The organism is Vibrio sp. PID17_43 (assembly GCF_002608565.1).
In the GTDB taxonomy this organism is placed as follows: Bacteria; Pseudomonadota; Gammaproteobacteria; order Enterobacterales; family Vibrionaceae; genus Vibrio.
Map to the genome: position 1 here is coordinate 1 of NZ_LIXM01000022.1, position 57,671 is coordinate 57,671.

General features: G+C 46.9%; 60 protein-coding genes, 1 rRNA gene and 1 pseudogene (1 of these 62 running past the window's edge). 25 read left to right on the plus strand and 37 right to left on the minus strand.

Going from position 1 to position 57,671, the window contains the following annotated elements; all coding sequences use genetic code 11:
- Window positions 1-199: ribosomal RNA gene (locus tag AK965_RS15440) — 16S ribosomal RNA — on the minus strand; the annotation flags it as partial.
- 527 nt (window positions 200-726) lie between these two features.
- Here AK965_RS15440 and AK965_RS15450 point away from each other — a divergent pair.
- Window positions 727-1,293, plus strand: coding sequence for a gamma carbonic anhydrase family protein (locus AK965_RS15450; RefSeq protein WP_099080449.1), 567 nt, complete (start codon window positions 727-729; stop codon window positions 1,291-1,293).
- Here AK965_RS15450 and AK965_RS15455 read toward each other — a convergent pair.
- The 4 genes from AK965_RS15455 to AK965_RS15470 form a co-directional block, all read right to left on the minus strand.
- A complete protein-coding gene (locus AK965_RS15455; RefSeq protein ID WP_099080450.1) occupies window positions 1,283-1,546 on the minus strand; it encodes a DUF1488 domain-containing protein in 264 nt (87 codons plus the stop codon). The two genes, AK965_RS15450 and AK965_RS15455, sit on opposite strands and share 11 nt — an antisense overlap.
- Before the next feature lie 6 nt (window positions 1,547-1,552).
- A complete protein-coding gene (aroE, locus tag AK965_RS15460) occupies window positions 1,553-2,383 on the minus strand; it encodes a shikimate dehydrogenase (protein ID WP_099080451.1) in 831 nt (276 codons plus the stop codon).
- Window positions 2,384-2,483: 100 nt separating this feature from the next.
- Window positions 2,484-3,401: an oxygen-dependent coproporphyrinogen oxidase gene (hemF, locus tag AK965_RS15465; protein WP_099080452.1), complete on the minus strand. Its 918-nt coding sequence runs from the start codon at window positions 3,399-3,401 to the stop codon at window positions 2,484-2,486.
- A gap of 34 nt (window positions 3,402-3,435) precedes the next feature.
- Window positions 3,436-3,993: an L-threonylcarbamoyladenylate synthase gene (locus AK965_RS15470; RefSeq protein WP_099080453.1), complete on the minus strand. Its 558-nt coding sequence runs from the start codon at window positions 3,991-3,993 to the stop codon at window positions 3,436-3,438.
- Window positions 3,994-4,193: 200 nt separating this feature from the next.
- On the opposite strand from AK965_RS15470, the gene purE reads away from it, so the two are divergent.
- Window positions 4,194-4,679 carry a 5-(carboxyamino)imidazole ribonucleotide mutase gene (purE, locus tag AK965_RS15475; RefSeq protein ID WP_099080454.1) on the plus strand — a complete coding sequence of 162 codons (486 nt, stop codon included), beginning with the start codon at window positions 4,194-4,196 and terminating at the stop codon, window positions 4,677-4,679.
- Between the two features lie 4 nt (window positions 4,680-4,683).
- Complete coding sequence (locus AK965_RS15480; RefSeq protein ID WP_099080455.1) at window positions 4,684-5,817, plus strand: 5-(carboxyamino)imidazole ribonucleotide synthase; 1,134 nt, start codon at window positions 4,684-4,686, stop codon at window positions 5,815-5,817.
- A 63-nt stretch (window positions 5,818-5,880) separates the two neighbouring features.
- Here AK965_RS15480 and AK965_RS15485 read toward each other — a convergent pair whose 3' ends face one another.
- From AK965_RS15485 to AK965_RS15500, 4 genes are read right to left on the minus strand one after another with little or no spacing between them, the layout of a single operon-like run.
- Window positions 5,881-6,450 (minus strand): type I DNA topoisomerase, encoded by a 570-nt coding sequence (locus AK965_RS15485; RefSeq protein ID WP_099080456.1) that lies wholly within the window; start codon window positions 6,448-6,450, stop codon window positions 5,881-5,883.
- Between the two features lie 16 nt (window positions 6,451-6,466).
- Window positions 6,467-6,946 carry a DUF494 family protein gene (locus AK965_RS15490; RefSeq protein ID WP_099080457.1) on the minus strand — a complete coding sequence of 160 codons (480 nt, stop codon included), beginning with the start codon at window positions 6,944-6,946 and terminating at the stop codon, window positions 6,467-6,469.
- Between the two features lie 2 nt (window positions 6,947-6,948).
- A complete protein-coding gene (gene dprA / locus AK965_RS15495; RefSeq protein ID WP_099080458.1) occupies window positions 6,949-8,058 on the minus strand; it encodes a DNA-processing protein DprA in 1,110 nt (369 codons plus the stop codon).
- Window positions 8,042-9,136, minus strand: a complete 1,095-nt coding sequence (locus AK965_RS15500; protein ID WP_099080459.1) for a LysM peptidoglycan-binding domain-containing protein — start codon at window positions 9,134-9,136, stop codon at window positions 8,042-8,044. The genes dprA and AK965_RS15500 overlap by 17 nt, the downstream gene beginning before the upstream one ends.
- Window positions 9,137-9,274: 138 nt before the next feature.
- On the opposite strand from AK965_RS15500, the gene def reads away from it, so the two are divergent.
- The 6 genes from def to AK965_RS15530 all read left to right on the plus strand — a co-directional run bounded on the left by def (window position 9,275) and on the right by AK965_RS15530 (window position 15,639).
- Window positions 9,275-9,793 carry a peptide deformylase gene (gene def, locus AK965_RS15505; RefSeq protein ID WP_216360618.1) on the plus strand — a complete coding sequence of 173 codons (519 nt, stop codon included), beginning with the start codon at window positions 9,275-9,277 and terminating at the stop codon, window positions 9,791-9,793.
- 33 nt (window positions 9,794-9,826) lie between these two features.
- Entirely contained in the window at window positions 9,827-10,774 is a 948-nt protein-coding gene (gene fmt / locus AK965_RS15510; RefSeq protein ID WP_099080461.1) for a methionyl-tRNA formyltransferase, read from the plus strand.
- Window positions 10,775-10,854: 80 nt separating this feature from the next.
- Window positions 10,855-12,138 (plus strand): 16S rRNA (cytosine(967)-C(5))-methyltransferase RsmB, encoded by a 1,284-nt coding sequence (gene rsmB, locus AK965_RS15515; protein ID WP_099080462.1) that lies wholly within the window; start codon window positions 10,855-10,857, stop codon window positions 12,136-12,138.
- A gap of 64 nt (window positions 12,139-12,202) precedes the next feature.
- Entirely contained in the window at window positions 12,203-13,579 is a 1,377-nt protein-coding gene (gene trkA, locus AK965_RS15520) for a Trk system potassium transporter TrkA (RefSeq protein WP_099080463.1), read from the plus strand.
- Window positions 13,580-13,588: 9 nt separating this feature from the next.
- Complete coding sequence (locus AK965_RS15525) at window positions 13,589-15,034, plus strand: TrkH family potassium uptake protein (protein WP_099080464.1); 1,446 nt, start codon at window positions 13,589-13,591, stop codon at window positions 15,032-15,034.
- 26 nt (window positions 15,035-15,060) lie between these two features.
- A complete protein-coding gene (locus AK965_RS15530) occupies window positions 15,061-15,639 on the plus strand; it encodes a DUF3157 family protein (protein ID WP_099080465.1) in 579 nt (192 codons plus the stop codon).
- A 38-nt stretch (window positions 15,640-15,677) separates the two neighbouring features.
- On the opposite strand, the gene AK965_RS15535 is transcribed toward AK965_RS15530, so the two are convergent.
- Together AK965_RS15535 and AK965_RS15540 are read right to left on the minus strand one after the other, a co-directional pair.
- Window positions 15,678-16,331: a hemolysin III family protein gene (locus AK965_RS15535; protein ID WP_172438170.1), complete on the minus strand. Its 654-nt coding sequence runs from the start codon at window positions 16,329-16,331 to the stop codon at window positions 15,678-15,680.
- Window positions 16,332-16,404: 73 nt separating this feature from the next.
- On the minus strand, window positions 16,405-17,211 hold the full coding sequence (locus tag AK965_RS15540; protein WP_172438171.1) for a sporulation protein: 807 nt from the start codon (window positions 17,209-17,211) through the stop codon (window positions 16,405-16,407).
- A gap of 160 nt (window positions 17,212-17,371) precedes the next feature.
- On the opposite strand from AK965_RS15540, the gene AK965_RS20855 reads away from it, so the two are divergent.
- From AK965_RS20855 to AK965_RS15565, 6 genes are all read left to right on the plus strand, one after another.
- On the plus strand, window positions 17,372-17,500 hold the full coding sequence (locus tag AK965_RS20855) for a hypothetical protein (protein WP_259343781.1): 129 nt from the start codon (window positions 17,372-17,374) through the stop codon (window positions 17,498-17,500).
- 8 nt (window positions 17,501-17,508) lie between these two features.
- Complete coding sequence (locus tag AK965_RS15545) at window positions 17,509-17,676, plus strand: hypothetical protein (RefSeq protein ID WP_099080468.1); 168 nt, start codon at window positions 17,509-17,511, stop codon at window positions 17,674-17,676.
- A gap of 123 nt (window positions 17,677-17,799) precedes the next feature.
- On the plus strand, window positions 17,800-18,066 hold the full coding sequence (locus AK965_RS15550; RefSeq protein ID WP_099080469.1) for a YihD family protein: 267 nt from the start codon (window positions 17,800-17,802) through the stop codon (window positions 18,064-18,066).
- 308 nt (window positions 18,067-18,374) lie between these two features.
- Entirely contained in the window at window positions 18,375-19,796 is a 1,422-nt protein-coding gene (gene ccoG, locus AK965_RS15555) for a cytochrome c oxidase accessory protein CcoG (protein ID WP_099080470.1), read from the plus strand.
- A gap of 48 nt (window positions 19,797-19,844) precedes the next feature.
- Window positions 19,845-20,831, plus strand: a complete 987-nt coding sequence (locus AK965_RS15560; protein WP_099080519.1) for a serine/threonine protein kinase — start codon at window positions 19,845-19,847, stop codon at window positions 20,829-20,831.
- Between the two features lie 35 nt (window positions 20,832-20,866).
- Window positions 20,867-21,469 carry a thiol:disulfide interchange protein DsbA/DsbL gene (locus AK965_RS15565; RefSeq protein ID WP_099080471.1) on the plus strand — a complete coding sequence of 201 codons (603 nt, stop codon included), beginning with the start codon at window positions 20,867-20,869 and terminating at the stop codon, window positions 21,467-21,469.
- Window positions 21,470-21,510: 41 nt separating this feature from the next.
- Here AK965_RS15565 and AK965_RS15570 read toward each other — a convergent pair whose 3' ends face one another.
- The gene (locus tag AK965_RS15570) at window positions 21,511-22,389 is read right to left on the minus strand and encodes an acyltransferase (protein ID WP_099080520.1); all 879 of its coding nucleotides are present in this window, start codon (window positions 22,387-22,389) and stop codon (window positions 21,511-21,513) included.
- A 167-nt stretch (window positions 22,390-22,556) separates the two neighbouring features.
- Between AK965_RS15570 and AK965_RS15575 the strand changes: the two genes are divergently transcribed.
- Entirely contained in the window at window positions 22,557-23,513 is a 957-nt protein-coding gene (locus AK965_RS15575) for a DUF2860 domain-containing protein (protein ID WP_099080472.1), read from the plus strand.
- Window positions 23,514-23,563: 50 nt separating this feature from the next.
- Here AK965_RS15575 and AK965_RS15580 read toward each other — a convergent pair whose 3' ends face one another.
- Window positions 23,564-25,087, minus strand: a complete 1,524-nt coding sequence (locus AK965_RS15580; RefSeq protein ID WP_099080473.1) for a YifB family Mg chelatase-like AAA ATPase — start codon at window positions 25,085-25,087, stop codon at window positions 23,564-23,566.
- A 462-nt stretch (window positions 25,088-25,549) separates the two neighbouring features.
- On the opposite strand from AK965_RS15580, the gene ilvG reads away from it, so the two are divergent.
- The 5 genes from ilvG to ilvA are packed head-to-tail and all read left to right on the plus strand — an operon-like array spanning window position 25,550 to window position 31,849.
- Window positions 25,550-27,196 carry an acetolactate synthase 2 catalytic subunit gene (gene ilvG, locus AK965_RS15585; protein ID WP_099080474.1) on the plus strand — a complete coding sequence of 549 codons (1,647 nt, stop codon included), beginning with the start codon at window positions 25,550-25,552 and terminating at the stop codon, window positions 27,194-27,196.
- Window positions 27,197-27,207: 11 nt separating this feature from the next.
- Window positions 27,208-27,492: an acetolactate synthase 2 small subunit gene (gene ilvM / locus AK965_RS15590; protein ID WP_099080475.1), complete on the plus strand. Its 285-nt coding sequence runs from the start codon at window positions 27,208-27,210 to the stop codon at window positions 27,490-27,492.
- A gap of 12 nt (window positions 27,493-27,504) precedes the next feature.
- Window positions 27,505-28,443, plus strand: coding sequence for a branched-chain-amino-acid transaminase (gene ilvE, locus AK965_RS15595; RefSeq protein WP_099080476.1), 939 nt, complete (start codon window positions 27,505-27,507; stop codon window positions 28,441-28,443).
- 13 nt (window positions 28,444-28,456) lie between these two features.
- Window positions 28,457-30,298 carry a dihydroxy-acid dehydratase gene (ilvD, locus tag AK965_RS15600; RefSeq protein ID WP_099080477.1) on the plus strand — a complete coding sequence of 614 codons (1,842 nt, stop codon included), beginning with the start codon at window positions 28,457-28,459 and terminating at the stop codon, window positions 30,296-30,298.
- Between the two features lie 3 nt (window positions 30,299-30,301).
- Window positions 30,302-31,849, plus strand: coding sequence for a threonine ammonia-lyase, biosynthetic (gene ilvA / locus AK965_RS15605; protein ID WP_099080478.1), 1,548 nt, complete (start codon window positions 30,302-30,304; stop codon window positions 31,847-31,849).
- A gap of 37 nt (window positions 31,850-31,886) precedes the next feature.
- Here ilvA and AK965_RS15610 read toward each other — a convergent pair.
- From AK965_RS15610 to AK965_RS15730, 24 genes and pseudogenes are all read right to left on the minus strand, one after another.
- Window positions 31,887-32,120: pseudogene (locus tag AK965_RS15610) on the minus strand (LysR substrate-binding domain-containing protein); the annotation flags it as partial.
- A gap of 111 nt (window positions 32,121-32,231) precedes the next feature.
- Window positions 32,232-33,593 carry a bifunctional UDP-N-acetylglucosamine diphosphorylase/glucosamine-1-phosphate N-acetyltransferase GlmU gene (glmU, locus tag AK965_RS15615; RefSeq protein ID WP_099080479.1) on the minus strand — a complete coding sequence of 454 codons (1,362 nt, stop codon included), beginning with the start codon at window positions 33,591-33,593 and terminating at the stop codon, window positions 32,232-32,234.
- Window positions 33,594-33,740: 147 nt separating this feature from the next.
- Window positions 33,741-34,163: a F0F1 ATP synthase subunit epsilon gene (locus tag AK965_RS15620; protein WP_099080480.1), complete on the minus strand. Its 423-nt coding sequence runs from the start codon at window positions 34,161-34,163 to the stop codon at window positions 33,741-33,743.
- 18 nt (window positions 34,164-34,181) lie between these two features.
- Complete coding sequence (gene atpD / locus AK965_RS15625) at window positions 34,182-35,585, minus strand: F0F1 ATP synthase subunit beta (protein ID WP_099080481.1); 1,404 nt, start codon at window positions 35,583-35,585, stop codon at window positions 34,182-34,184.
- A 35-nt stretch (window positions 35,586-35,620) separates the two neighbouring features.
- Window positions 35,621-36,487: a F0F1 ATP synthase subunit gamma gene (gene atpG / locus AK965_RS15630; RefSeq protein WP_099080482.1), complete on the minus strand. Its 867-nt coding sequence runs from the start codon at window positions 36,485-36,487 to the stop codon at window positions 35,621-35,623.
- A 44-nt stretch (window positions 36,488-36,531) separates the two neighbouring features.
- Window positions 36,532-38,073, minus strand: coding sequence for a F0F1 ATP synthase subunit alpha (atpA, locus tag AK965_RS15635; RefSeq protein WP_099080483.1), 1,542 nt, complete (start codon window positions 38,071-38,073; stop codon window positions 36,532-36,534).
- Between the two features lie 13 nt (window positions 38,074-38,086).
- Window positions 38,087-38,620, minus strand: a complete 534-nt coding sequence (gene atpH, locus AK965_RS15640; protein WP_099080484.1) for a F0F1 ATP synthase subunit delta — start codon at window positions 38,618-38,620, stop codon at window positions 38,087-38,089.
- Window positions 38,621-38,634: 14 nt separating this feature from the next.
- Complete coding sequence (atpF, locus tag AK965_RS15645) at window positions 38,635-39,105, minus strand: F0F1 ATP synthase subunit B (protein WP_099080485.1); 471 nt, start codon at window positions 39,103-39,105, stop codon at window positions 38,635-38,637.
- Window positions 39,106-39,161: 56 nt separating this feature from the next.
- Complete coding sequence (gene atpE / locus AK965_RS15650) at window positions 39,162-39,419, minus strand: F0F1 ATP synthase subunit C (RefSeq protein WP_005372317.1); 258 nt, start codon at window positions 39,417-39,419, stop codon at window positions 39,162-39,164.
- A gap of 55 nt (window positions 39,420-39,474) precedes the next feature.
- Window positions 39,475-40,287 (minus strand): F0F1 ATP synthase subunit A, encoded by an 813-nt coding sequence (atpB, locus tag AK965_RS15655; RefSeq protein ID WP_010444751.1) that lies wholly within the window; start codon window positions 40,285-40,287, stop codon window positions 39,475-39,477.
- A gap of 8 nt (window positions 40,288-40,295) precedes the next feature.
- Entirely contained in the window at window positions 40,296-40,685 is a 390-nt protein-coding gene (locus tag AK965_RS15660) for a F0F1 ATP synthase subunit I (protein WP_099080486.1), read from the minus strand.
- A 190-nt stretch (window positions 40,686-40,875) separates the two neighbouring features.
- Entirely contained in the window at window positions 40,876-41,757 is an 882-nt protein-coding gene (locus AK965_RS15665) for a ParB/RepB/Spo0J family partition protein (RefSeq protein WP_099080487.1), read from the minus strand.
- Between the two features lie 23 nt (window positions 41,758-41,780).
- A complete protein-coding gene (locus AK965_RS15670; protein WP_099080488.1) occupies window positions 41,781-42,554 on the minus strand; it encodes a ParA family protein in 774 nt (257 codons plus the stop codon).
- A 10-nt stretch (window positions 42,555-42,564) separates the two neighbouring features.
- The gene (gene rsmG / locus AK965_RS15675; protein WP_099080489.1) at window positions 42,565-43,200 is read right to left on the minus strand and encodes a 16S rRNA (guanine(527)-N(7))-methyltransferase RsmG; all 636 of its coding nucleotides are present in this window, start codon (window positions 43,198-43,200) and stop codon (window positions 42,565-42,567) included.
- Window positions 43,200-45,095, minus strand: coding sequence for a tRNA uridine-5-carboxymethylaminomethyl(34) synthesis enzyme MnmG (gene mnmG, locus AK965_RS15680; RefSeq protein ID WP_099080490.1), 1,896 nt, complete (start codon window positions 45,093-45,095; stop codon window positions 43,200-43,202). The genes rsmG and mnmG overlap by 1 nt, the downstream gene beginning before the upstream one ends.
- A 476-nt stretch (window positions 45,096-45,571) precedes the next feature.
- A complete protein-coding gene (gene mioC / locus AK965_RS15690) occupies window positions 45,572-46,006 on the minus strand; it encodes an FMN-binding protein MioC (RefSeq protein ID WP_099080491.1) in 435 nt (144 codons plus the stop codon).
- 105 nt (window positions 46,007-46,111) lie between these two features.
- Window positions 46,112-47,473, minus strand: coding sequence for a tRNA uridine-5-carboxymethylaminomethyl(34) synthesis GTPase MnmE (mnmE, locus tag AK965_RS15695; RefSeq protein ID WP_099080492.1), 1,362 nt, complete (start codon window positions 47,471-47,473; stop codon window positions 46,112-46,114).
- A gap of 133 nt (window positions 47,474-47,606) precedes the next feature.
- Window positions 47,607-49,229: a membrane protein insertase YidC gene (yidC, locus tag AK965_RS15700; protein WP_099080493.1), complete on the minus strand. Its 1,623-nt coding sequence runs from the start codon at window positions 49,227-49,229 to the stop codon at window positions 47,607-47,609.
- Window positions 49,230-49,231: 2 nt separating this feature from the next.
- Window positions 49,232-49,489 (minus strand): membrane protein insertion efficiency factor YidD, encoded by a 258-nt coding sequence (yidD, locus tag AK965_RS15705; protein ID WP_099080494.1) that lies wholly within the window; start codon window positions 49,487-49,489, stop codon window positions 49,232-49,234.
- Window positions 49,456-49,779 carry a ribonuclease P protein component gene (gene rnpA, locus AK965_RS15710; RefSeq protein WP_241214344.1) on the minus strand — a complete coding sequence of 108 codons (324 nt, stop codon included), beginning with the start codon at window positions 49,777-49,779 and terminating at the stop codon, window positions 49,456-49,458. The genes yidD and rnpA overlap by 34 nt, the downstream gene beginning before the upstream one ends.
- A 46-nt stretch (window positions 49,780-49,825) precedes the next feature.
- Window positions 49,826-49,960 (minus strand): 50S ribosomal protein L34, encoded by a 135-nt coding sequence (rpmH, locus tag AK965_RS15715; protein ID WP_005378825.1) that lies wholly within the window; start codon window positions 49,958-49,960, stop codon window positions 49,826-49,828.
- A 243-nt stretch (window positions 49,961-50,203) separates the two neighbouring features.
- Window positions 50,204-50,941 carry an amino acid ABC transporter ATP-binding protein gene (locus AK965_RS15720; RefSeq protein WP_099080496.1) on the minus strand — a complete coding sequence of 246 codons (738 nt, stop codon included), beginning with the start codon at window positions 50,939-50,941 and terminating at the stop codon, window positions 50,204-50,206.
- A complete protein-coding gene (locus tag AK965_RS15725) occupies window positions 50,938-51,609 on the minus strand; it encodes an amino acid ABC transporter permease (protein ID WP_099080497.1) in 672 nt (223 codons plus the stop codon). The genes AK965_RS15720 and AK965_RS15725 overlap by 4 nt, the downstream gene beginning before the upstream one ends.
- Window positions 51,610-51,712: 103 nt before the next feature.
- Window positions 51,713-52,474: an amino acid ABC transporter substrate-binding protein gene (locus AK965_RS15730; RefSeq protein ID WP_099080498.1), complete on the minus strand. Its 762-nt coding sequence runs from the start codon at window positions 52,472-52,474 to the stop codon at window positions 51,713-51,715.
- A gap of 445 nt (window positions 52,475-52,919) precedes the next feature.
- Here AK965_RS15730 and dnaA point away from each other — a divergent pair, with 445 nt between their 5' ends.
- The 4 genes from dnaA to gyrB all read left to right on the plus strand — a co-directional run.
- Window positions 52,920-54,326 carry a chromosomal replication initiator protein DnaA gene (dnaA, locus tag AK965_RS15740; RefSeq protein WP_099080500.1) on the plus strand — a complete coding sequence of 469 codons (1,407 nt, stop codon included), beginning with the start codon at window positions 52,920-52,922 and terminating at the stop codon, window positions 54,324-54,326.
- 63 nt (window positions 54,327-54,389) lie between these two features.
- Window positions 54,390-55,490, plus strand: coding sequence for a DNA polymerase III subunit beta (gene dnaN / locus AK965_RS15745; RefSeq protein ID WP_099080501.1), 1,101 nt, complete (start codon window positions 54,390-54,392; stop codon window positions 55,488-55,490).
- A 9-nt stretch (window positions 55,491-55,499) separates the two neighbouring features.
- Entirely contained in the window at window positions 55,500-56,579 is a 1,080-nt protein-coding gene (recF, locus tag AK965_RS15750) for a DNA replication/repair protein RecF (RefSeq protein WP_099080502.1), read from the plus strand.
- Window positions 56,580-56,592: 13 nt separating this feature from the next.
- Window positions 56,593-57,671 carry the 5' portion of a DNA topoisomerase (ATP-hydrolyzing) subunit B gene (gene gyrB / locus AK965_RS15755; RefSeq protein WP_099080503.1) on the plus strand. The gene runs 1,339 nt beyond the window's last position, so 1,079 of the gene's 2,418 nt are visible here — the first part of the coding sequence; its start codon is at window positions 56,593-56,595; its stop codon lies beyond the right edge, outside the window.

Sequence of the window (57,671 nt, forward strand, 5' to 3'; positions counted from 1 at the left end):
GTAGGCATCATGCGGTATTAGCCATCGTTTCCAATGGTTATCCCCCACATCAGGGCAATTTCCTAGGCATTACTCACCCGTCCGCCGCTCGCCGCCCAACAAATCCCCCGAAGGTTCAATGTTGTCGCTGCCGCTCGACTTGCATGTGTTAGGCCTGCCGCCAGCGTTCAATCTGAGCCATGATCAAACTCTTCAATTTAAGATTTTGTTCGGCTCAACGAATACTGACTTCAAAACTACTAATGTAATTTTAAAGCTATTATCGTTCCAACAGAACGATAATGAATTGACTGTGCCAAGTCTTGCGACTTGATTGGTCACTCAGTTCATTGAAACCTAATTTGATACCAAGGTATCTAATTGGATTATCATCAACGAGTGCCCACACAGATTGATAGGTCTATATTGTTAAAGAGCTTTCCTATTGAGCTTTGCTCAAATCGGACGGCCATTTTAGCGAGTTAAAGTTTAGTGTCAACCACTTTTTTCAAACTTTTTTCAAGCGTTTCCACTTGGCTAATTGGCTTACCAACTCAACTCCGCCTCTTTCGAAGACGTTGCCGTGTCAGCGAGGTGGCATTATAGAGATTGCGATCACATTGGCAAGCCCTTTTTCACGTTTTTTTTGATTTTTTTATCGTTTGAGTGTTTTTTATTCCAAACGGCTAGTTTTTACTACTCTTCTCACCAGATATCACCATTATTAACACTTTGTAAGGAGTAAACATGAGTTCTATTAGAAGTTATAAAGGTATGAGTCCCAGACTGGGTGAGCGCGTATACGTCGACTCAACCTCTGTTTTAGTTGGTGATATACGAGTTGGTGACGACTCGAGTGTTTGGCCCTTAGTTGTTGCACGAGGGGATGTAAACCATATTCACATTGGCAAACGAACTAATATCCAAGATGGCAGTGTTTTACATGTCACACACAAGAACGCCGAAAACCCTAATGGCTACCCACTTATTATAGGCAATGATGTCACCGTTGGGCACAAAGTGATGCTGCATGGTTGTGAGATTCACGATCGTGTACTAGTCGGTATGGGCGCAATTGTGTTAGATGCCGTTGTAATTGAATCAGATGTAATGATTGGTGCTGGCAGTTTAGTACCACCAGGGAAGAGATTAGAAAGCGGCTATCTATATGTAGGCAGTCCGGCAAAACAAGCTCGTCCGCTATCGGAGAAAGAACGAACTTTCTTACAGAAGTCTGCCAATAACTATGTACAAAACAAAAATGACTACTTAAATGAAGTCGAAGACATCATCAACGAGTTAACTAGTCGATGACGATATGGCCTTCTTCATCGAAGGCTTCATCTTTTATTAGCTCTTCTGCCATTTCTTCTATATCAAATCGATAATCGACAAACGCTTCAATTGCAGCTTGCTCGGTTTTAATAACAGAACCCGTTAACTTTTCTAGTTTTGGCTTTGTTATGTAGCACTCAATCAGCGCACCCGCTTGCTGCGCTGCAAAATTAACTGATTGTGATGCTTCGTCCCACAACTGCATGTCTGGGAATAAGATGGATTGATTCATTGTTTACTAACCTTCAAGGTTCTTTCTTAATTCTCTGAGAATTTGTTTTGCGCCGGGACGTAAACCACGCCATAACATAAAACTTTCAGCCGCCTGTCCAACCAACATTCCAAGACCATCGTAAGCATGGGCCGCACCGTGCTCTTTCGCCCATAGATTAAAACTAGTCAAGCCCCTGCCATACATCATGTCGTAGCTAGTACTGTTACTGGAAAAGATAGCAGAAGAGATAGCGGGCAACTCGCCGCTTAAGGAAGCAGAAGTGGAGTTAATAATCACATCGTATCCCTCTTCTATCGTAGCCATCTCTTTGGCTACAATAGTACCGTGTGAGACAAATAGCTCTGCAAGCTCTTGTGCTTTACTAAAGGTACGGTTGGTTATAGTTAAAGAAGCAGGCTTCTGATCAAGAAGTGGTTTAATCACTCCTCGCGCCGCACCACCAGCACCAATGACTAAGATGCGAACCCCTTCTAATACCACCTGATGCTGGAGTAAGTCTTGCACTAAACCCGCACCATCGGTGTTATCACCTATGATTTCACCGTCATCGAGCTTCTTAAGCGTATTTACCGCACCAGCTAACTCTGCTCGCTCGGTAAGACGGCTAGCAAATTGACAAGCGTCTTCTTTAAAAGGTAATGTCACATTACACCCTTTCCCGCCGTCAGCGAAAAAAGCTTTCGCCGCTTCAACAAAGCCATCAACAGGAGCGGTTTCTGCAGTGTACACCAAAGACTGATTGGTTTGACGAGCAAACAAGGTGTGAATGAATGGCGACTTGCTGTGTCCAATCGGATTACCAAACACAGCATAACGATCAATTTGCGGAGTCATTTCCTTACCTTTATTCCTTAGCTATATAGAGAAAAACAGGGCCACCTGATTACAGATGACCCTATCACTATCTATCTATATAGAAAAGGAGATTCAACGCTTACCACTCTCGTGGCGTTAGGTATCGCTCGTAAAGCTCGGCTTCTGGAGAACCAGCTTGTGGCTCGTAGCTGTATTCCCATCGCGCAAGCGGCGGCATTGACATAAGAATCGACTCTGTACGACCACCACTTTGAAGACCAAATAGCGTACCACGGTCATACACTAGGTTGAACTCAACGTAGCGGCCACGACGGTAAAGTTGAAACTCGCGCTCGCGCTCGCCGTATTCGATATTTTTACGACGAGAGACAATAGGTAGGTAAGCTTGGCAATAACCCTCACCCACCGCTTTGATGTAGTCAAAACACCTGTCGAACTCCCATTGGTTTAGATCATCAAAGAACAAACCGCCAATACCACGAGTTTCATTGCGATGAGGTAGGAAGAAGTATTTGTCACACCACGCTTTATGTTCTGCGTAAACGTCGTCACCAAATGGCGCGCAAAGCTGCTTTGCGGTGTCGTGCCATGATTGGCAATCTTCTTCAAATGGGTAGAAAGGAGTTAGGTCAAAGCCACCACCAAACCACCAGATAGGGTCTTCACCATCTTTCTCGGCAATAAAGAAGCGGACGTTGGCGTGAGACGTTGGCACATAGGGGTTTTTAGGGTGAATAACCAGAGAAACGCCCATCGCCTCAAAACGGCGACCAGCTAACTCTGGACGATGCGCCGTCGCAGATGCAGGCATTTTCTTACCTTCCACATGAGAGAAGTTCACTCCCCCCTGTTCAAAGATGTCACCATCACGTAATACGCGAGTGCGACCACCGCCACCAAGGCGCTCTCCTTTTTCACGTTGCCATGCATCTTCGACAAAGAAGGCCTTTCCATCTTCTTGTTCTAATTGCTGACAAATGGAATCCTGAAGCGACATCAGGAACTGCTTTACCGCGTGCTTATCGATTGCTGACATACGTGTATTACCTATTGATTGCTGACTAGCAGGGTTAGCCCTGTCTTAATATTTGCGAGGTTTTAGCATCACGAATTTCACTTGGTTTATCACGACCGCAGGTCTCACCACGTAAGATAGCCACCAATCGGTCACCCAATTGCTCTTCAACTTCTTGCGTCGTCATGCAGGGAGGAAAACCGGTAAGATTCGCGCTAGTAGAGGTTAACGGCTTTCCAAATGCATTACACATCTTTTGAACTAAAGGATGATCGGTCACACGTACAGCAATCGAATCAAATTGACCCGAGACCCAACTTGAAACTTTATCACTCGCTGGCATGATCCAAGTGTATGGACCCGGCCACGTTGCGTGTACTTTATCTAACTGTTCTTGAGTCAGTTGCGATTCATCAATGTAAGGCAGAAGCTGCTCATAACTCGCCGCAATAAGGATCAAACCTTTTTCTACCGGACGCTGCTTTAGCTCTAACAATTTCTGAATCGCCTCTGGGCTATCTGGATCACAGCCAACACCAAATACGCCTTCTGTTGGATAGGCAATCACTTCACCTTTTTGTAGTGCTTCGAGCACCTGTTCAAAGTTATCCACCGATTACTTCCTGATAGTCTTGTCTGTTGTGTTTGCACTAAGTGTACAAATATTCATTCTCAGAGACTAAAGCAATTTGTTTATAAAATGTATCAGGAGCAGTCACAAATGCACGCAAACGTTTGCTTGGGGTAAAAATCCCCGTATAATGCGCACAAATAAATCAGCTCACCTAATTTTGCAGCTTGAAGGAGTTTGAGATGAAAGTCGGTATCATCATGGGTTCTAAATCAGATTGGCCAACCATGAAACTAGCAGCGGAGATGCTGGATCAATTTGGCGTGTCTTACGAAACGAAGGTGGTATCAGCTCACCGTACTCCTCAACTATTGGCTGAATACGCAAGCTGCGCCAAAGAGCGCGGTATTAAGGTCATCATCGCCGGTGCCGGTGGTGCTGCTCACCTACCAGGCATGACTGCCGCATTTACCAGCGTTCCGGTACTTGGCGTTCCGGTGCAGTCTCGTGCACTGAAAGGCATGGACTCATTGCTTTCTATTGTGCAAATGCCAAAAGGTATTGCAGTCGGCACACTGGCTATCGGTGAAGCAGGCGCAGCAAATGCTGGCATTTTAGCCGCTCAAATCCTTGGTACACATGATGAAGCAATCATGGCAAAAGTCGAGGCGTTCCGTAACGAACAGACGGAAACCGTATTGGCGAATCCAAACCCTGCAGAGGATTAATCAGATGCATGTACTGGTTCTTGGTGCGGGTCAGTTGGCGCGTATGATGTCTCTGGCTGGTGCGCCACTGAATATCCAAATCTCAGCTTACGATGTGGGTAGCGGCAATATTGTTCATCCTCTGACTCAACATGTGCTAGGCCATGGTCTAGAGAACGCGATTAAGCAAGTGGACGTGATCACCGCTGAGTTCGAGCACATTCCACATGATGTGCTCAATATGTGCGAAGCGAGTGGTAAGTTCCTTCCAAGTACACAAGCGATCAAGGCGGGTGGTGATCGTCGTATTGAAAAGGCATTGCTTGATGACGCTGGCGTGCGTAACGCGAAGTACTATGTGATAGAAACTCGCGAAGACTTCGACCGCGCAATTGAACACGTTGGCATGCCTATGGTACTGAAAAGTGCGCTAGGTGGTTACGATGGTAAAGGCCAGTGGCGCTTAAAAGAAGCCTCTCAAGTCGACGCAATTTGGGCAGAAATGGCCGAGTGCATCGCAACAACGCCTACTCAGGCTATTGTCGCTGAAGAGTTTGTCCCTTTTAACCGTGAAGTCTCATTAATCGGTGCACGCAGCAAAGATGGCAGTGTTGAAGTTTACCCACTTGCAGAAAACGTCCACACCAATGGTGTGCTGAGCCTATCGACTGCGATTGATGCGCCTGAACTGCAAGAACAAGCGAAGCAAATGTTCACGGCAGTCGCCAACAGCCTTAACTATGTTGGTGTATTAGCCTTGGAGTTCTTCGATGTTGATGGCACTTTGCTCGTCAATGAGATCGCGCCGCGCGTGCACAACTCTGGTCACTGGACCCAACAAGGCGCTGAAACCTGTCAGTTTGAAAACCACTTACGCGCAGTGTGCGGCATCCCTTTAGGCAGTACTAAGTTGGTTCGTGAAACCTCGATGATTAACATCCTAGGTGAAGATACCTTGCCAGAAGCATTATTTGCGATAGATGGTTGCCATATTCATTGGTACGGCAAAGAGAAGCGTGTCGGTCGTAAGATGGGCCACATCAACGTTTGCGGTGATTACACCGGTGAGCTCAACCGTAAGCTGTGTGCATTGGCAGACGTTCTTGATGAGCAAACCTTCCCTGCCGTGCATAAGTTTGCAAAGCAGTGGCAAGTGTAAAATCCATCTGAATAAATAGTAAAAGGGTCGTCATGTGCGACCCTTTTTAATTTGTACTTAACCTTACTGTGATGGGGTGTGCTGACATTTACGGCTCGCGCATTGCAACTTCACACCGCTGGCGAGCTTCTTTTCTACCAATAAGGTGAAGCCGCAAGCTTCACAGCGCCCTTTTACTGGTGGTAGATTCACCGCAAACTTGCACTTGGGGTAGTTATCGCACGCATAGAAGGTTTTACCAAAACGCGTTTTACGTTCGACCAAGTGCCCTTTTCCACATTCTGGGCAAGCATGTTGCTCTTTCGATTGCTGTTCCGATTCAGGCTGGTTGATCGATTCAATATGATGACAAGCAGGGTAATGACTGCAACCAACGAACATGCCGTAGCGTCCTTGACGCAACACCAATTCATTGCCGCACTCAGGGCAAGGCACACCCAGCTCTTTAACGATGTGACCATCATTGTTGTGCAGCGGCTTAATATAATCGCAACTTGGGTATTGGCTACAACCTAAGAAAGGGCCATGTTTGCCGTGCTTAAGCGTGACTTCCCCGCCGCATTTTGGGCAAAGTTCGCGCTCGAGTGCATGCTCATGGGCCGAGAAAAGGTTGTGATCGATTTTACTACTCATAGTCACCACTAGATACTTAGTGCAAAATACCTTGTTCCTTGGTGTACAGCAGCTCTTCCATCAGCGTGTAGGCATTTTCGTTGCCCGGAACATTAAACAGCACCATCAGAATGATCCATTTAAGGTCCTCAAGCTCAAACTCATTGGTTTCTAGCCCCATCACACGGTCGATAACCATCTCTCGCGTTTCTGTGGTTAGGACGTTAATTTGCTCTAGGAACAACAAGAAACCACGACTTTCAATATCCAAACGCTGCATCTCTGACGATGTATAGATACGTGTCGATGCCGATGCAATGCTGGTTGAAATCGCCGAATGTGCATCGCTTTGTTGCAACGCGGCCAGCTCTTCTAACCAGACAAGGGCTTTGTAGATGTCTTTTTGCTGGAAGCCCGCACGAAGCAGCTCATCTTCCAACTCGTCTTGATCGACCTGTAAATCTGCATCGCTATGGATGTAGGTTTCGAATAGATACATAAGTATATCCATCATCATAGCTAGCCCCTCCCCTTTCGAATATAGCCACCGGATACTGCAACAACATGCCCTGAAAGCTCAAGCTCTAAGAGCTGCATCATGACTTCTTGGACAGGTATATTGGTCATGTTTGCAAGAATGTCAACTGGTGTAGCCTTATTTCCTACGTTAGCGAACAGCTGAGGAAATGGCAATTCTTCTTCATCAATTGCAACAGAAAATAAATCCATACTCTGATTAATAGACCAATCGAGCAATGACTGTATTTCATTTAACACATCTTGAGTATTTTGTACGAGGCAAGCTCCGTTACGAATCAATTGATTGCCGCCACTGGCATTCGGCGTACTAATCGAAGCCGGCAGAGCGAAAACTTCTCGCCCTTGTTCAAGAGCATAACGCGCAGTAATCAGAGAACCACTCTTTTCTGCCGCTTCTACGACTAAAACACCGAGCGACAAACCACTAATAATCCGATTACGACGCGGAAAGTTCTCTGCGCGCGGTTTGGCATCAGGGCGAAACTCCGAGACTAATGCGCCGTTTTCCATCACTCGCTGCGCTAACCCTCGATGCCTTGCTGGATACACTTGATCTAATCCAGATCCCAACACCGCAACAGTTTTACCGCCTGCGTGGAGAGCACCATCATGAGCATGTCCGTCAATACCCAAAGCCAAGCCACTGGTCACAATCAGATCATGCTGTACGAGTTCTGAAGCAAAGCTGCGAGCATGTTGCAAACCATCCACACTAGCATTGCGACTGCCAACCATGGCGATTTGCGGTTGAGACAAAAAACTCGGCTCTCCTTTTACAAATAACAAAGGAGGTGGCGCGACCGTTTGTTTAAGAAGTGGCGGATAAAGCGGATTCGCCAAGGTGAGAATAGAGTGATGGGAAGATAATGCTAACCAAGTTAAACAAGCCTCGACTTCTTTATCGACCTTAGACCATGCTTGTAACTGTTTCGTCGTAAACCCAAGGCAGAGAAGCTGCTCAGTCGAGTACTGGACAATGTTATTCGGCGTGTCTTTGCTCAGCAGCTTATTCATCTTAACCCCACCAATGCCTGGTAAGCAGCTTAGTTTTAACCAGGCAGCGAGGTCGGTATCATTGTGTGATTTCATTGGTGGTCGATTCCTCTGCCAGAGGAGAAACCACAGAGACCTCTTTATTGATAGGTTTAGTGCTATTGGTGATCAAAGCAAGACTGAAATACTCATACGGGCGGATCACTAACAACTCCCCGACCTTGCTTTGTGGCAAGGTTATTTTCGTATCAAGCACACCATTATCTTTGGCAAAGTCATCACCATATTTGAATACTGGGTGTGCGTCTTCTTTCAAATCAAACACACTACCTTGGCGAAGCGCATCCGATGTGCCTTTATCTATCACCACAACTTGGTTGGTCGAGCTATAACGAATGCCTTCAATATTCCCCAATAATTTTGCAGAAGAGCCTTGTGGTGATGGCAACGGAGTGAATGTCGCGGTGAAATCACCGTTATCAAGAACTTGAACTGGCAAAGCAATGTCGTTACGGACAATCTCTTGCAGTTGTGTGGTGATTTTCAAACCAGAAAACTGACTTGATGCTTCAACAAGTTCTCCTTTAGCAATCAAACGCAGCGCCGTGATTTGTTGTGATACATCATCACGTGAAAAGGTCCCCACAGGCCGATAGATTGCCCATCCAGTCGAAGTTTGCTCGCCACTGATGTACAGTGTGTCTTCTGTAGTCAGAAATTTATTGCCTTTGCTACTGCCCATCACTTTCGCGGCATTATCTAGTGTCTCATCATCGACTAAACGATCAGATTTCATATATGGCACCACCAACCCTTCCGCAACGCTCGGTACCGCTTTCTTCTCGGTGATACGCGCTTTTGGACTGAGCTTTTTGACTGGCTTTAAGCTTAAAACTGGCTGACCGTTAATCCACACCAGTGATAACTTATCGCCTGGGTAAATCAGATGTGGGTTATCAATTTCTGGGTTTACCTGCCATAGACGAGGCCACAGCCAAGGGCTATCCAGATACATCGCCGAAATATCCCAAAGCGTGTCACCTTTGACCACAACGTAAGTTTTGGGTGCATCATCTTTAACGGTAAGTGGTTGGGAGTCCGTGTTTGCTACGGCACTGAAAGAGAAAAGTAACGGCAACGTATTACGAGAAACGTTGCGGAAAATTCGATTCATGACCCTCGTCCTTGGCCTGTTAGACAGTTACCAGAATGGAAATTGGTATCAGGATGCTGTCATTTAGGTCATAAAATGTCTAGAATTGAGCCAACAAGGTTTGTGCTGTTACGGCACAGTTCAATATTTCGAGTGAATATGTCTGTATTACAAGTATTAACATTCCCAGATGATCGCCTGCGTACCGTTGCAAAGCCTGTAGAAGCGGTGACACCTGAGATTCAAAAAATTGTCGATGACATGATTGAAACCATGTACGACGAAGAAGGTATTGGTCTGGCTGCAACGCAGGTTGATATCCACCAACGTATCGTAGTGATTGATATTTCAGAAACTCGCGATGAGCCAATGGTGCTTATCAACCCAGAGATTCTGGAAAAGCGTGGCGAAGATGGCATCGAAGAAGGCTGTCTATCGGTACCAGGTGCTCGTGCACTTGTACCTCGCGCTGCTGAAGTGTCGGTTAAAGCCCTAGATCGCGATGGCAAAGAATACACCTTTGAAGCCGACGATCTGCTAGCAATTTGTGTTCAACACGAACTAGACCATCTCATGGGCAAACTGTTCGTTGATTACCTATCGCCACTGAAGCGTAAGCGTATCCAAGACAAGTTAGCAAAAATCAAACGCTTTAACGAGAAACAGCAAAGCGCGTAATCTCGATACAATTTAATTAGAAGGAAGCCTACCTTGAGTCAGTCTTTACGTATTGTCTTTGCAGGTACTCCGGATTTCGCCGCCCGTCACTTGGCGGCGTTGTTGTCTTCGGAGCACGAAGTAATTGCGGTTTACACTCAACCAGACCGCCCGGCAGGTCGTGGTAAGAAGCTTACTGCTAGCCCAGTAAAAACCATCGCGCTTGAGCACGACATTCCGGTTTACCAACCAGAAAACTTCAAATCAGACGAAGCCAAGCAAGAGCTTGCCGATCTGAACGCTGACATCATGGTGGTCGTGGCTTACGGTCTATTACTTCCGCAAGCCGTGCTAGACACACCTAAGCTAGGTTGTATCAACGTTCACGGTTCGATTCTTCCTCGCTGGCGCGGCGCGGCACCTATCCAGCGCTCTATTTGGTCCGGTGACGCTGAAACTGGCGTCACCATTATGCAAATGGACATCGGTCTAGATACTGGCGACATGCTAAAAATCGCAACACTGCCGATTGAAGCAACCGACACCAGCGCGTCAATGTACGAGAAGCTCGCAGGCTTAGGTCCTGATGCTTTGATTGACTGCCTATTAGACATCGCAGCAGGCAAAGCAGAACCAGTGAAGCAAGAGGATGAGCTAGCAAACTACGCGAAGAAGCTAAGCAAAGAAGAAGCGCGCATCGATTGGAATAACGACGCCGCGCACATCGAACGTTGCGTTCGCGCATTCAACCCATGGCCAATGAGCCACTTTGAAACGGCTGAAAACAGCATCAAAGTATGGCAAAGCCGTGTTGCTGAACAAATCAGTAACAAGCCTGCTGGCACCATTGTGCAGGCAGATAAAACTGGTATTTATGTTGCGACTGGCAACGGCGTACTGGTATTAGAACAATTGCAAGTTCCAGGTAAAAAAGCCATGTCAGTTCAAGATATTCTGAACTCACGTGCATCTTGGTTTGAAGTTGGCACTCAATTGGTTTAAAACCAAACAATAGTGTCAAAGACCAATAATACGAACTTTTAGAGGGCAGAGATGCCCTCCTTTACTTTAAGGTACTCATCATGAATGTTCGCGCTGCGGCTGCCAACGTCTTGTATCTTGTCGTCGACAAGGGTCACTCACTTTCAAGCGCTCTTCCAGCGGCTCAACAAAACGTACGACCTCGTGATCACGCTCTGCTGCAAGAGATCTGTTACGGCGCTCTACGTTACCTCCCTCGCCTAGAAATCATTGCTAACCAACTGATGGACAAGCCACTCAAAGGCAAGCAACGCGTATTCCACCACTTGATTCTGGTTGGTATTTACCAACTGAGTTTTATGCGTATTCCTGCGCACGCGGCTGTAGGTGAAACGGTTGAAGGTACGAAAGAGCTGAAAGGCCCTCGTCTACGTGGTCTGATCAACGCGGTATTGCGTAACTACCAACGCAACCAAGAAGAATTAGACCAAATGGCAGTCAGCAATAATGCGGGCAAATATGGCCACCCAAGCTGGCTGCTAAAATTGCTGCAAGACGCTTACCCTGAGCAATGGGAAAGCATTGTTGAAGCCAACAACCAGAAAGCGCCAATGTGGCTACGAGTCAACCACCAGCACCATACCCGTGATGAGTATCAAGCGCTGCTCAATAATGAAAACATTGATAACACGCCACACACACAAGCAATGGACGCCCTAAAATTGGCGGCGCCATGCGATGTGATGAAACTACCAGGCTTTGAAAAAGGTTGGGTATCGGTGCAAGATGCGGCGGCGCAGCTGTCGATTAATTATCTTGAGCCAAAAGATGGCGAGCTAATCCTAGACTGCTGTGCAGCACCTGGTGGTAAGACGGCGCACATTCTTGAACGTACGTCCGGCAGTGAAGTCGTTGCCATTGACTGCGATGACACTCGCCTTAAACGTGTGCACGAAAACCTGAAGCGTCTCAACCTTCAGGCAAAAGTGGTTTGCGGCGATGCGCGTCATCCTCAAGAATGGTGGCAAGGCGAACAATTTGATCGCATATTGTTGGATGCACCGTGTTCTGCGACGGGCGTCATTCGTCGTCACCCAGACATCAAATGGCTACGTCGTGCTGATGATATTACCGCCCTTGCTGAGCTACAAAGCGAAATTTTTGACGCTATGTGGGCACAATTAAAACCTGGCGGCACCATGGTTTACGCGACTTGCTCAATCACACCACAAGAAAACGTGGAACAAGTAAAAGCGTTCTTGGTACGTACTGCGGATGCGCAATTGGTGGACTCCGATCCAAAACAACCTGGTCGTCAGATTCTGCCAGGCGAAGAAGATATGGATGGTTTCTACTACGCAGTGCTAACAAAAAAACACGCATAACAGCATGCTAAATAGGGCGATTGAAATGAATTCAATCGCCTTTTTCAGATAACGAGTAAAGAGTATGAAAATCATTATTCTTGGTGCTGGTCAGGTTGGCGGCACGCTGGCGGAAAACCTAGTTGGTGAAAACAACGACATCACCATCGTCGACAAAAATGGCGACCGACTGCGTGAGTTACAAGACAAATACGACCTACGTGTTGTCAATGGTCACGCAAGCCACCCAGACGTTCTGCATGAAGCGGGTGCGCAAGACGCCGACATGCTCGTCGCAGTAACCAACACCGATGAGACCAACATGGCCGCCTGTCAGGTTGCGTTCACTCTATTCAATACACCAAACCGCGTTGCGCGTATTCGCTCTCCAGAGTATTTGGCAGAAAAAGAAGCCCTGTTTAAATCAGGTGCCATTCCTGTTGATCACCTTATCGCACCAGAAGAGTTGGTAACCAGCTACATCGAGCGTCTTATCCAATACCCAGGCGCCCTGCAAGTAGTGAGCTTTGCCGAACAAAAAGTCAGCTTAGTAGCGGTAAAAGCCTACTATGGCGGCCCATTGGTTGGTAACGCACTGTCTGCTCTGCGTGAGCACATGCCGCACATTGATACCCGTGTTGCGGCGATTTTCCGTCAAGGCCGCCCAATTCGCCCGCAAGGCACCACCATTATTGAAGCCGATGATGAAGTGTTCTTCGTTGCGGCAAGTAACCACATTCGGTCGGTAATGAGTGAGCTTCAGCGCCTTGAAAAGCCTTACCGTCGTATCATGATTGTTGGTGGTGGTAACATTGGTGCCAGCTTAGCGAAGCGCTTAGAGCAAACTTACAGTGTAAAGCTGATTGAGCGTAACTATCAACGTGCAGAGCAACTGTCTGAGCAGCTTGAGAACACCATCGTCTTCTGTGGTGATGCGGCTGACCAAGAGTTGCTGACCGAAGAAAACATCGATCAAGTTGACGTATTCATCGCACTGACTAACGAAGATGAAACCAACATCATGTCTGCAATGTTGGCAAAACGCATGGGCGCGAAAAAGGTCATGGTACTGATCCAACGTGGCGCTTATGTCGACCTCGTACAAGGTGGCGTGATTGATGTGGCAATCTCACCACAGCAAGCGACAATTTCCGCTCTACTGACGCACGTTCGTCGTGCTGACATCGTGAATGTTTCTTCTCTGCGTCGTGGCGCAGCAGAAGCTATCGAAGCCATTGCGCATGGTGACGAAACCACATCCAAAGTGGTTGGCCGCGCGATTGGCGATATCAAACTCCCACCAGGAACCACCATTGGTGCCATTGTTCGTGGCGAAGAAGTGCTTATCGCACACGACCGTACTGTTATAGAACAAGATGACCACGTTGTGATGTTCCTAGTCGACAAAAAGTACGTACCAGACGTCGAAGCGCTGTTCCAGCCGAGTCCATTCTTCCTTTAGGCCTTTCCTATGGTCAATTTACGTCCCGTACTGTTTGTTATCGGGCTAGTTTTATCCAAACTGGCCCTTTTTATGTACGTACCGACGATTGTCGCATTCGTCACTGGCACAGGTGGATTCCTTGATTTCGCTCAAGCGGTGGTGATCACCCACCTTGCCGCATTTATCTGCTTAACAATTGGTCGAACCGCAAATTTCAAACTCAGCGTACGCGATATGTTCCTTATCACGAGTTTGGTATGGACCATCGCCAGTGCCTTCGCCGCGCTGCCGTTTATTTTCATCAACCATATCAGCTTTACCGACGCCTACTTCGAAACCATGTCAGGTCTAACGACCACGGGATCCACCGTACTGAGTGGTTTGGATGACATAGCACCAAGCATCTTGCTATGGCGTTCGATCTTGCAATGGCTGGGGGGCATTGGCTTTATCGTGATGGCGGTAGCAATTCTACCGATGCTAAACGTGGGTGGTATGAAGCTATTCCAAACCGAATCCTCCGATTGGTCAGACAAAAGTAGCCCAAGAGCCAAAACCGTCGCCAAGAACATTGTATTGGTGTACTTAATGCTGACTGGGCTGTGCATCATCGGTTACTTACTAACAGGCATGAATCTGTTTGAAGCGATCAACCATGCTTTCACCACCTTATCAACAGGGGGGTACTCCACCTCGGATAGCTCAATGAACAGCTTCTCCCATGGCGCACATTGGGTAGCGACGGTATTCATGTTCTTGGGCGGTTTGCCTTTCTTACTGTTTGTCGCGGCTTTGCGCAAACGCAGCCTCGATGCTTTGCTAAAAGACGCACAAGTGCGTGGGTTTGGTTATCTATTTTTATTCTCAAGTTTAACCGTAGCCGCTTGGTTGGTCATACATAACGGCTACACTGTTCTTGACGCACTGCGCGTCTCGATGTTCAACGTTGTCTCTGTGGTTACCACTACCGGTTTTGGTCTCGACGACTTTACCGCTTGGGGAGCATTACCTGCGACGCTATTTGCTTTCCTATTAATGGCAGGGGCATGTTCCGGCTCTACCTCTGGCGGCATAAAAATCTTCCGTTTCCAAATCGCGATGACACTGCTCAACAAGCAGATCATGAAGCTGATTCACCCCTCTGGAATATTCGTTCAACGCTATAACCAGCGCTCTGTGAATGACGATATCGTACGCTCTGTGATGGCATTTGGGTTAATGTTCTTTATCATCATCATCGCTATCGCTGGTAGTTTAAGTGCGCTTGGTCTTGATCCTGTAACCAGTATCTCGGGGGCCATCACGGCTGTCGCAAACGTTGGACCAGGTATGGGCACTAGGATTGGCCCGACAGGCAACTTCGCCTCACTGCCAGACACCGCAAAATGGCTGTTGAGCTTTGGTATGTTGATGGGTCGCCTGGAAATTCTGACGATTCTTGTTCTGTTCTTCCCTGCGTTCTGGCGCCGTTAAACAGACTCAGTTAAAAAGGTATCACAATGAAACTATGGATAACTCTAGCCACCCTACTGGCCGCTTCTTCAGTCTACGCGGAAGAAGTAGTGAAACTGGCGGATGGTCGCGAAGTGAAACTAAACGATGATTTCACCTGGGAATACGTTATTAAAAAAGCGACACCAAAAGCTACAGAAACGACATTGGAGAAAGTCGAAGCGGTTGCAGAACCAGCAATTGCGGCCATTCCTGTGATAAACAAAAAAGTAGGTACGACAGTGGTCGTTAATGCTAAGAAACCAACCATGCAGCTATCGGATTCTGGCGTAGATATCTTGATTGGGTCAGCCAGCTATGAAGATGGTGAATTGGCTTTGACAACCTCTATCACCAACCAAAGCTCACAATCGGTGATTCAGGTTGAAGTGGAAGTACAGGTATTCGATATGTCTGGCAAACCGTTAGCAAAAGAGAATGTCACCGTTTGGCAATCTATCAAACGCATGGCAGACACTTACTTACGTCCACAGCAAGCAGAGCAAGGTAAAGCTATCAAACTGGCAGTGCCACAATCTCAGCAATACCAATTCTCTGCAGAAATCTTAGAAGTGAAAACTCGCTAATACGATAGCGCGCACTTTGTCGAGTTTATTTCTATCAATTAGATAGGCTCGACAAAGTAGTAAATCGCGAAGAAGTGACACACACAGCCAGCCAATACAAAACCATGCCAAATCGCATGGTTAAATGGAACCCGTTTAGCAACGTAGAAAATCACCCCTATCGAATACACCAACCCACCCGCAGCCAATAGCGTCAAGCCGCCGATATCTAAATTTATCGCGAGCTGATAAATCACAATCAGCGACAGCCACCCCATCACCAGATACGTCATCAATGACAACTTCTTAAACCGGTACACAAACGCGATTTTCATTATAATGCCAGCCAGTGCAATGGACCAAATCACGATCATTAATCCTATCGCCAATGGTGTGCGCAAACTCACTAGCAAAAATGGCGTGTAGCTACCTGCAATTAAAAGATAGATAGCACAGTGGTCGAAGGTTTTTAGCCAACGCTTGGCTTTTGGATAGGAGATTGCGTGGTAGAGCGTGGATGCCAGAAACAGCACAATCATGCTCGAGCCATAGATCGCCATGCTGGTAATGGTCAGAGTGTCCGCTTGGTGATCAACCGCTTTAATCAAGAGCAGTACTAGACCAACAATGCCAAAGATCATCCCAATTCCATGGGTAATGGCATTAGCGAATTCTTCGCCCTGACTGTATTGTGCTTTCTGTTGTGAGGACATCAATGCGCCTATACTAGAGTGTTTGAATATTCGCTCTAGTATGGCATATTAGGCTTACACGCGTAAGCTTAAATTAAGCTTCACGAGCAGCAGTAGTTTGTTCAAGGTAATTAAGCACCAGTGAACCCACTTCTTCCAGTTTAGTATTCACCGGAATGCTCAGCTCACGCTTGAGTTTACCGCTTCCTAGTAAGCTCGCCAGCATCCCACCAGCACCAGTGCGGGTACGGTCAAGTTCAAACCATAAGTGAAGGTTTTGTTCATCACGATGAGCAACAAACTCTAGCTCACGCCATACACCATGGTATGGGCCGTCAATTGGCACCATTTCAAACTCTTGTACAAATGGTAGACCGAAGCCTTTCACTTCTTCACACTCCACTTGGCGAATGCGTAAGCCTTGCGCTTCAAAAGCAGACAAAATGGCATCCATCAGCGGGTCGGGTCTAACGGTGAGAATATCTTTGTCGGTTGGGTCGAGCGCCATGGCAATATCTAAGCCCGTCTCTAGCCAAACTTTCGCATCACCGATGGTAACAGGCGTGTTCCACGGCACATCAAGTTTGGCCTTAAAGATGCGGTCTTCGCCAGGGTGGATACTAAATGCGTATGGGAGGTTCCACTTCGCCAGTACGTGCGTTTGTGGTACGCGACGCATGCTGTGACCTTCACGCGCACCTCGATCGTTTGGCGCTTCAGCGATATAACGACAGCAAAGCTTAAGATCGATGTTATCGATCACTTGTTCCGTTGCTCCGCCGTAGACATGGATAGAGACATCCACACTCTGACCAGGATAGAGCACATCCTGGTTCAGAACCGAATCCACGTTGGCACTGCCTATGCCAAAACTCGCAAGTGTCTTCTTAAAAAATGACATATGCACCTCCTTCTGTCGAAATCTCATACTACTACTGCTGATCATGGGATCAAAACAAATTTTTACGTCGATCTAGGTGCCAAATTGACAAATACGAGATAATTCAATTGCTCAACTATCGACCACTTATAGCAACAGTGCTAACCTATAGATGATATGTATGCATATCGTTATTCCTGATTCTCTATTTGGATTGGCGAAAGCCAGAAGAGCCACCCTTCAAGTTGTTGAAGCTCAACTCATAGTGATTCAGGCCATTACATTGGCAATGGATATGCCTGACAGTTAGGTACCTTAATGCGCCCAACAACCGTCAGGTTCGCACATACAAATCGTAGTGCAATGCGCCGCCGCAGTGGTTTCACTTCTGCGTTTAAGGCGAAACAAGTTGCGTCAACTATGACTCTGGTTGAGAAGACAGCGGCCGAACCAAGTGTTCCAACCAAAGTAGTTAAAGCGGCTTAATTAAAAAGCGCAGCGATTGCTGCGCTTTTATCTTTACTCTCCCCCCTTTTCCCATTTGGTGTTCGCCAAGCAATTTGATACCTTTAGTAGCAAATAACACCTATAAATTCTGTGGAGAAAGAAATGAAGTGTCATCGTATTGAAGAACTACTTGAACTGCTTGAACCTGAGTGGCACAAAGATCAAGAAATGAATCTACTGCAGTTCATTGTAAAACTAGCAAATGAAGCGGGTTATGAAGGTAAGTTGGAAGATTTAACCGATGACGTGCTGATCTACCACCTTAAAATGCGTAACAGCAGCAAAGACGAGATGATCCCTGGTCTCAAGAAAGACCAAGAAGATGACTTCAAAACCGCAATCCTACGTGCGCGTGGCATCATCGAATAAACAGCTCAATACCCCCCTTCTAAGCGGCTCATCCGAGTCGCTTTTTTATAACAACATCAAGTAGATTCAAGTAACTACTATCACTGTTCACTTATTTATCAAGTTAACTGCACTGACTTTTGTTGTTAAACGTTGACTGCGTTAAAGAAACGCAATTGTTATTAATTGTATAATCCTCCGTTCATCAGTGTTTACTAAAATAATTTGTCCTGTCATGGTTCATGATATGGGTATAGCAGCGATGTTATCGAGTGGCATCAACAGAAGTGTCGCCGCACATGATAAAAAGCCTAAAGAAGGAAATGTCCATGAGTCAGGATAAAATCGATATCAAAGATGTGACTCCCAAAAGCTATAATCCGAAAACCCACAAAGGGAAAGGCGATCGGTTCAATCCTAGCAATCGAATTTATGTTCGTGAAAGTAAAGGAACCTACCAAAAACTGCGCCGCTACGGTGGTTGGTTCTTGCTACTGCTGTTCGCGATTACGCCATGGATTCCTTATGGCGAACGTCAGGCCATTTTACTTGATATTGGCAACCAGCAATTTAACTTTGTCGGTACCACCCTTTACCCTCAAGACCTAACCTTACTCGCTTTACTGTTTGTCATCGCGGCATTTGGATTGTTCTTCATTACTACCTTTTTAGGTCGGGTTTGGTGTGGATATCTGTGTCCACAAACCGTATGGACCTTTATGTACATCTGGTTTGAAGAAAAGTTAGAGGGCAGCGCCAATAAACGCCGCAAGCAAGACGCCAATAAAATAACTGCCAATTTAGCGATGCGCAAAATGCTCAAACACATCGCTTGGTTTGCTATTGCGCTCGCGACTGGCTTCACTTTTGTTGGGTACTTTGTCCCCATTAAACAACTGGTACTGGGCTTTTTCACGTTAAGTTCCAGCTTTTGGCCTGTTTTTTGGGTGATGTTTTTTGCCATCTGCACCTACGCCAATGCTGGTTGGATGCGATCCATCGTCTGCTTACACATGTGTCCATATGCGCGCTTCCAATCAGCAATGTTTGATAAAGACACTTTTATTGTGGGCTACGACACCACACGTGGTGAGCAACGCGGACCTCGCTCTCGTAAAGCCGATCCAACACAGCTTGGTTTAGGTGACTGTATCGACTGTGATCTGTGTGTTCAGGTGTGCCCAACAGGTATAGACATTCGTGACGGCTTACAGTACGAATGCATCAACTGTGGGGCCTGTATTGATGCATGTGACCAAACCATGGAGCGTATGGGCTATGAGAAAGGCCTGATCAATTACACCACCGAGCACCGCTTATCCGGTAAACAAACCAAGGTTCTGCGTCCGAAACTACTTGGCTATGGCGCAGTGTTGTTGGTGATGATTGGCTTGTTCTTCCTTCAAGTCACCTCCGTTGACCCAGCCGGCATGAGCGTACTGCGTGATCGTAACCAGTTGTTCCGCGTGAACAGCTCTGGCGAAGTGGAAAACACCTACACCCTGAAAATCATCAACAAAACCCAACAAGTTCAAGAATACAACTTGGATGTGGAAGGGTTGAGCAACGTCAGTTGGTACGGCAAACAGACCATTGAAGTACAGCCGGGCGAAGTCTTCAACTTACCAATGAGCCTAGGCGCAGATCCTGACAAGCTAAACTCTGCGATCACGACAATTCAGTTTATACTCAGCGATAAGAGCAACGAATTCACTATCGAAGTGGAAAGCCGATTTATCAAGAAGCTATAACTTCGATAACTAATGGAACAAGGCTCAGCAATGAGCCTTTTTATTTATATGTCCCAAGGTACTTTCAACTTTGATGCCCTAACGCCCGACTTTATGTGGTATGCACTAGAGAGCATCGGTATTCGTGCAGAATCTGGTTTTCTTCCTCTCAACAGTTACGAAAACCGCGTTTACCAATTCACTGACGAAGAGCGCCAACGCTACGTGGTGAAGTTTTATCGCCCTGAGCGTTGGAGCAACGAGCAGATTCAGGAAGAGCACAACTTCACGCTTGAACTGATCGACAACGAAATCCCCGTCGCTCCCCCTATATGCATCAATGGCCAAACCCTACATCATTACCAAGGTTATGGCTTTGCTCTATTTGAAAGCGTGGGTGGTCGTCAGTTTGAAGTCGACAACCTTGAACAACTGGAAGGCGTTGGCCGTTTTCTTGGACGTATCCACAAAGTGGGCAGCAAAAAAGCATTTCAGCATCGTCCGACAATTAGCTTGCAAGAATACCTCTACCAACCCCGTGAGATTCTGCAAAGTTCAGACATGATCCCAATGCATTTAGAAAACAGCTTCTTCAATGATTTGGACATACTTATCAAAGCGATCGAAAGTCACTGGCAAGAAGGCTTTAACACTATTCGCCTGCACGGTGACTGCCACCCAGGTAATATTCTATGGCGCGATGGCCCGATGTTTGTCGATTTGGATGACTCACGTAATGGCCCTGCCGTGCAAGATTTGTGGATGTTACTGAATGGTGAACGCCAAGATAAGTTAATGCAGCTCGATATTATCCTCGAGGGATATCAAGAGTTTTGCGATTTTAACGCGACAGAATTGAAACTAATTGAGCCACTACGCGGTCTACGAATGGTCCACTATATGGCATGGCTAACAAAACGCTGGCATGACCCCGCATTTCCGCTCGCTTTTCCATGGTTTAATGAGCCAAAATACTGGGAAGGTCAGGTACTTGGATTTAAAGAGCAGATTGCCAGTTTAGAAGAAGCACCACTGTCTTTAATGCCCCAATGGTAAGTTAGGCCAAACAATAAAAAAATGGAGATATTTAGATGAAAAAGCTGTTCGCACTGTTTTCTATGCTCATGCTAAGCCTATCGGCACATGCTGCACAATTTAAAGAAGGGGAGCATTACAAGGTATTGGATCTGGAGGCATCTAAAAAGCCACTCGTGACCGAGTTCTTCTCTTTCTACTGCCCTGCCTGTAATCGATTTGAGCCGATCATTCAGCAACTGAAAAAGCAGCTGCCAGAAAACGTAAAACTACAAAAGAACCACGTGTCATTCATGGGTGGCAACATGGGGATCTCAATGAATAAAGCATACGCCACGATAGTTGTGCTGAACGTCGAAGACAAAATGGTGCCAGTGCTCTTTAACCGCATTCATAACATGGGTAAAGCTCCTCGTGACGAAGTAGAACTGCGCCAAATCTTCATTGATGAAGGTATTGATGCAAAGAAATTCGACGCGGCATTTAAAGGCTTCGCGGTTGACTCTATGGCTCGCCGTATGGATAAGCAATTTGAAAACAGCGGCATCACTGGCGTTCCAGCGGTTGTCGTTAACAATAAGTACCTGATTCAAGCGCAAAGTATCAAATCAACCGATGAATACTTTGCTCTAGTGAATTACTTGCTTACGCTAAAGTAATTCACACCAAACGCCAAAAGGGGAGCTGGTGTTCCCCTTTGTTATTTATGAATGCCTTGCAACAACTGGTCTTTATCTTGCCACACATCACCAAGCCACTGCTGGAACTGACGCTTGTAAAGCTTGTCGTTGAAGTAATCCCCCAGAACACGCTCATCCACGGGTAGTACACTGACCCGCACGACAATCTTGTTCATCCGTCCCATCAATATGTCTTTAAATGGCTTATCGGTGTTTTCTGGGTACGCCAAGGTCACATCAATGATGTTCTCAAACTGATCGCCCATCGCCGCTAGCGTGTAAGCAATACCCCCAGATTTTGGCTGCAACAAATGTTGATAACCCACACGGCTCTTGCGTTGCTTTTCCTCGGTGAAACGAGTGCCTTCGACGTAATTTACCACCGTAGTTGGCGTGTGTTTGAACTTGGCACATGAGCGGCGCGTGGTTTGCAAATCTTGACCACGCTTGTGCGGATTGCGGATCAAATACTCTCGAGAATAGCGACGCATAAATGGCATATCCAGCGCCCAACAGGCCATACCAATAAAAGGCACATACAATAATTGCTGTTTTAAGAAAAATTTTGGCATTGGAATGCGATCTTTAAATACACAACACAGTACAACAATATCAGTCCAACTAAGATGATTACTGATCAGCAGGTACCAACCGTCCTTCTTTAGATTGTCGCCACCTTGAATATCCCACTCAACGCGGTTGAACAAGGCAAGAATGCCAGCATTGACAGTGGCCCAAACCCACATCATTTTGTTGGCAGCCTCTGTGCCTTTGGCTTTAAGCTTCGCAGTTGGAAGCAACCGCTTAAAAATAGCGATGATACAAATTGCGATAGAGCAAAGAGCAGAGTTTAAAATCACGAAAAAAACGGTAAAAATAAATATTAGGTATGCCAACATCTTCATCAAACAATAGCTTAAAGTGCGTGAGTAATAAAACAGCGTGTAATTATACAAGTCCATGGTCACATTGAAACATTTGTAACAATGGTCAGATTTGTTTTCACAATAAAAAAGTGAACTCATGCTCAAAAACACTCTTCATTCGACAAACAAGGAGAAAGCGAATGAATCCAAGGATCACCTTATTGCCTTTGGCCTTTATCGTCAGTTCAGCACAAGCTCAACTTGCAGAAACCGCCGGTTTTAGCGGCGAGATTTCATTGAATACTGGCTTCGTCTCATCAGAGTCCAACTTCAACACCGATGGCAATAGCACAATTACGTCACTCAACCAGCGTGCCGAAAGTGATGAATCTTTTATCGTAGCTCCTTTGGGCAGCGCCGCGTATACCTTGGGTAACAAACTCAATCACCAAGTGTACGCTGGTACTACGCGCTCCGATATCGCGATCGGTACTCTCGCCTTCCAGCTTGGTTATAAATACCAACTCGCTTCGGACACTGTGCTCGACTTTTCCTATCTACCGACCATCTTGAAAGGAGAGACATGGCAAGACCCATACCTAACTGGGCAATCGAGAAAAACCACCGATGAAGGCGGCAATGCGTTTCGTCTCCAAATCAACCGCTTCTTAGACAACAACTTTAATCTTGATTTGGCTTACGCAGAGAAAAACGTAGAGAAAGATACCGTGACCGATTCTTCCCTGCTGCGTGATGCAAAGATCTACTATATCAAAGGTGACTACCGCATTCCACTTAGCCGCACGTCGATACTGCAACCCGCACTTACCTACGTCTACCAAGATGCGGATGGCGATGCTGAATCCTTCGACTCCTACCGATTCGAACTCAGTTGGTTCAAGTTCGTTAATCGCCATCGTTTTGCGGTTACGGCAGGCTACACATTGAAAAACTACGAAGCAGCAAGTGACACGTTCGATAAAATACGTGATGACGGCAAACTCAGTTTATTCGCCGCCTACGAGTATAAGAATGTGTTCGATTGGCAAAATTGGTCGCTCATTTCTCTGGCAGGTTATGGGCACAACGACTCCAACATCACCTTCTACGATGAAAAAGAGTCCCTACTGACTGTCGGTTTGAACTACGCTTTCTAATCGCTTTAATCGCAGCAAGTGACGTTTTCTCGCTGCGATTTTCTACTCATCTACACGGCTTGCGCGGTCAACTGTTTGAGCAATCTATCCATCGCTCGATAACCTAATGCTTCGGCAAGATGGGGACGCTCAATTTGTGGCGATCCTTCAAGGTCAGCAATGGTACGCGCCACTTTGATGATCCGGTGATAAGCCCGAATAGAAAGCCCAAGGCGATGAAGTGCATTTTCCAAAAACTCCGCATCGCTTTTCTGCAGCGGGCAGAAAGCTTCTATCTCACGACTCCCCAGCAGTGCATTTACTTTACCACTGCGATTGAGCATGCAGCCACGCGCTTTATTCACCCGCTCTTTAACGACAGCTGTCGGCTCTCCCCTATCTCCCCCTTCAGCCAGTGTGCCTTTGGGTAGTGCTGGAATTTCTAGCGACATGTCAAAGCGATCGAGCAAGGGCCCGGATAAGCGACCAAGATAACGCAATATCGCCTGTGGGTTGGTTCGCGCTTGGTTGCCTTCGTAATAACCTGTTGGACTTGGATTGAGTGCACCGACCAATTGAAAGCGGGCTGGAAAGCGAGTTTTACCTTGTGCGCGTGAGATAATAATCTCCCCAGACTCTAAAGGCTCACGCAAAGAATCAAGCACTTTTCGGTCAAACTCTGGCATCTCATCTAAGAACAATAAGCCGTTATGAGCTAACGAGATCTCTCCCGGCCTTGGGATGGAGCCTCCGCCAACCAATGCCGCCATGGAGCTAGAGTGATGCGGCGCGCGAAGTGGCCTTGTCTTCCAGTTGTGTTCATTGATTTCACTTTGAGTTAGCGATGCAACAGCGGCCGTTTCCATCGCTTCTTCATCGCTCATTTCAGGTAATAAGTCACACAAGCGAGAAGCCAACATGGTCTTGCCGGTACCTGGAGGGCCAAGAAAAAGGAGATTGTGATTCCCTGCTGCTGCAATCTCCAGCGCTCGCTTACCCTGCTGCTGACCAATAATGTCCTGCAAGTCACGACGGTGTGTCTTGACCTCTTTTTTCTTAAGTGTTTGGTACAAATTTAATTGATGCTGGCCACAAAGCTCAGCACAGACTTCCAATAATGATTGGGCTGATTTGTGCTGAGCTTTACCGACTAACGCCGCCTGATCGCCATTGGCATGGGGCACCACTAAACAGCGCTGTTTCTTATTCGCAGCAAGCGCCGCTGGCAACACACCTTTTACCGCTCTCAATCCACCAGAAAGCGCTAATTCACCGACAAACTCATAACTTTTGAGCTTATCTGTCGCGATCTGCTCTGAAGCAGCCAAAATCCCTAATGCAATCGGCAGATCAAAGCGCCCCCCTTCTTTAGGCAAATCCGCTGGTGCCAGATTGACCGTAATACGCTTGGCAGGAAACTGAAAATTTGAATTGACGATCGCACTGCGAACGCGATCTTTCGATTCTTTTACTGTGGTTTCTGGTAATCCAACTAGCGTAAAGCCTGGCATCCCATTACTGATGTGAACTTCCACGCTAACTGACGGCGCTTGCACACCCACACTTGCCCGACTATGAATGATTGCCAGCCCCATAAATTCCTCAATTTTGTATACGTTATATGATCATAGATTACCTATCTGGATAGGTTATATAGCGCGTACAGATTGGAACTAAATGTGAAAAAAGAATGAGTTTTTGCTTGTCATGCAGCAGATTTGTGTGTTACCACTAGTGACGCAAACATTTTCGTAGAACATTACACAATACTTTTTAACGAAAACAGAACGACAGACAGATGAACTTAATCGCTCACATCAACTCACTGCTAGCCCTGATTATCGTGGTCATTATTGGCACCGCACGGGGTATTGTGGGCGAAAGATAACCACAAATTACAAAAAACCCCCGCACTGAGAAGTCCGGGGGTTTTTTTACAACTACACGTTGTCATCTGTCTAACCCTCAGACAGCTTAACGGGAAGAATGGGAGTGCACATGAAGTGCAAAACGCATGGCGATAGCTACGAGCCACAACGTAGCAAAGGAGGTTTACGATGACCGGTGCAGAACTAGTCGTAGCCGCTTTAAGGCAGCAAGGTATCAAGACGGTGTTTGGGTATCCGGGGGGAGCCATCATGCCAATCTACGATGCGTTGTATGACGGAGGTGTCGAGCACATCTTATGCCGTCATGAGCAAGGGGCTGCGATGGCCGCTATCGGGATGGCTCGCGCGACACAAGACGTTGCGGTTTGTATGGCCACTTCCGGCCCAGGCGCCACCAACCTTGTTACTGGCCTTGCCGATGCCTTCCTCGATTCCGTTCCTCTCGTCGCCATCACAGGTCAGGTTGCTAGCTCTCATATCGGTACCGACGCATTCCAAGAAATAGATGTGATCGGAATATCCCTAGCTTGTACCAAACACAGCTATCTAGTAACCGACATTAAAGACCTTGCCCCAACACTCGCCGAAGCGTTCGAAGTGGCAAAAGCCGGTCGCCCGGGCCCTGTGATTGTCGATATAGCCAAAGACGTTCAGCTTGCACAGGCGCCAACCGAGCTCCTGCCTCCATATATTCCACCAGCTATCCCTCAAGTGAGCGATAAAGACATCAAACGCGCACAACAAGTACTGGCCGCTTCTACCCGCCCTGTATTATACGTCGGCGGTGGTGTTCAGCTAGCGAAAGCAACAGGAGCAGTACGTGAGTTCCTGCGTTTAAACCCAATGCCAGCGGTAAGCACGCTAAAAGGCTTAGGGACAATTGAACGCCATGACCCGCACTACCTGGGTATGTTGGGTATGCACGGCACCAAAGCGGCTAACCTTGTAGTTCAAGAATGTGACCTTTTGATTGTGGTTGGGGCTCGTTTTGATGACCGCGTGACAGGTAAGCTTGATACCTTTGCCCCACATGCGAAAGTGATTCATATCGATATCGATGCGGCAGAAATCCATAAGCTGCGCCACGCCAATGCACCACTGCGCGGCGATATCAATACCATTCTTCCTCAGTTAGAATTAACCCAAGATATTTCACCTTGGGTGCATCACAGTGAAAGCCTACGTAGCGGATTCAAATGGCGCTACGACCACCCAGGCGAACTTATCTACGCACCGTTATTACTTAAGCAACTGTCAGATATGATGCCGGATAGCTCAATTGTCTCAACCGACGTAGGTCAGCATCAGATGTGGGCTGCACAGCATATCCAACCGCGAGCTCCACAAAACTTCATAACCTCTGCTGGTCTTGGCACCATGGGGTTTGGCTTACCAGCTGCGATGGGCGCAGCTGTCGCTCGAGCGGATGATCAGTCTATTCTTATTTCTGGTGACGGCTCATTCATGATGAACGTGCAAGAACTCGGCACGCTGAAACGTCGTCAGATCCCCGTGAAGATTGTTCTCCTCAACAACCAGCGTCTTGGCATGGTTCGTCAGTGGCAGTCATTGTTCTTTGATGGTCGCCACAGTGAAACCATTCTTGATGACAACCCAGACTTCGTCATGCTGGCAAAAGCGTTCGATATTCCGGGGAAAACCATCACCAAGAAAGAAGAAGTCGAACCGGCGCTCAAAGAGATGCTGGAAAGCAAAACTTCATACCTGCTTCACGTTTTGATCGATGAAGAAGAGAACGTGTGGCCACTTGTACCACCTGGCGCATCAAACAGTGATATGTTGGAAAACACCTAGGAGACCATCACATGGACAGATATTTACTCGACATCAAAGCCGATGACAAACCGGTACTGTTAGAGCGCGTTCTTCGTGTGATTCGTCACCGAGGCTTTGTGATCAAACAAGTGGCTGCAACGCAAAACCACGCAAGCAGAGTCGCCAGCGTAGAGATCATCGTCGACAGCGATCGACCGATCTCTTTTTTGGTCAATCAAATTGAGAAGTTGTGGGATATCCGTACTGTTGAAGTACTTAAGATCTGCAACGATGAACTCCCAAATCACAACTTACAACAACACGTGAGTGCATAAGGAAGGCAATAAATGGCAATGAACACTGCAGATTTTATTTGGTTTAATGGTGAGATGGTTCCGTGGGCAGAGGCGAACGTTCACGTTCTTACTCATGCGATGCATTACGGCACCTCTGTTTTTGAAGGCGTACGCTGCTACAACACGCCAAAAGGGCCAATTGTCTTCCGTCACCGTGAACACGCACAACGTTTAAAAGACTCTGCCAAGATCTACCGCTTCCCGATCCCATACTCCGTAGAAGAAATCATGGAAGCAACACGCGAAACACTACGCCAGAACAAACTCGATAGCGCTTACATTCGCCCATTGGGTTTTGTCGGTAATGTCGGTTTGGGTGTGTGCCCACCTGTTGGTACAGAGATGGACCTAATCATTGCAGCGTTCCCTTGGGGTTCATACCTAGGCGAAGAAGCGTTAGAAGCAGGCGTTGATGCAATGATTTCTAGCTGGAACCGCGCCGCACCAAATACCATCCCTACCGCAGCAAAAGCAGGCGGCAACTACCTTTCCTCACTGTTGGTTGGTGGTGAAGCGCGTCGCCACGGTTACGATGAAGGCATTGCTCTAAGCGTTGATGGTTATCTATCGGAAGGTGCCGGTGAAAATATCTTTGTCATCAAAGATGGCGTGATCACCACACCACCAGCAACCAGCGCGATTCTCCCGGGCATCACTCGTGACTCGATCATGACCATTGCACGCGATAAAGGTTATGAAGTACGTGAAGCGAATATTGCTCGTGAAGCACTTTACCTTGCCGATGAAGTATTTATGACAGGTACCGCGGCCGAAGTTGTGCCAGTGGCAACCATCGACAAAATTGAAGTGGGCACTGGCAAACGCGGCCCAATTACTAAAGAACTGCAAACGGCCTACTTTGGCCTATTTAACGGCACCACCGAAGATAAGTGGGGTTGGTTAGACTATGTGTACCCAGAGCAAAAGTAAGAAGGATTAGGAAATGCCAAAATATAGATCAGCTACCACCACACATGGTCGCAACATGGCGGGGGCGCGTGCATTATGGCGTGCAACAGGCGTAAAAGATGAAGACTTCGGTAAGCCAATCATTGCCGTCGTAAACTCGTTTACTCAATTTGTTCCGGGTCACGTACATCTCAAAGACATGGGTCAACTTGTTGCCCGTGAAATCGAAAAAGCAGGCGGTATCGCCAAAGAATTCAACACCATCGCGGTAGATGATGGTATCGCTATGGGTCACGGCGGCATGCTCTACTCGCTGCCATCTCGCGAACTGATCGCAGACTCTGTGGAGTACATGGTTAACGCGCATTGTGCCGATGCAATGGTGTGTATCTCTAACTGTGACAAAATCACTCCGGGAATGTTAATGGCATCCATGCGCCTCAACATCCCTGTCATCTTCGTGTCTGGTGGTCCAATGGAAGCGGGTAAAACCAAGCTTTCTGATCAGATCATCAAGCTAGACCTTGTTGATGCAATGATCCAAGGCGCGGATCCAAAAGTGTCTGATGAACAAAGCGAGCAGATCGAACGCAGCGCATGTCCAACCTGTGGATCGTGTTCAGGAATGTTCACGGCAAACTCAATGAACTGCCTAACTGAAGCGCTGGGTCTATCTCAACCAGGTAATGGTTCAATGCTAGCAACTCACGCTGACCGTGAGCAGCTATTCCTTAATGCAGGTCGTCGCATTGTTGAACTGACTCGTCGTTACTACGAGCAAGATGACGAATCGGCATTGCCACGCAACATCGCAACCTTTGATGCCTTTGAAAACGCAATGGCACTGGATATCGCGATGGGTGGCTCAACTAACACCATTTTGCACCTATTGGCAGCCGCACAAGAAGGTGAAGTGGATTTCGATATGGAAGATATCGATCGTCTGTCTCGCCAAGTACCACACCTATGTAAAGTAGCACCATCCACGCAAAAATATCACATGGAAGACGTACACCGCGCTGGTGGTGTCATGGCTATCCTTGGTGAACTAGACCGTGCAGGTCTACTACACAATCAAGCTCGCACTGTACTTGGTCTTTCAATGAAGGAGCAGTTAGCGAAATACGACATCATCCAAACGGAAGATGAAGACGTACTAAAGTTCTTCCGAGCAGGTCCTGCTGGCATTCGTACCACTCAAGCTTTCTCACAAGATTGTCGCTGGGATCGCCTTGACGACGATCGTGTAGAAGGTTGTATTCGTGCCATCGATCATGCCTTTAGCCAAGAAGGCGGTCTAGCGGTTCTATCAGGCAACATCGCATTAGACGGCTGTATCGTTAAAACCGCAGGCGTTGATGAGAGCATTCTTAAATTCACTGGCCCTGCAGTGGTATTTGAAAGCCAAGAAGATGCGGTAGAAGGCATCTTGGGCGGTAAAGTCAAAGCTGGCGACGTGGTTGTTATCCGTTACGAAGGCCCTAAAGGTGGTCCGGGCATGCAAGAGATGCTTTACCCAACCACTTACCTAAAATCGATGGGACTTGGTAAAGAGTGTGCGCTTCTGACTGACGGTCGTTTCTCTGGTGGTACATCTGGTCTGTCTATCGGCCACGCCTCTCCTGAGGCTGCCAACGGCGGAGCTATTGGCTTGGTTAAACAAGGCGACATGATCGCAATTGATATCCCAAACCGTTCGATTTCACTCGAAGTGTCGGAACAAGAACTTGCTGAGCGCCGTGCAAAACAAGACGAATTAGGCTGGAAGCCAGTTGACCGTCAACGTGAAGTTTCATTTGCACTCAAAGCGTACGCAAGTATGGCGACCAGTGCTGACAAAGGTGCAGTACGAGACAAATCTAAGCTAGAGGGCTAGCTTATGACCGACTCTCTATTTTCAGGGCAAGAGCCTCAAACTGGCGCAGACTATCTGCGCCAAATCCTCCGTGCGCCTGTGTATGAAGTCGCGACGGTGACACCACTACAAGATATGCCTCGCCTTACTGAGCGTATCGGCAACCATGTGCAAATCAAACGAGAAGATCGTCAGCCCGTGCACTCATTCAAGTTGCGCGGCGCATACAACATGGTGGCAAGTTTATCTGAAGCGCAAAAAACCGCGGGCGTGATTGCTGCATCCGCTGGCAACCACGCACAGGGCATGGCACTTTCAGGCACTAAGCTTGGCATCAAAACCACCATTGTGATGCCAAAGACAACACCTGACATTAAAGTCGATGCGGTGCGCAGTTTTGGTGGCAATGTGGTGCTGCACGGCAGCAACTTTGATGAAGCAAAAGCCGAAGCCGAACGCCTTTCAGGGCTACATGGTTACACCTTTGTTCCGCCATTCGACCATCCACTAGTGATTGCAGGTCAAGGCACCATCGGCATGGAAATGCTGCAGCAAAATGGTCACCTTGATTACATCTTCGTTCCTGTCGGTGGCGGTGGTTTAGCCGCTGGTGTTGCAGTACTGGTGAAACAACTAATGCCGGAAATCAAAGTGATTGCCGTAGAACCGGAAGACTCATCATGCCTAAAAGCGGCACTGGATGCCGGAGAGCCTGTCGTGCTTGACCAAGTCAGCATGTTTGCCGATGGTGTGGCAGTAAAGCGTATTGGTGAAGAGACATTCCGTTTATGCCAAAAGTACATTGATGGCCATATTGCGGTCTCCAGTGATGAAATCTGCGCGGCAGTCAAAGACATCTTTGAAGACACCCGTGCGATTGCAGAGCCTTCGGGAGCACTTGCTCTGGCGGGTTTGAAGAAGTTTGCAGAACAGAACAAACTGGAAGGCAAGAATCTAGGCACTGTGCTGTCTGGTGCCAACACCAACTTCCATGGTCTGCGTTATGTTTCTGAGCGTTGTGAACTTGGTGAGAAACGTGAAGGTCTGCTTGCGGTCACCATCCCTGAGCGTCAAGGCGCATTCTTTGAGTTCTGTAATCTCATTGGCGGCCGCGCGGTGACGGAGTTTAACTATCGCTACAACGATGACGCATTAGCAAATATCTTTGTCGGTGTGCGTTTGCAAGGCGGTCAGGAAGAGCTAGAAAACATCATTCATGATTTACGTGATGGTGGCTACCCTGTGGTTGACCTGTCTGAAGATGAAATGGCGAAGCTGCACGTACGCTACATGATTGGTGGTAAGCCATCTAAGCCACTCAAAGAACGCCTCTACAGCTTTGAGTTCCCGGAGTACCCAGGAGCACTGCTTAAGTTCTTAAGTACACTCGGAACCCATTGGAATATCAGCTTGTTCAACTACCGCAACCACGGTGCGGACTACGGACGCGTTTTATGTGGTTTCGAGTTAGATGAAAGCGATTTAACTCAGTTTTCTGCGCATTTACGCGAACTTGGCTATCAATGTAAAGACGAAACAGACAACCCGTCTTACAAGTTCTTCTTGTCCTAGAACCAACAAAGCCACTTTCCTTGAAAGTGGCTTTTTATTAGTACTGTAACCAATCTTGATGTAACTGGTTTGGAGCACCTAAGTAATCCACCATCCATTGGATCAACTTATGGTTGTCATCTTTACGCCATACCAAACAACACTGGCTTAGTGGCTTGTCATCCTGCAGCACCTTTTCCACCAGCACACCCTCATGGATAAGAGGCATAGCAATAAGACGTGGCATATAACCGACCCCGACCCCATTTTTTAAACATCCAATCGTAGTAAACCGTGCATTAGCGAGTGCGAAGCAAAGTGCAGCAAGCGCTGCAGTGATGGCACCTTATATAGACAACAAAGCCGCTCATGATGAGCGGCTTTGGTTTATATTGTTAAAAACTTACTTCTGTTTTACTGGTCGCTGCCAACCCGTAATTTTGCGCTCTTTCACGCGAGTGATCACAAGCTCACCTTCTCCCACGTCTTTGGTCAACGTGGTGCCAGCACCAATGGTTGCGCCATCAGAGATAGTAACAGGAGCCACTAACTGGCTATCAGAGCCGACAAACACATCGTTACCAATGATGGTTTTAAACTTGTTTGCACCATCGTAGTTACAAGTGATGGTACCCGCACCAATGTTAGTACGTTGACCGATCTCTGCATCCCCGAGATAAGTGAGGTGATTGGCTTTAGAACCTTCGCCGATACGTGCATTTTTCACTTCAACAAAGTTACCCACGTGAGAGTCATTGCGCATCTCAGCCCCTGGACGAAGGCGCGTAAATGGACCAACGGTACACTCTTCACCGACGGTCGCCCCTTCAATCACACTGTAAGGGCGAACGATGGTATTGTCATCGATTTCGCAATCTTTCAATACACAACCAGTACCGATGACGACGTTATCACCTAAGGTTACTTTGCCTTCAATAATAACATTGACATCAATTTCACAATCCATACCGCATTGCAGTTCACCACGCAAATCAAAGCGAGCTGGATCACGCAGCATCACGCCTTGCTCTAACAGTTTTTGCGCTTGCATTGACTGGAATGCACGCTCTAGACGAGCCAATTGTGCACGGTCGTTCACACCTTCCACTTCAATTGGATTGACTGGATGTACCGCCTCGACAGCACGGCCTTCATCATGCGCAGCGGCAATGACGTCCGTTAAGTAATATTCGCCCTGTGCGTTTTGGTTGTTTAAGCCTGACAACCAACGCTTCAGATCGCCACCGGTCGCAACCATCACGCCCGTGTTGATCTCTTTAATTAATTTCTGCTCATCTGTCGCGTCTTTTTGCTCGACGATTGCAATCACAGGCCCATTTTTACGCACGATGCGGCCATAGCCCATCGGGTTGTCTAATACCACCGTCAATAAGGCAATGCCACCCGTTGGCTGTGCATCCAGTAGCCCCTCCAGTGTCTCTTCGGAGATCAATGGCACATCACCGTAAAGTACTAAGATCTTTTCATCATCTTCAAATTGAGGTGATGCTTGATCAACGGCATGACCCGTACCCAGTTGCTCAGCTTGCAGTACCCAGTTTACCGACTCTTCTGCCAGTGTTTCCTGCATCTGATTCCCACCGTGACCGTAGACCAAATGAATATTCTGCGCGCCTAATCCATTGCAGGTATCAATTACGTGTTTCACCATTGGCTTGCCAGCTAAAGTGTGCAACACCTTCGGTTTATTGGAATACATGCGAGTCCCTTTGCCCGCTGCGAGGATAACCGCACTAAATTTCATTAAGTAACCTATACGTTGTATAAAAACTGGGGCTATTTTAGACACTAATCGTCAATTAGTTAATTGCAGAGGAAAAATTTCCGTCAAAAAAAAAGCAAAAAGGCGGTCATATGACCGCCTTTATCACTATTGAAACAACGCTGTTGATTAACGACGCTGTTTTGTCAGCTCGATAACTCGTAGCTGAGCAATGGCTTTAGCCAGTTCGCTGGCCACTTGTGCGAAGTCCATGTCACCATGCTGATTCTGGATTTGCTCCTCAGCGCGGCGCTTGGCTTCTTCAGCCTTAGCTGCGTCTAGATCTTCACCACGAATCGCTGTATCAGCCAGTACTGTCGCAGTACCAGGCTGAACTTCGACCATACCACCAGAGACATAAATGAACTCTTCGTGGCCGTGCTGTTTCACAATACGCACCATACCAGGCTTAATAGCGGACAACAGCGGAGTGTGGCCATGGAAAATACCCAGCTCACCCTCGCTACCGGTCACCTGGAACGTTTCAACGCGACCAGAGAAAATTTGTTTCTCTGCGCTTACCACGTCTAGGTGAAAGGTTATTGGTGCCATATCGCCTCCTAGTTAGCCTTATAGCTTCTTCGCATTCTCGATAGCATCGTCAATCGTACCGCAGTACATGAACGCTTGCTCTGGAATGTCATCGTATTCACCAGCTAGTAGACCTTTAAAGCCACGTAGAGTCTCTTTAAGAGGTACGTAAATGCCTGGGTCACCAGTAAATACTTCCGCTACGTGGTAAGGCTGAGTTAGGAAACGCTCAATCTTACGTGCACGAGATACGACTTGCTTATCTTCTTCAGAAAGCTCGTCCATACCTAGGATCGCGATGATGTCTTTCAGCTCTTTGTAGCGCTGAAGCGTCTGCTGAACACCGCGAGCCACGTCGTAGTGCTCTTGACCTACAACCAATGGATCTAGCATACGAGATGTAGAATCTAGTGGGTCGATCGCTGGGTATAGACCCATCGCTGCGATGTTACGGTTAAGTACAACCGTTGCATCCAAGTGCGCGAACGTGGTTGCTGGAGACGGGTCAGTCAAGTCATCCGCAGGTACGTATACCGCCTGTACAGACGTGATAGAACCTTGCTTAGTTGACGTGATACGCTCCTGAAGTACACCCATCTCTTCTGCTAGCGTTGGCTGGTAACCTACCGCAGAAGGCATACGACCTAGCAGTGCTGATACCTCAGTACCTGCAAGCGTGTAACGGTAGATGTTATCAACGAACAGAAGTACGTCACGACCTTCGTCACGGAACTTCTCTGCCATTGTTAGACCCGTCAGTGCAACACGTAGACGGTTGCCTGGTGGCTCGTTCATCTGACCGTAAACCATCGCTACTTTTGATTCTTCAGGCTTCTCAACGTTTACAACGCCCGCTTCCTGCATTTCAAAGTAGAAGTCGTTACCCTCACGAGTACGCTCACCAACACCAGCAAATACTGATAGACCAGAGTGTTGAAGTGCGATGTTGTTGATAAGTTCCATCATGTTAACGGTCTTACCTACACCTGCACCACCGAATAGACCGATTTTACCACCCTTAGCGAATGGACAAACCAAGTCGATTACTTTAACACCGGTTTCTAGAAGTGCTGTTTCGTTTGATTGCTCTTCGTAGCTTGGCGCTTCACGGTGAATAGAGTAAGTCTCTTCTGCACCGATCTCACCACACTCATCAATCGCGTCACCTAGGACGTTCATGATACGACCTAAAGTTTTAGTACCTACTGGTACTGAAATTGGAGCGCCAGTGTTAACCACTTCAACTCCACGACGTAAACCATCAGAGCTACCCATTACGATACAACGAACTACGCCACCGCCTAGCTGTTGTTGAACTTCAAGAACAAGACGCTCTTTTGAGTCCGTTACGTTTAGAGCGTCATATACACTTGGTACATCGCTCTGTGGGAACTCTACGTCGACTACCGCACCGATGATCTGTACGATCTTACCTGTAGCCATCGTTAATCCTCTAAACTGTTTCGTTTTACCTAAGCTTAAACCGCAGATGCACCACCAACGATTTCCGATAATTCTTGTGTGATCGCAGCCTGACGGGCTTTGTTGTACACAAGTTCTAGATCTTCAATCAAGTTGGTTGCGTTATCCGTTGCAGCCTTCATCGCAATCATTCGAGCCGCTTGCTCACAAGCAAGATTCTCTACCACACCTTGGTATACCTGAGACTCTACGTAACGCACTAGTAGCGTATCCAGTAGAGGTTTTGGCTCAGGCTCATAGATGTAGTCCCATGAGTGCTCACGCTGCATCTCTTCGCTGTCCGATTTAGGCAAAGGTAGCAATTGATCGATCGTTGGTTGCTGAACCATGGTATTTACAAATTTGTTGAATACCACGTATAGACGGTCCAGTTCACCTTCATCGTATTTCTTAAGCATTACGCCAACAGAACCAATGAGGTCTTCTAAGCTTGGGTTGTCGCCAAGACCAGAGACCTGTGCCGCAATTTTTGCGCCACCATGTCGGAAGAAGCCAGTTGCTTTAGAGCCAATCACTGCTAACTCAACTTCAGCACCTTTCTCTTTCCATGCTTGCATGTCTGTTACGGCTTTTTTGAACACGTTAATGTTCAAACCACCACACAGACCGCGGTCTGTTGAAACGATGATGTAACCAACACGTTTAGCTTCACGCTCTTCTAGGTACGGATGACGGTACTCTAGATTTGCGTTCGCCACATGACCGATCACTTTACGCATTGTTTCAGCGTATGGACGAGAAGCTTGCATTGCGTCTTGAGAACGACGCATTTTTGAAGCTGCTACCATTTCCATCGCTTTCGTAATTTTCTGCGTGCTTTTAACACTACCGATTTTATTACGTATCTCTTTTGCGCCGGCCATCGTTACTCTCCGTTAGTTGGTGGCAGAACCTGCCACCGACCTAATTACCAAGTTTGGGTTGCTACAAAATCGTCGGTCAGCTTCTTCAACTGAGCTTCGATTTCATCGTTGTATGCACCCGTCTTGTCGATCTCAGCTGCCAATTCAGCGTATTGACCGCGAGCGAACGATAGTAGAGCCGCTTCAAAATCTAGCAGTTTGTTCAATTCAACATCTGCTAAATAGCCGCGCTCTGCCGCGAAGATAACTAGCGCTTGGTCAAATACAGACATAGGAGCGTACTGCTTCTGCTTCATCAGTTCTGTTACTTTTTGACCATGGTTTAGCTGTTTCTTCGTTGCTTCATCAAGGTCAGATGCGAACTGTGCAAATGCTGCTAGTTCACGGTACTGAGCTAGAGCAGTACGGATACCGCCAGATAGCTTCTTGATGATTTTCGTCTGAGCTGAACCACCTACACGAGATACTGAGATACCAGGGTCAACGGCTGGGCGGACACCCGCGTTGAATAGCTCAGTTTGTAGGAAGATCTGACCATCGGTAATCGAGATTACGTTAGTCGGTACGAATGCTGAAACGTCACCTGCTTGAGTTTCGATGATAGGAAGCGCAGTTAGAGAACCGGTCTTACCTTTCACTTCACCATTAGTGAAACGCTCTACGTACTCTTCGTTTACACGAGCTGCACGCTCTAGTAGACGCGAGTGTAAGTAGAATACGTCACCCGGGAATGCCTCACGGCCTGGTGGACGTTTTAGTAGTAGAGAGATCTGACGGTAAGCTACCGCTTGCTTAGATAGGTCATCGTAAACAATCAGTGCGTCTTCACCGCGATCGCGGAAGTATTCACCCATCGCACAACCTGCGTATGGCGCTAGGTATTGTAGCGCTGCAGATTCAGAAGCAGATGCAACAACAACGATAGTGTTTGCTAGCGCGCCGTGCTCTTCTAGTTTGCGAACTACGTTAGCGATAGTCGATGCTTTCTGACCGATTGCTACGTAGATTGAGAAAATACCAGAGTTTTTCTGGTTGATGATCGCATCGATCGCCATTGCTGTTTTACCAATCTGGCGGTCACCGATGATAAGTTCACGCTGACCACGACCGATTGGGATCATTGAGTCAACAGACTTATAACCAGTTTGCACAGGTTGATCTACCGATTTACGGTCGATTACGCCTGGTGCGATCACTTCTACAGGTGAAGTCAGTTTCGCTTCGATTGGACCTTTACCATCGATAGGCTCACCCAGCGTGTTTACTACGCGGCCTAGTAGTTCTGGACCAACTGGCACTTCAAGAATGCGGCCAGTACCTGTAACTTTCATGCCTTCCTTAAGGTCAGCATATGGGCCCATTACTACCGCACCAACCGAGTCACGCTCAAGGTTAAGTGCTAGTGCATAACGGCCACCCGGTAATTCAATCATTTCACCTTGCATCACGTCCGCTAGGCCGTGGATGCGGATGATACCATCGCTTACCGATACGATAGTACCCTCGTTACGAGCTTCACTAACAACGTCGAAAGATTCGATACGTTGTTTGATCAGATCGCTAATTTCCGTGGAATTAAGTTGCATGCTCCAATCCCCATTAAGACTGCAATGCATCGCTCAGGCGGTTCAAACGACCACGTGCTGAGTTATCGATGACTAGGTCTCCGGCTCGAATAATAACCCCACCAAGTAGGGTCTCATCTACACTGCAATTCAGCTTCACTTTGCGTTCAAGACGCAGTTCAAGTTTGCTGCTGATGTTTGCTTGTTGTTCATCAGAAAGCTCGCTTGCTGAAATGACTTCAACATCGATTTCTTTCTCATGCTCTTGTTTCAGAGCAAGGAACTGTTCACAGACATCAGGAAGGGCCGCTAAACGACCATTCTCAGCCATCACCTTAATCAGGTTTTGACCGTGCGCATCAACTTGTTCACCGCAAACGGCAACAAAGATTTCTGCCATTTTCTCGGCAGAGATAGAGCCAGTTAACAGCTCTTTCATTTGTTCGTTCTTAGCTACTTCTGCAGCAAAAGACAGCATTTGACCCCATTGGTCTAACTGATCTTTGCCCACTGCAAAGTCGAAGGCTGCTTTAGCATAGGGGCGTGCGATTGTAGTCAAATCAGACATATGCGCCCCCAGACTTAAAGTTTTGCAGTAATGTTGTCGAGAATATCTTTCTGAGCGTCTTTATCGATCGCACGCTCTAGGATTTTCTCAGCACCAGCTACAGCCAGAGTAGCAACTTGTTTGCGCAGATCATCGCGTGCACGATTACGTTCAGCTTCAAGTTCTGCTGCTGCTTGCGCTAGGATTTTCTGGCGTTCTGCCTGAGCTTCCTCGCGTGCTTCATCAATAATTTGAGCTTTGCGTTTATTCGCTTGTTCGATGACCTCAGTTGCTGTGCGCTTCGCTTCTTTCATCTGATCAGAAGCGTTGGCTTGTGCCAGATCCAAGTCTTTCGCAGCACGTTCAGCTGCTTGAAGACCATCAGCAATTTTCTTCTGACGTTCTTCAATCGCTTGCATGATAGGCGGCCATACATACTTCATGCAGAACCACACAAACAGTGCGAACGAGATTGCTTGACCTAGCAGAGTTGCGTTTATATTCACAACAGCTACTCCCTTTTAAGAATCAACTACAAAAATACAATTAACAGAGTTGTTAATTAGCCTGCTAGTTGACCCACAAATGGGTTTGCGAAAGTGAATAGTAGCGCGATTACGATACCGATCATTGGAACCGCATCAAGTAGACCCGCGATGATGAACATCTTAACTTGTAGCATAGGAGCCATTTCTGGTTGACGTGCTGCACCTTCTAGGAATTTACCACCTAGCAGTGCGAAACCAATCGCTGTACCAAGAGAAGCAAGACCGACGATAATACCTACGGCGATTGCAGAAAAGCTCAGTAAAGTTTCCATTACTATCTCCAATTTATAGTTGTTGGCTTAGTGCCCAAATAAAAAGCTTAAAAAATTAATGATCAGAATCTTCGTGTGCCATTGACAGGTAAACAATTGTCAACATCATAAATACGAAGGCTTGAATCGTAATAACCAAGATATGGAAGATTGCCCACGGTAGTGAACCCATCCATTGCAAGTACCATGGTAGCATTGCCGCACAAAGAATGAATACAACCTCACCCGCAAACATGTTACCGAATAAACGCATACCAAGAGAAAGAGGTTTCGCCAATAGCGATACCACTTCGATTAGTAGGTTAAACGGAATCATCAGTGGGTGATTGAATGGATGTAGTGCAAGTTCTTTTGCGAATCCACCTAGACCTTTCACTTTGATGCTGTAGTAGATCATCAATGCAAAAACGCCTAGAGCCATAGCCATGGTGATATTCACATCAGCAGACGGTACAACCTTAAGATAAGGGATACCTAGCCAATGCTCTGCTGGGTAAGGCAAGAAGTCGATCGGGACTAGGTCCATCACGTTCATCAAGAATACCCAACAAAAGATAGTCAGTGCTAAAGGCGCGATCAGTGGGTTGCGTCCATGGAACGTGTCTTTGACGTTTTCCGCGACAAATTCAACGATCATTTCTACAGCACACTGAAGCTTACCCGGTACACCTGCTGTTGTTTTCTTTGCTACTTTGTAAAAAATTCCAAGGAAAATTAAACCCGTAAACCAAGAAAAAAACAGGCTATCGATATGTACGTTCCAGAAACTTGCTTCATCCGCTACCAAGCCTAATTTCGCAAGCGATAGGTTTGATAAGTGGTGGGCAATGTATCCGGACGATGTTAGCGCTTCACCTGGCGCAGCCATAACTCATCCTATTTTTTGTTGTTAATGAATAGCACTGGTGCACAGATATTAATACCTAGTACCAGCAAATAGGTTAGTTTGAGGGGAACAAGTTCCACCTGCATATACATGTAGGCAACATAGAACAGTGCAACCGTGATAAGGATTTTCAGTACTTCACCCATGTAGAATGATGCCGCGACGCGCTTGGCAGCACGAGCTCCACTAAACATAAAAGCACAAAGCGCGAATACTGCATTGGCAACGACAAAAATACCGCCACCAACCAACGCTGAAAGTCCCCATACAGGATTCACGGCCACCGCCATCCCTGCCGCCACAAAAATAACCGCGCCAGACTGGATCATTAACAATTGCTTTGCGAGCTCTCGTCCTGGTCTAGCTAACGCAGCTACCATGTATTCGTACCTCTAGTAATATCCACTTTGCACTAAATCTCGATGTGCAGGGGAATTGGCGAAAATTATACGGTCAGAGCAACTGAATGCAATTATATTGCAGCAAAAACTTACAGTTTTGTTTACAATCCGACAACTTTCACACAAAATTCGATTTATTTAATTAATTGACCTAAATCAATTATCTCATTTAGGCCTCGAGCTTGGCAATTAGTTGCTCTAATTTGTGAGGCTCATCAATACTTATCGTTAGTTTGGCTTTTCCGCCAACCGAGCGGGTCAAAGAAACCTTTGCATCAAGCAGCTGACTCAATTTATGCGACATTTGCTTTGCTTCGATATCTTCTTGTTGGGCTTTTTGTTCATTTTGTGGCGCTAAGCACTTTTTTACTAACTGTTCGGTTTGGCGAACGGTCATTTTCTTCTTAGCGACTTGCTGAGCAACTTCGATCTGCTGCTCACCTTCAAGTGCCAACAGTGCTCGAGCATGACCCATTTCAAGCTTTTTATCCGCAACCAGACCCTTTACATCCGTTTCGAGCTGATTTAGGCGTAATAAGTTACTTACCGTGGTTCTTGATTTACCAATCACATCCGCAACTTGTTGATGAGTCAGGGTGAATTCATCTTGCAGACGCTCAAGCGCTTGCGCTTCTTCAATCACATTCAAGTCTTCACGCTGAATGTTCTCAATCAACGCCATGGCAATCGCAGCACGGTCCTCAACCTTTTTCACCAAACAAGGGACTCGCTTAAGACCGGCTTGTTTGGCAGCACGCCAACGACGCTCACCGGCAATGATTTCAAATTGACCGCTCGCCACTTGGCGCACCACGATCGGCTGAATAATGCCTTGTGATTGAATCGATGCAGCAAGCTCTTCTAGCCCTTCCGGTGTCATATCTTTACGTGGTTGGTACACACCCGGTTGCAACTGACCGATCGATAAGTCAATCAACTCACCGTCTGCCGATAATGCCTGACTATGCGATGCAATATGCTGTTTTTCACGTGCTAACGAACTGGTCGACAGCAACGCATCCAGTCCTTTTCCTAGACCACGCTTAGACATGGGATGAATTCCTTAGAGTAGAGTTAAACTGGGATTTCTTCGCGGCGGAGCATTTCGCCCGCTAGAGCAAGATAGGCTTTGGCGCCTGCGGAGTACTTGTCGTAGTACATCGCTGGTTTACCGTGACTTGGCGCTTCAGCCAAACGCACATTGCGTGGGATCACGGTACGGTAAACTTTACTGCCAAAGTGTTTTTTTAGTTGATCGGATACTTCATTAGACAGGCGGTTACGTGGGTCGTACATGGTACGTAGTAAACCTTCGATTTTAAGGTTCTCATTGACCACGGCCGCTAACTTGCTGATGGTATCCATAAGAGCAGTTAAACCTTCTAACGCAAAGTATTCACATTGCATCGGCACCAGCACAGAGTCAGCTGCAGCCATCGCATTGATTGTAAGAAGGTTTAGAGATGGAGGGCAATCAATAAAGATGAAATCATAGTTATCGCGAACGGACGCAAGCGCGTTCTTTAAACGCACTTCACGAGCGAACACTTCCATCAATTTGATTTCTGCAGCGGTCACGTCGCCGTTCGCTGCAATGAGATCGTACTTTCCTGTGGTCTGGGTGCAGACCACTTGATCAAACGGGGTATCTTCTACCAGAAGATCATACGCCGTGGCATCAACCATATATTTGTCGACGCCACTGGCCATCGTAGCATTGCCTTGAGGATCGAGATCGATCACCAAAACCTTGCGCTTTGTTGCCGCCATCGAAGCTGCTAAGTTAATGCACGTTGTTGTTTTGCCGACCCCACCTTTCTGGTTGGCGATTGCTACAATTTTACCCACGATTACCTCGCTAATTTTCCTTGCGCGATAAGATTACTAGATGACGATCGCCTTCTAACTCAGGAACAGCTAAAGATATGATCTCTGTCACACTGCACCATTCAGGAAGCAGATCCATTTCATCTTTAGGGTGTTGTCCTTTTAGCGCTAGGAACACCCCATTATCTTGTTTAGGCAGATGATGACACCATTCCACCATATCGGTCATTGAAGCAAAAGCTCGGCTCAGAACGCCATCAAATTTTTCTTCTGGTTGGAACTCTTCAACGCGACTTTGAATTGGTGTCACATTTTTCAGTCCTAAGCTATGCACCACTTGCTTGATAAAGCGAATACGCTTACCGAGGCTATCGAGCAAAAAGAAAGTCTTCTCTGGGTTCATGATCGCCAGCGGAATACCCGGCAATCCAGGGCCAGTCCCTACATCGATAAAACGTTCACCTTGCAAGTGAGTACTAACCACTATGCTATCAAGGATATGTTTTACTAACATATCAAGTGGATCACGAACCGATGTGAGGTTATAGGCTTTGTTCCACTTGTCGAGCAGTTCGACATAACCGACCAACTGCTCACGCTGTTTGTCTGAGACTTCCAAATCAGTTTGTACGATCAGCGAGTCCAGTTTAGTGCGTAATGCGCTCATTATTCTTCCTCACCTTTTTTCAGCAAACCGTGCTTCTTCAGGTGAACAAGCAGAATGGAAATCGCGGCAGGTGTAATACCCGAAATGCGTGATGCAATACCGATGCTTTCTGGTTTTGCGTCTGTCAATTTTGCGACGACTTCGTTAGACAGGCCTTTCACGTCTTTGTAATCCAAATCGACGGGCAGCTTGGTGTTTTCATGACGTAAAGACTTTTCGATTTCTTCTTGCTGACGCTTGATGTAACCATCGTATTTTACTTGAATTTCAACTTGTTCAGCGGCTTGTTGATCTTCCAGCGTCGGAGCAAAAGCATCCAGTTGCGTCAATTGTGAATAAGTGATCTCTGGACGACGCAAAAGATCCTCACCGCTTGCTTCACGCGCCATTGGGGTTTTTAACAACTTGTTTAGTTCGTCAATACCTGCCGAGTTTGGATTCATCCAAGTCGACTTCAGACGCTGACGCTCGGTTTCCATGTTGTTAATTTTCTCGTTGAAACGCGCCCAACGAGCATCATCAATCAAACCAAGTTCACGCGCTTTTTCTGTCAGACGTAGGTCGGCATTGTCTTCGCGCAGCAACAAACGGTATTCCGCACGAGAAGTGAACATACGGTACGGTTCTTTGGTACCCATGGTCGACAAATCGTCAATTAACACCCCCATGTAGGCTTGGTCACGACGAGGACTCCAACCTTCTTTGTCTTGGCTGTGCAAACTTGCGTTTAGGCCAGCCATCAGACCTTGTGCTGCCGCTTCTTCGTAGCCGGTTGTTCCGTTGATTTGGCCAGCAAAGAACAAACCGCTAATGAATTTCGTCTCGTAAGTGTGCTTCAAATCGCGAGGGTCGAAGAAATCGTACTCAATCGCGTAACCAGGACGAACGATATGTGCATTCTCAAAACCTTTCATTGAGCGCACAATTTGCACTTGAACGTCAAACGGCAAACTGGTGGAAATACCATTTGGGTATAACTCATGCGTCGTTAGGCCTTCTGGCTCGATGAAGATTTGGTGACTGTTCTTATCCGCAAAGCGCATCACTTTGTCTTCGATAGACGGGCAGTAGCGCGGGCCAATCCCTTCGATCACACCAGCATACATTGGGCTGCGATCAAGATTATTACGGATCACTTCATGCGTTTGCTCATTGGTGTGCGTAATGAAACACGGAATTTGGCGTGGATGATGATCACGTTTCCCCATGAAAGAAAACACAGGGGTTGGATTATCACCATGTTGAGCTTCAAGCACTGAGAAATCAACGCTGCGAGCATCAATGCGTGGCGGTGTACCCGTTTTTAGACGATCCACGCGGAACGGCAGTTCTCGCAGTCGATCCGCTAACGCGATCGATGGTGGATCACCAGCACGGCCACCAGAAGAGCTTTCTAAACCAATATGGATCTTACCGCCCAAGAAGGTGCCCACGGTTAATACTACGGCTTTTGCTTGGAATTTAAGCCCCATTTGAGTAACGACACCCACGACGCGATCCTGCTCGATGATGAGATCGTCCACCGATTGTTGAAATAGCGTTAGGTTTGGTGCATTTTCAAGTGCATCACGCACGTAAGCTTTGTATAACGCGCGATCAGCTTGAGCACGTGTTGCTCGAACTGCTGGCCCTTTTGAAGCATTGAGTGTTCGAAATTGAATACCTGCGTGATCAATAGCTTGCGCCATCAAACCGCCCATAGCATCCACTTCTTTAACTAAGTGACCTTTACCAATACCACCAATGGCTGGATTACAAGACATCTGGCCTAATGTATCGATGTTATGGGTAAGGAGAAGTGTTTTTTGTCCTGTGCGTGCAGATGCAAGTGCGGCTTCCGTTCCTGCGTGTCCGCCACCGACAACAATGACGTCAAAGTTTTCGTGATAAAGCATGAACTGACCTCAGGTATTCAAAGGATTTAATAGACAGATAAAAAAGAGCGGCATTTTACCTTTTTTCTCTGTAGGAGAGAATTGTTTTCTCTCTTTTCATATTTTAGTCTTCAAGATTATATATATAAGATCTATATATATGATCTTTTATTAGATCTATTATTAGGATCGAGTGCTTCTGTGGATAAGTGGAAAATGATCAACAAGAACATGGATCTTTTTTGGATCATATCTTGTGATCATGGTTTGATCTACATGCGAGTATCCTGGGATCAAAATCGGTAGTTATACACAGGGGGAAGACGAGGACAAAGTTGTTAGTTGGATAACTAAAGGAAATTAACCGGATCTTACTATACTTATCCACAGTTCGATTGGGTGAATTTTGAGCGGTTGAGCATTAGGTTTTGCAAAAAGTTATTCACTCGGTTGGGAATAGAGCCGCAAAGCGACTCTGAAAAGAGGGTGTTTGGCCGTTAGAAGCGATCGATATGTTCGTTTAGCCATGCTTCAGCGGCGTCTTCAGGTACGGCATGACTGAGTACATCAATCTTTAAGCAATCTGCGATTGGTGTTGCACCAATGTCTTCTAGCAGGTCATGCGCGTGTTGGCCTGCAGCACAGAAGGTATCGTAGCTTGAATCACCAATTGCAATCACTGCAAACTTCACGTCTGCCATCTTAGGTGGTGTGTTCTGCAGTGCCGCAATGAAAGGCTGGATGTTATCTGGGTAATCTCCGGCACCGTGCGTGGAAGTGATTACTAGCCATGTGCCTTGGTTGTCGATTGAGGCCAATTCTGGTTGGTTGTGGATCGTGGTTTCAAATCCCTTTTCATTGAGTAGATCACTAAGGTGATCACCGACGTATTCTGCGCCACCTAGTGTACTACCTGTAATAATATGGATCATATTTCTTCCTTATAAAGCTATACCAACGCCTTGTCGGTTTTACGCTTAAGCGTCAGTACAAAAAGAAACGCGGTGGTAAGCTTTAGCCTAACACCGCGCGTTTTATTATTTACCGATACAGAATGAGGAGAAGATTCGGCCGAGGAGGTCATCAGAGCTGAATTCACCGGTAATCTCATTCAAGTGCTGCTGAGTAATACGCAGCTCTTCTGCCAAAATTTCCCCAGCCATATAGCCTTCAAGCTGCTCTTGGCCGATTTGAAGATGCTGAGCAGCACGCTCTAGCGCATCTAGATGGCGACGGCGAGCCATAAAGCCGCCTTCTGTATTGCCTGAGAAGCCCATGCACTCTTTTAAGTGAGTGCGTAAAGCATCCACACCCGCGCCTGTTTTCGCAGAAAGGCGAATCAACGTTGGAGCATTCACATGGCAGATCCCCATCTCTTCACCGGTTTGATCCGCTTTGTTGCGGATCACTGTCATGCCGATGTTGTTTGGCAGGCGATCAACAAAGTCAGGCCAGATGTCCTTTGGATCCGTTGCATCAGTTGTCGTGCCGTCTACCATGAACAGTACACGGTCAGCTTGAGCAATTTCATCCCATGCGCGTTCGATACCGATTTTTTCAACTTCATCTGAAGCGTCACGCAGACCTGCAGTGTCAATGATGTGCAGCGGCATACCATCAATATGGATGTGCTCACGTAGCACGTCACGGGTGGTACCCGCGATATCCGTGACGATAGCCGACTCTTTGCCTGACAGTGCGTTCAGTAGGCTCGATTTACCCGCATTAGGACGGCCAGCAATCACGACTTTCATGCCTTCACGCATGATAGCGCCTTGGTTTGCTTCTTTGCGTACTGCATCGAGGTTATCGATGATCATTTGTAGGTCGCCAGACACTTTACCATCGGCCAAAAAGTCGATTTCTTCTTCAGGGAAGTCAATCGCAGCTTCCACGTAAATACGTAAGTGGATCAGCGATTCCACCAGCGTTTGGATGCGTTGTGAGAACTGACCTTGCAGTGATTGCAGTGCTGATTTTGCTGCTTCTTCTGAGCTTGCATCAATCAGGTCGGCAATCGCTTCTGCTTGAGTTAGGTCCATCTTATCGTTCAGGAAGGCGCGCTCTGAGAACTCACCAGGACGAGCGGCACGTACGCCATCAATGCCGAGAATACGCTTCATCAGCATGTCCATTACCACTGGGCCGCCGTGACCTTGCAGCTCAAGCACGTCTTCGCCTGTGAACGAGTGTGGGTTAGGGAAGTACAGTGCAATACCTTGGTCCAGTACGGAGCCATCTTCTGCTTGGAATGGCAGATACTCTGCGTAGCGAGGCTTTAGCGTCTTACCAGTGACTTCTTGCGCCACTTGATTGGCCTTAGGGCCAGAAACACGAATAATGCCAACACCGCCACGACCCGGTGCGGTTGCTTGAGCGACAATCGTATCTGTAGTCATAATCTTGCCTTTTGAGCTGGGCTATAGGGTTTACACCCCTAGGGAGCCAGAACCAATTAATTAGCTGAATTGTAATCAGCCAAAAACAAAAAGGCGACCTTTTGGCCGCCTTTCTTATGCTTTTCTATCAAGGTTACTTAGTGTGTAAGCCTTTTTTCTCCAGTGCTTTGTAAATCAAAGTCTGCTGGATAAGCGTAACGATGTTCGACACCAACCAGTATAGAACTAGGCCTGATGGGAAGAACAAGAAGAAGAAGGTAAACATAACCGGCATAAAGGTCATGATCTTCTGCTGCATTGGATCCGTTACGGTTGTTGGACTCATCTTCTGGATTAGGAACATAGACGCACCCATCAGTAGAGGCAGGATGTAGTATGGGTCCTGCGCTGAAAGGTCATGAATCCAACCGAAGAATGGTGAGTGACGTAACTCAACCGATTCCATTAGTGCCCAGTATAGTGCGATGAAGATAGGCATCTGTAGAAGAAGAGGTAAACAGCCACCCAGTGGGTTTACTTTCTCTTTCTTGTACAGTTCCATCATTTCTTGGCTCATGCGCTGACGGTCATCACCGATGCGCTCACGCATTGCTTGCAGCTTAGGCTGTAGCATGCGCATTTTGGCCATAGATGTGTATTGCGCTTTTGTTAGTGGGTACATGGCACCACGAACAATGAATGTCAGTAGAATAATCGCCACACCCCAGTTGCCAACAAAGCCGTGAATCGTATCGAGCAACCAGTGTAGTGGCTGAGCAATAAACCATAACCAACCGTAATCTACGGTAAGGTTAAGATTAGGTGCGACTTGCGCCATCTGGTCTTGCAGTTTTGGACCAACCCAAAGTGTCGCAGTAAAGTTTGCACTGCCACCATCTGCGATAGTCTTATTCGGCATGCGAATACCGATATCACCCAGATTACCAATCACTCGAGTGTAGATAGTCGTACCTGGCTCATCACGTGGGATCCAAGCTGATGCAAAGTAGTGTTGAATAATAGCAGCCCAACCTTGTCCATTTGGTAGATTTACCGACAGATTGCGATCTCGCATGTCATCAAAGCTGTACTTTTCGTACTTAACATTTTCTGTTGAGTAAGCGCCACCAAGGTAAGTTGGCATGGTGATACTACCACCCGCGTCCATTAAGTTATGGCGTAAATGCGCGTACATACCTAGTGCCGCATTGTTGCCTGACTTATTGACAATATCGTACTCAACGTTCATGGCATAGCTACCACGTTTAAGTACGTAAGTCTTGGTATAGTCTATGCCATTTGCAGTAAAGGTCATTGGAACGCGCAGTTCGTCTTGGCCTTCAGCGAGCGTAAAGCTATCTGCACTCACGTTGTAGTGAGGGCGGTTAGTGCTGCTAACATCGATACCTTGAGGGCCCACGAGACCGCTTTGAGCGATATATTGGTGACCTTGGGTATCTTGTAACAGAACGAATGGGTCTGATGAGTCGAGCTCAGCAGCGTATTGGTTTAGATCGGCATGTACCACATCGCCACCAATGGTGTCGATCGACAGAGTTAAAACATCAGTCGTTACTGTGATAGTTTTTGCTGATGCTTGTTGTTGACCCGGAACTGGATCAAGCTCATCCGCAAAAGATGGTGCAGGTAGAGTACTGCTTGATTGAGCCTGTTCAACCGCTTGAGGTGCTGGATTCTTTGCGACTTGCCATTGTTGGAATAGCAAGAAAGAAACCAGTGCCAGAGCGATGAGCAGGATATTACGTTGAGAATCCATCGTTATTTATCTCTGTCTTGTTTTTGGACTGGTGGAATGGGGTCATACCCCCCTTCATTCAAAGGGTGGCATTTTAATAGACGTTTGCCTGATAACCAACACCCTTTTACAAAACCGTGAGCTCTCAGAGCTTCTAAAGCATAAGTTGAGCAGGTTGGAGTAAATCGGCATCGAGGACCAATCAGAGGGCTTATAAACCAACGGTAGAGATAAATGAGCCCAATGGCTATCCACGAGAGGGGCGAGACAGGCGATGCCATAGCTTATCAAACAACTTTAAAATTTCCTCATTGCTTAAATCTTGCGCGCTTTTCTTAGCAATCACAACAAAATCTTTGTTTGGAAGCTGATGTTGTTTGTTACGAAAGCTTTCACGAGCCAAACGTTTAAAACGGTTTCGGCCAACGGCGGTTTTGATTTGCTTTTTCGGAACGGCTAAACCTAGTCGAGGATGAGATAGGTCGTTATTACGAGCAATGATGGTGAAATGAGGCGAACCAGCACGATGAGCTTGCTGGAAGACGTTTTGATAATGCTCGGGAGTTAACAAACGTAACTCCCGATTAAACGCGAACGTGTTCAAAATAAACTAATGATTATTTTGATAGGCGCGCACGGCCTTTTGCACGACGTGCGTTAATAACTTTACGACCGTTCTTAGTTGCCATGCGAGCACGGAAGCCGTGAGTACGCTTGCGCTTTAGAACTGTAGGTTGAAAAGTGCGTTTCATGATAATTACCTTTACTGATCAGTAGTTTTAGGTTCTTGTTAAACCCGGCGTGGGCAATATGCTTTCTTTATATAAAGAAGCTCTTTATATAGAGAAGAACAACCGACGCCTCTCAACAAAGAGGCGGAATTGTAATCACACTCACATAATGTGTCAATGACTCATGAGTATGAAATTCCGGCCGGGCGATTATACGTAGTGTGAGTAAAATCTCAAGGATCGATTGATCTTGATGCTTGATCTTTACTCGATTCCCCCTTGGTTAAGGAATTTTTGTAATCTTGGATCCTGTGGATTGTCGAAAATATCCTGTGGAGAACCTTGTTCGACAATGTTACCCTCAGCCATGAAGATCACTCGATCCGCGACCTCTTTAGCGAATTGCATTTCGTGTGTGACCACTAGCATGGTTTGGTGCTGATTGGCTAACTTCTTCATTAATGACAATACTTCGCCAACCCACTCAGGGTCGAGTGCGGAGGTCGGTTCATCAAAAAGCAACAGTTCTGGTTGTAAGGCCATTGCGCGACCAATACCGACACGTTGCTGCTGACCACCTGAAAGGGCGGCAGGGTAGCTATCTCCTTTGCTCCCAAGACCGATATCATCGAGGATTTGCTGGGCGCGCTTCATTGCTTGGTCTTTTTTCCAACCGCGCACCGTGATCAAGCCTTCAGCGATGTTCTGACGCGCATTCATATGAGAAAATAACGCATAATTCTGGAAAACAAACCCAGTGCGGCGGCGCAGAGCTAATACTTCGGCTTTGGTATGCTTTTGTGTATCAACTGAGATGTCATCGATGGTGATGCGACCTTCATCCGCTTGCTCAAGGAAGTTAATGGTGCGCAGCAGTGTCGATTTACCCGTACCGCTAGATCCGATAATCACAATGATCTCACCTTGTTTAATATCGAGATCAATGCCTTTGAGTACTTCAGTCTCGCCAAAGCGCTTGTGGATATTTTCTAATTTGATCATCGTACGTATGCCTTATTCAATTTCACTTCTGCCCAAATTTGCACGCGAGTCAACACCACCACGACGCCCCAATAAATCAGTGCGACAGCTAAGAAGGCTTCAAAGAAACGGAAACTCGATGAGGCTTCCATTTGTGCTTTGGCCATGATTTCTGCCACACCAAGTGTGAAGGCGAGGGATGTCGACTTAATCATATCAATGAAGTAATTCATTAATGATGGCAAAGCAACGCGTGTCGCTTGAGGCAAAATGACGCGGCGCATCGCTTGTGTGGTCGTCATACCCACTGACAAGCTGGCTTCCATTTGGCTACGATCAATGCCGATAATAGCGGCACGAATACTCTCTGCCATGTAAGCGGCAAAGTGTAGAGTTAAGCCAATGACCGCCGCAGAAAAGGCATCGAGTCCGACCATGAAAGGGAACACTTGCGGCAAGCCATAGTAAAGCAAAAACAGTTGCACCAACAACGGAGTGCCACGGAAGAAACTGATATATAGCTGACTCAATTGATCAAGAACTGGGAGCTTAAAAACACGAATATTGGCTAAAATGACGGCTAAAATCAGTGAAAAGATTAACCCCCATGTGGCCATTTCCATGGTTGTGCCAAGGTACTTGAGTAGTATCGGCAGTAGCTCTAACATGTAATTAAAATCAAATCCCATACGACTTACCTTGAGAAAAGAAAAGGTGGAATACGAAGTTCCACCTTGTCATTGAGTTAAAAGGATGCGAGATAAAGCGCTGCGTCCTACAAAGAAGAGAAGTTTATTTCGTGATGTCAGCACCAAACCATTTCACCGAAATCTTCTCTACTGTACCGTCGGCACGCATTTCAGTGAGCGCTTTGTTGACGTGTTCCTGTAGAGTACGACCTTTCTCGTTGTCGACGAATGGCCAAGCATTTTCAATGGTTTCAAACGGTTCGCCTGCTAGTTCTAGTGGCAGACTAGTTTTCTTAATCAACTCTAACGCAGACAAGCGATCCATGATGAAGGCATCAGCGCGGCCAAGTGCGACATCGTGCTCGATACCCGTGTCGTAAGTTTTGATATTGATCTTGCCGTCTTTATCGTGGCTTCGTAATAATTGCTCAAAGTTTGAACCTAAATTCACCGCGACGGTTTTTCCTGCTAGATCTTCGATGCCTTTGATGTTGTCGTTACCTTTACGTACCGTAATTTGTGCACCATCTACCACATAAGGGTCTGCGAAAAGATATTTGGCTTTACGTGCGTCGGTCATGGTTATTTGGTTTGAGATGGTATCAATGCGGCCCGTTTCTAACAGGCCAAATAACCCGGAAAAGTTCGCAGTCACGTACTCGATCTTGTAGCCGTTACGTTTACCAATCTCATCCCACATATCCACTTCAAAGCCTTGAAGCTTGTCTTGTTTAACAAAAGTGAATGGGAAGTAGCGACCTGACATACCCACTTTAACTTCCGTCGCGGCTGTATCGACAGCGGCTTGAACGGTGGCAGCAGATAAAGCGAAGGCGGCGACGGCAACCTTAATCCAGTTTTTCATAATGCATCTCCAAATTTTTATAGTTGGAAATACTACTGGTAATGTACTCAGTTAGATAAATAACCAAGTGAAATAACCTATAAGTTAGAGTAATAAGCTGCTTTTTATGGTTAAAAATCAAACCGAGGAAATGTTAGAGATTTAAGGGGTCCCCTACTTGATGTGATACAACAATCCAGTAAAAAAGCTCGAACGATCGATCTGCTGAGAAAATTCATGCACAGAGTTATCACCAATTTGATGATCGACGGCTTTATGCCCAAATGTGGATCATTGTGTGGGCAACTATGGGGCAAGGTGTGTTGATCTCATCAAGTTTGGGGGAATAATTGTGAATAAGTTAGATCTTATTCACTGGATCACCGATCAATTGCTAGCGATCTTGGTTATCAACAGGTAAAATTGCCAGTCTTTTCCGATAATTCAAATATTCAGTGGGGGCACCGTGTCATCTTCGCTTTGGTTGCAATGTTTGCAGCAGCTTCAAGAAGAGCTACCAGCTACAGAATTCAGCATGTGGGTTCGTCCGTTACAAGCGGAGCTCAATGACAATACTCTCACTCTTTTTGCGCCTAACCGCTTCGTTTTGGATTGGGTTCGTGATAAGTACTTAAACAGTATTAATCGTCTGTTGCAGGAATACTGTGGCAACGATATTCCTAATCTGCGTTTTGAAGTGGGCAGTCGTCCTGTGGCTGCACCAAAACCGGCACCGACACGTACTCCGGCGGATGTTGCTGCAGAATCGTCAGCGCCAGCACAACTGCAAGCGCGCAAACCTATCCATAAAACGTGGGATGACGATGCTCAAGCGATCGCAAACATCAATCACCGCTCGAACGTCAACCCGAAGCATAAATTTAATAACTTTGTTGAAGGTAAGTCCAACCAACTAGGTTTGGCCGCTGCGCGTCAGGTATCGGATAATCCAGGCGCGGCGTACAATCCACTATTCTTATATGGCGGTACGGGTTTAGGTAAAACCCACCTTTTACACGCGGTAGGTAATGCGATTGTGGATAACAATCCTAACGCCAAAGTGGTGTACATGCACTCTGAGCGTTTCGTGCAAGACATGGTGAAAGCACTGCAAAACAATGCGATTGAAGAGTTCAAGCGCTACTACCGCAGTGTGGATGCGTTACTTATCGATGACATTCAATTCTTTGCCAATAAAGAGCGTTCACAAGAAGAATTCTTCCATACTTTCAACGCGCTACTGGAAGGCAATCAACAGATCATCCTGACTTCTGACCGTTATCCAAAAGAGATCAACGGTGTTGAAGATCGTTTGAAATCTCGTTTTGGTTGGGGCCTAACGGTTGCGATCGAGCCGCCTGAGCTTGAAACGCGTGTAGCGATCTTGATGAAGAAAGCCGAAGACCACCAAATTCATCTCGCGGATGAAGTGGCGTTCTTTATTGCTAAGCGTCTGCGCTCTAACGTTCGTGAGCTGGAAGGGGCGTTAAACCGCGTTATCGCCAACGCGAACTTTACTGGTCGTCCAATTACGATTGATTTCGTTCGTGAAGCGCTGCGTGATTTGTTGGCTCTGCAAGAGAAGTTGGTGACTATCGACAATATTCAGAAGACGGTTGCGGAATACTACAAAATTAAAGTGGCCGATCTGCTGTCTAAACGTCGCTCTCGCTCGGTTGCTCGTCCTCGCCAGCTGGCCATGGCTCTAGCAAAAGAGCTGACCAACCATAGTTTGCCGGAAATTGGTGATGCATTCGGAGGTCGTGACCACACCACGGTACTGCATGCTTGTCGCAAGATTGAGCAGCTGCGTGAAGAGAGCCACGATATTAAAGAAGATTACTCTAACTTGATTCGCACCCTGTCTTCGTAATCGGTTAGAATGAGAGTAATCTAAGCAAATCATTAATTGAGCTGACAGCGTAAAGAGCCAAGCATGAAATTTACCATTGAACGTAGCCATTTAATCAAACCGCTACAACAGGTTTCGGGCGCACTAGGTGGCCGACCAACCCTGCCAATTTTGGGTAACCTACTGCTTAAAGTAGAAGAGAACGTGTTATCCATGACCGCGACCGATTTGGAAGTGGAATTGGTGAGCAAAGTGACTCTGGAAGGGGATTTTGAAGCAGGCAGCATTACGGTTCCTTCTCGTAAGTTTCTCGATATCTGCCGTGGTCTACCAGATGATGCCATCATCACCTTCGTATTAGAAGGCGATCGCGTGCAAGTTCGCTCTGGTCGTAGCCGTTTCTCTTTGGCAACCCTACCAGCGAATGATTTCCCGAACATTGAAGATTGGCAAAGTGAAGTCGAAGTCTCACTAAGCCAAGCAGAACTGCGCACTCTGATCGACAAGACTCAGTTCTCAATGGCGAACCAAGACGTACGTTACTACCTAAACGGTATGTTGTTTGAAATCGATGGTACGACACTACGCAGTGTTGCAACCGACGGTCACCGTATGGCGGTATCTCAAACTCAGTTGGGTGCGGATTTTGCGCAGAAGCAAATCATCGTGCCACGTAAAGGTGTGCAAGAGCTGGTTAAGCTTATGGATGCACCGGAGCAACCTGTTGTGCTACAAATCGGTAGCTCAAACGTACGCGCAGAAGTAAATAACTTTATCTTCACTTCTAAGCTTGTTGATGGGCGTTTCCCAGATTATCGCCGCGTAATGCCGCAAAGTACCAACAAAACACTAGAAGCAAGCTGTGATGAATTACGTCAAGCATTCTCACGCGCCGCGATTCTTTCAAACGAAAAATTCCGTGGTGTACGTGTGAATCTTGCGGGTAGCGAAATGCGCATTACTGCCAACAACCCAGAGCAAGAAGAAGCAGAAGAAATGCTCGACGTGACCTTTGAAGGTGACGCGATCGAAATCGGCTTTAACGTAAGCTACGTACTTGATGTGCTCAATACACTGCGCTGTGAAAATGTGCGCGTGTCGATGTCGGATGCCAACGCCAGTGCGTTGATTGAAAATGCAGACGACGACAGTGCCATGTACGTGGTGATGCCAATTCGTCTATAAGCCATCTGAATGCCACTTTCTCGTCTCATCATTCAGCAGTTTCGAAACATTAAAGCCTGTGATATTGACTTATCAGCAGGCTTTAACTTTCTTATAGGGCCAAACGGCAGTGGAAAAACCAGTGTCTTAGAAGCCATTTACTTACTCGGACACGGTCGATCGTTCAAAAGTTCACTGACCGGTCGAATCATCCAAAATGAGTGTGCAGAGCTGTTTGTCCATGGTCGTTTTTTGAACTCGGATCAATTTGAGCTACCTATCGGCATTAATAAGCAGCGTGATGGCTCAACAGAGGTTAAAATAGGCGGCCAATCTGGACAAAAATTGGCACAACTCGCACAAGTTTTGCCTTTGCAGTTGATACATCCGGAAGGGTTTGATCTACTAACGGATGGCCCAAAACATCGTCGTGCATTCATCGATTGGGGCGTGTTTCACACCGAGCCTGCTTTCTATGATGCATGGGGACGTTTCAAGCGTCTTAACAAGCAACGTAATGCACTGCTTAAAACTGCCAGAAGTTATCGCGAACTCAGTTATTGGGATCAAGAAATGACACGTTTGGCGGAAAACATCAGTCAATGGCGAGCACTATACATCGAACAGATGAAAACCGTAGCGGAAGCCATCTGTCAGACATTTTTGCCAGAATTTGAGATCCAATTGAAGTATTATCGTGGTTGGGATAAAGACACGCCCTACCATGAGATACTAGAAAAGAATTTTGAACGTGATCAGTCATTGGGTTACACCTTTAGCGGTCCAAACAAGGCTGATTTGCGGATTAAAGTGAATGGAACGCCCGTTGAAGACGTTCTGTCCCGCGGTCAATTAAAGCTCATGGTGTGTGCTCTGCGTGTGGCGCAAGGGCAACATCTTACCGAGATGACCGGAAAACAATGTATTTACCTAATTGACGACTTTGCGTCGGAATTAGACAGCCAACGTCGAAAGCGTCTTGCGGACTGCTTTAAAGAGACGGGCGCACAAGTATTTGTAAGCTCTATCACTGAAAGCCAAATCGCCGATATGTTAGACGATACTGGCAAAGTGTTTCATGTGGAACATGGCAGGATAGAGTCAAACTAAAAGAGAGAAACTCATGTCTGAAAATTACGATTCATCGAGTATTAAGGTACTGAAGGGTCTGGATGCGGTACGTAAGCGTCCAGGTATGTACATCGGCGACACGGACGACGGCACCGGTCTTCACCATATGGTTTTCGAGGTGGTGGATAACTCAATTGATGAAGCGTTGGCAGGTCACTGTAAAGACATCGTTGTGACAATTCATGAGGACAACTCGGTTTCAGTTACAGATGATGGTCGTGGCATTCCAACAGAAATGCACCCGGAAGAAAAAGTATCAGCAGCAGAAGTTATCATGACGGTACTTCACGCGGGTGGTAAGTTTGATGATAACTCATACAAGGTATCAGGCGGTCTTCACGGTGTCGGTGTCTCGGTAGTGAACGCACTGTCTGAGAAAGTAGTGCTCACTATTCATCGTGGCGGCCACATCTATACCCAAACTTACCATCACGGTGATCCTCAAGCACCGCTTGCAGTGGTTGGTGATACAGATCAAACGGGGACACAAATTCGTTTCTGGCCAAGTGCCGAGACTTTCACCAATATTGAATTCCATTACGATATTCTAGCGAAACGTCTGCGTGAGCTTTCTTTCCTAAACTCTGGTGTTTCTATCAAACTGATTGATGAGCGTGAAGCAGACAAACATGATCACTTCATGTTTGAAGGTGGTATCCAAGCATTTGTTCAGCACCTAAACACCAACAAAACGCCAATTATCGAGAAAATCTTCCACTTCGACTATGAACGTGAAGATGGCATCGCCGTTGAAGTGGCAATGCAGTGGAACGACGGCTTCCAAGAGAATATCTTCTGTTTCACTAACAATATTCCACAGCGCGATGGTGGTACTCACCTTGCAGGTTTCCGTGCGGCATTAACGCGGACGCTAAACACCTTCATGGACAAAGAAGGCTTTTCTAAGAAAGCAAAAACAGCAACATCGGGTGATGATGCACGTGAAGGTCTGACTGCAGTTGTTTCGGTTAAAGTGCCGGATCCAAAATTCTCAAGCCAAACCAAAGACAAGCTAGTTTCTTCTGAAGTGAAATCAGCGGTTGAATCGGCGATGGGTGAAAAACTGTCTGA

Coding starts and splice junctions, on each gene's coding strand:
- ilvA (WP_099080478.1), top strand. CDS start 30,302: ATGACCGACTCTCTATTTTCAGGGCAAGAGCCTCAAACTGGCGCAGAC.
- atpH (WP_099080484.1), bottom strand. CDS start 38,620: ATGTCTGATTTGACTACAATCGCACGCCCCTATGCTAAAGCAGCCTTC.
- atpB (WP_010444751.1), bottom strand. CDS start 40,287: ATGGCTGCGCCAGGTGAAGCGCTAACATCGTCCGGATACATTGCCCAC.
- ilvG (WP_099080474.1), top strand. CDS start 25,550: ATGACCGGTGCAGAACTAGTCGTAGCCGCTTTAAGGCAGCAAGGTATC.
- dprA (WP_099080458.1), bottom strand. CDS start 8,058: ATGAAATCACACAATGATACCGACCTCGCTGCCTGGTTAAAACTAAGC.
- yidD (WP_099080494.1), bottom strand. CDS start 49,489: ATGGCATCGCCTGTCTCGCCCCTCTCGTGGATAGCCATTGGGCTCATT.
- atpG (WP_099080482.1), bottom strand. CDS start 36,487: ATGGCCGGCGCAAAAGAGATACGTAATAAAATCGGTAGTGTTAAAAGC.
- AK965_RS15580 (WP_099080473.1), bottom strand. CDS start 25,087: ATGGGGCTGGCAATCATTCATAGTCGGGCAAGTGTGGGTGTGCAAGCG.
- yidC (WP_099080493.1), bottom strand. CDS start 49,229: ATGGATTCTCAACGTAATATCCTGCTCATCGCTCTGGCACTGGTTTCT.
- AK965_RS15535 (WP_172438170.1), bottom strand. CDS start 16,331: ATGTCCTCACAACAGAAAGCACAATACAGTCAGGGCGAAGAATTCGCT.
- AK965_RS15530 (WP_099080465.1), top strand. CDS start 15,061: ATGAAACTATGGATAACTCTAGCCACCCTACTGGCCGCTTCTTCAGTC.
- AK965_RS15485 (WP_099080456.1), bottom strand. CDS start 6,450: ATGAGTAGTAAAATCGATCACAACCTTTTCTCGGCCCATGAGCATGCA.
- AK965_RS15490 (WP_099080457.1), bottom strand. CDS start 6,946: ATGATGATGGATATACTTATGTATCTATTCGAAACCTACATCCATAGC.
- AK965_RS15480 (WP_099080455.1), top strand. CDS start 4,684: ATGCATGTACTGGTTCTTGGTGCGGGTCAGTTGGCGCGTATGATGTCT.
- AK965_RS15725 (WP_099080497.1), bottom strand. CDS start 51,609: ATGGGATTTGATTTTAATTACATGTTAGAGCTACTGCCGATACTACTC.
- AK965_RS15575 (WP_099080472.1), top strand. CDS start 22,557: ATGAATCCAAGGATCACCTTATTGCCTTTGGCCTTTATCGTCAGTTCA.
- AK965_RS15455 (WP_099080450.1), bottom strand. CDS start 1,546: ATGAATCAATCCATCTTATTCCCAGACATGCAGTTGTGGGACGAAGCA.
- aroE (WP_099080451.1), bottom strand. CDS start 2,383: ATGACTCCGCAAATTGATCGTTATGCTGTGTTTGGTAATCCGATTGGA.
- atpA (WP_099080483.1), bottom strand. CDS start 38,073: ATGCAACTTAATTCCACGGAAATTAGCGATCTGATCAAACAACGTATC.
- AK965_RS15620 (WP_099080480.1), bottom strand. CDS start 34,163: ATGGCACCAATAACCTTTCACCTAGACGTGGTAAGCGCAGAGAAACAA.
- mioC (WP_099080491.1), bottom strand. CDS start 46,006: ATGATCCATATTATTACAGGTAGTACACTAGGTGGCGCAGAATACGTC.
- AK965_RS15660 (WP_099080486.1), bottom strand. CDS start 40,685: ATGGTAGCTGCGTTAGCTAGACCAGGACGAGAGCTCGCAAAGCAATTG.
- AK965_RS15525 (WP_099080464.1), top strand. CDS start 13,589: ATGGTCAATTTACGTCCCGTACTGTTTGTTATCGGGCTAGTTTTATCC.
- glmU (WP_099080479.1), bottom strand. CDS start 33,593: ATGAAATTTAGTGCGGTTATCCTCGCAGCGGGCAAAGGGACTCGCATG.
- def (WP_216360618.1), top strand. CDS start 9,275: ATGTCTGTATTACAAGTATTAACATTCCCAGATGATCGCCTGCGTACC.
- AK965_RS15730 (WP_099080498.1), bottom strand. CDS start 52,474: ATGAAAAACTGGATTAAGGTTGCCGTCGCCGCCTTCGCTTTATCTGCT.
- ccoG (WP_099080470.1), top strand. CDS start 18,375: ATGAGTCAGGATAAAATCGATATCAAAGATGTGACTCCCAAAAGCTAT.
- rsmB (WP_099080462.1), top strand. CDS start 10,855: ATGAATGTTCGCGCTGCGGCTGCCAACGTCTTGTATCTTGTCGTCGAC.
- AK965_RS15720 (WP_099080496.1), bottom strand. CDS start 50,941: ATGATCAAATTAGAAAATATCCACAAGCGCTTTGGCGAGACTGAAGTA.
- AK965_RS15545 (WP_099080468.1), top strand. CDS start 17,509: ATGCGCCCAACAACCGTCAGGTTCGCACATACAAATCGTAGTGCAATG.
- ilvM (WP_099080475.1), top strand. CDS start 27,208: ATGGACAGATATTTACTCGACATCAAAGCCGATGACAAACCGGTACTG.
- purE (WP_099080454.1), top strand. CDS start 4,194: ATGAAAGTCGGTATCATCATGGGTTCTAAATCAGATTGGCCAACCATG.
- trkA (WP_099080463.1), top strand. CDS start 12,203: ATGAAAATCATTATTCTTGGTGCTGGTCAGGTTGGCGGCACGCTGGCG.
- hemF (WP_099080452.1), bottom strand. CDS start 3,401: ATGTCAGCAATCGATAAGCACGCGGTAAAGCAGTTCCTGATGTCGCTT.
- AK965_RS15665 (WP_099080487.1), bottom strand. CDS start 41,757: ATGTCTAAGCGTGGTCTAGGAAAAGGACTGGATGCGTTGCTGTCGACC.
- rpmH (WP_005378825.1), bottom strand. CDS start 49,960: ATGAAACGCACTTTTCAACCTACAGTTCTAAAGCGCAAGCGTACTCAC.
- AK965_RS15540 (WP_172438171.1), bottom strand. CDS start 17,211: ATGTCATTTTTTAAGAAGACACTTGCGAGTTTTGGCATAGGCAGTGCC.
- mnmE (WP_099080492.1), bottom strand. CDS start 47,473: ATGACTACAGATACGATTGTCGCTCAAGCAACCGCACCGGGTCGTGGC.
- AK965_RS15570 (WP_099080520.1), bottom strand. CDS start 22,389: ATGTTGGCATACCTAATATTTATTTTTACCGTTTTTTTCGTGATTTTA.
- AK965_RS15500 (WP_099080459.1), bottom strand. CDS start 9,136: ATGAATCGAATTTTCCGCAACGTTTCTCGTAATACGTTGCCGTTACTT.
- AK965_RS20855 (WP_259343781.1), top strand. CDS start 17,372: ATGCATATCGTTATTCCTGATTCTCTATTTGGATTGGCGAAAGCCAGA.
- atpD (WP_099080481.1), bottom strand. CDS start 35,585: ATGGCTACAGGTAAGATCGTACAGATCATCGGTGCGGTAGTCGACGTA.
- AK965_RS15560 (WP_099080519.1), top strand. CDS start 19,845: ATGTCCCAAGGTACTTTCAACTTTGATGCCCTAACGCCCGACTTTATG.
- recF (WP_099080502.1), top strand. CDS start 55,500: ATGCCACTTTCTCGTCTCATCATTCAGCAGTTTCGAAACATTAAAGCC.
- AK965_RS15565 (WP_099080471.1), top strand. CDS start 20,867: ATGAAAAAGCTGTTCGCACTGTTTTCTATGCTCATGCTAAGCCTATCG.
- atpE (WP_005372317.1), bottom strand. CDS start 39,419: ATGGAAACTTTACTGAGCTTTTCTGCAATCGCCGTAGGTATTATCGTC.
- AK965_RS15450 (WP_099080449.1), top strand. CDS start 727: ATGAGTTCTATTAGAAGTTATAAAGGTATGAGTCCCAGACTGGGTGAG.
- ilvE (WP_099080476.1), top strand. CDS start 27,505: ATGGCAATGAACACTGCAGATTTTATTTGGTTTAATGGTGAGATGGTT.
- dnaN (WP_099080501.1), top strand. CDS start 54,390: ATGAAATTTACCATTGAACGTAGCCATTTAATCAAACCGCTACAACAG.
- mnmG (WP_099080490.1), bottom strand. CDS start 45,095: ATGCTTTATCACGAAAACTTTGACGTCATTGTTGTCGGTGGCGGACAC.
- ilvD (WP_099080477.1), top strand. CDS start 28,457: ATGCCAAAATATAGATCAGCTACCACCACACATGGTCGCAACATGGCG.
- AK965_RS15550 (WP_099080469.1), top strand. CDS start 17,800: ATGAAGTGTCATCGTATTGAAGAACTACTTGAACTGCTTGAACCTGAG.
- rsmG (WP_099080489.1), bottom strand. CDS start 43,200: ATGAGCGCATTACGCACTAAACTGGACTCGCTGATCGTACAAACTGAT.